This window comes from Promicromonospora sp. NPDC060204, from assembly GCF_042728455.1.
In the GTDB taxonomy this organism is placed as follows: domain Bacteria; phylum Actinomycetota; class Actinomycetes; order Actinomycetales; family Cellulomonadaceae; genus Promicromonospora.
Genome location: NZ_JBHWZO010000003.1, coordinates 1 through 54,696 on the forward strand (window position 1 = coordinate 1; position 54,696 = coordinate 54,696).

The 54,696-nt window shown below is 71.2% G+C and carries 54 protein-coding genes and 1 other RNA gene (1 of these 55 only partly in view); 28 read left to right on the forward strand and 27 right to left on the reverse strand.

Features of this window, described 5'->3' with window-relative positions; translation table 11 throughout:
• Window positions 1-49 precede the first annotated feature (49 nt).
• On the reverse strand, window positions 50-889 hold the full coding sequence (locus ACFWEJ_RS00620; RefSeq protein WP_377227263.1) for a YaaA family protein: 840 nt from the start codon (window positions 887-889) through the stop codon (window positions 50-52).
• A gap of 46 nt (window positions 890-935) precedes the next feature.
• Here ACFWEJ_RS00620 and ACFWEJ_RS00625 point away from each other — a divergent pair, with 46 nt between their 5' ends.
• Both ACFWEJ_RS00625 and rnpB read left to right on the forward strand, forming a co-directional pair.
• Window positions 936-1,319 (forward strand): tautomerase family protein, encoded by a 384-nt coding sequence (locus ACFWEJ_RS00625; protein ID WP_377227264.1) that lies wholly within the window; start codon window positions 936-938, stop codon window positions 1,317-1,319.
• Window positions 1,320-1,353: 34 nt separating this feature from the next.
• Window positions 1,354-1,753: RNase P RNA component class A (gene rnpB / locus ACFWEJ_RS00630), an RNA gene on the forward strand.
• Between the two features lie 155 nt (window positions 1,754-1,908).
• Here rnpB and ACFWEJ_RS00635 read toward each other — a convergent pair.
• Together ACFWEJ_RS00635 and ACFWEJ_RS00640 are read right to left on the reverse strand one after the other, a co-directional pair.
• Window positions 1,909-3,918: a cytochrome P450 gene (locus ACFWEJ_RS00635; RefSeq protein ID WP_377227265.1), complete on the reverse strand. Its 2,010-nt coding sequence runs from the start codon at window positions 3,916-3,918 to the stop codon at window positions 1,909-1,911.
• Between the two features lie 518 nt (window positions 3,919-4,436).
• A complete protein-coding gene (locus tag ACFWEJ_RS00640) occupies window positions 4,437-5,669 on the reverse strand; it encodes a cytochrome P450 (protein WP_377227266.1) in 1,233 nt (410 codons plus the stop codon).
• A gap of 270 nt (window positions 5,670-5,939) precedes the next feature.
• Here ACFWEJ_RS00640 and ACFWEJ_RS00645 point away from each other — a divergent pair, with 270 nt between their 5' ends.
• Both ACFWEJ_RS00645 and ACFWEJ_RS00650 read left to right on the forward strand, forming a co-directional pair.
• Window positions 5,940-6,341 (forward strand): squamosa promoter-binding protein 15, encoded by a 402-nt coding sequence (locus ACFWEJ_RS00645; protein WP_377227267.1) that lies wholly within the window; start codon window positions 5,940-5,942, stop codon window positions 6,339-6,341.
• 541 nt (window positions 6,342-6,882) lie between these two features.
• Entirely contained in the window at window positions 6,883-7,155 is a 273-nt protein-coding gene (locus tag ACFWEJ_RS00650) for a hypothetical protein (RefSeq protein ID WP_377227268.1), read from the forward strand.
• Between the two features lie 30 nt (window positions 7,156-7,185).
• Here ACFWEJ_RS00650 and ACFWEJ_RS00655 read toward each other — a convergent pair whose 3' ends face one another.
• Window positions 7,186-7,827, reverse strand: a complete 642-nt coding sequence (locus ACFWEJ_RS00655) for a hypothetical protein (RefSeq protein ID WP_377227269.1) — start codon at window positions 7,825-7,827, stop codon at window positions 7,186-7,188.
• Between the two features lie 503 nt (window positions 7,828-8,330).
• Entirely contained in the window at window positions 8,331-9,218 is an 888-nt protein-coding gene (locus ACFWEJ_RS00660) for an aminoglycoside phosphotransferase family protein (protein ID WP_377227270.1), read from the reverse strand.
• 121 nt (window positions 9,219-9,339) lie between these two features.
• On the opposite strand from ACFWEJ_RS00660, the gene ACFWEJ_RS00665 reads away from it, so the two are divergent.
• Window positions 9,340-9,786: a hypothetical protein gene (locus ACFWEJ_RS00665; RefSeq protein ID WP_377227271.1), complete on the forward strand. Its 447-nt coding sequence runs from the start codon at window positions 9,340-9,342 to the stop codon at window positions 9,784-9,786.
• 137 nt (window positions 9,787-9,923) lie between these two features.
• Here ACFWEJ_RS00665 and ACFWEJ_RS00670 read toward each other — a convergent pair whose 3' ends face one another.
• The 3 genes from ACFWEJ_RS00670 to ACFWEJ_RS00680 all read right to left on the reverse strand — a co-directional run bounded on the left by ACFWEJ_RS00670 (window position 9,924) and on the right by ACFWEJ_RS00680 (window position 12,399).
• Window positions 9,924-10,760, reverse strand: a complete 837-nt coding sequence (locus ACFWEJ_RS00670) for a class II glutamine amidotransferase (RefSeq protein WP_377227272.1) — start codon at window positions 10,758-10,760, stop codon at window positions 9,924-9,926.
• A gap of 75 nt (window positions 10,761-10,835) precedes the next feature.
• Window positions 10,836-11,399, reverse strand: a complete 564-nt coding sequence (locus ACFWEJ_RS00675; protein ID WP_377227273.1) for a dihydrofolate reductase family protein — start codon at window positions 11,397-11,399, stop codon at window positions 10,836-10,838.
• An 88-nt stretch (window positions 11,400-11,487) separates the two neighbouring features.
• Complete coding sequence (locus ACFWEJ_RS00680; protein ID WP_377227274.1) at window positions 11,488-12,399, reverse strand: LysR family transcriptional regulator; 912 nt, start codon at window positions 12,397-12,399, stop codon at window positions 11,488-11,490.
• A 179-nt stretch (window positions 12,400-12,578) separates the two neighbouring features.
• On the opposite strand from ACFWEJ_RS00680, the gene ACFWEJ_RS00685 reads away from it, so the two are divergent.
• The 5 genes from ACFWEJ_RS00685 to ACFWEJ_RS00705 all read left to right on the forward strand — a co-directional run bounded on the left by ACFWEJ_RS00685 (window position 12,579) and on the right by ACFWEJ_RS00705 (window position 16,120).
• Window positions 12,579-13,313 (forward strand): SDR family NAD(P)-dependent oxidoreductase, encoded by a 735-nt coding sequence (locus ACFWEJ_RS00685; protein ID WP_377227275.1) that lies wholly within the window; start codon window positions 12,579-12,581, stop codon window positions 13,311-13,313.
• A 48-nt stretch (window positions 13,314-13,361) separates the two neighbouring features.
• Window positions 13,362-13,985 (forward strand): NADPH-dependent F420 reductase, encoded by a 624-nt coding sequence (locus ACFWEJ_RS00690; RefSeq protein ID WP_377227276.1) that lies wholly within the window; start codon window positions 13,362-13,364, stop codon window positions 13,983-13,985.
• Window positions 13,986-14,057: 72 nt separating this feature from the next.
• The gene (locus tag ACFWEJ_RS00695; protein WP_377227277.1) at window positions 14,058-15,002 is read left to right on the forward strand and encodes an SDR family oxidoreductase; all 945 of its coding nucleotides are present in this window, start codon (window positions 14,058-14,060) and stop codon (window positions 15,000-15,002) included.
• A gap of 67 nt (window positions 15,003-15,069) precedes the next feature.
• Window positions 15,070-15,693 (forward strand): maleylpyruvate isomerase family mycothiol-dependent enzyme, encoded by a 624-nt coding sequence (locus ACFWEJ_RS00700; RefSeq protein ID WP_377227278.1) that lies wholly within the window; start codon window positions 15,070-15,072, stop codon window positions 15,691-15,693.
• A 124-nt stretch (window positions 15,694-15,817) separates the two neighbouring features.
• Window positions 15,818-16,120, forward strand: a complete 303-nt coding sequence (locus ACFWEJ_RS00705; RefSeq protein ID WP_377227279.1) for a hypothetical protein — start codon at window positions 15,818-15,820, stop codon at window positions 16,118-16,120.
• Here the strand turns inward: ACFWEJ_RS00705 and ACFWEJ_RS00710 are convergent.
• Entirely contained in the window at window positions 16,117-16,896 is a 780-nt protein-coding gene (locus ACFWEJ_RS00710; protein ID WP_377227280.1) for a hypothetical protein, read from the reverse strand. The genes ACFWEJ_RS00705 and ACFWEJ_RS00710 overlap by 4 nt on opposite strands.
• A 95-nt stretch (window positions 16,897-16,991) precedes the next feature.
• Between ACFWEJ_RS00710 and ACFWEJ_RS00715 the strand changes: the two genes are divergently transcribed.
• Window positions 16,992-17,717 (forward strand): AAA family ATPase, encoded by a 726-nt coding sequence (locus tag ACFWEJ_RS00715; protein ID WP_377227281.1) that lies wholly within the window; start codon window positions 16,992-16,994, stop codon window positions 17,715-17,717.
• A 12-nt stretch (window positions 17,718-17,729) separates the two neighbouring features.
• On the opposite strand, the gene ACFWEJ_RS00720 is transcribed toward ACFWEJ_RS00715, so the two are convergent.
• Window positions 17,730-18,242 carry a GNAT family N-acetyltransferase gene (locus ACFWEJ_RS00720; RefSeq protein WP_377227282.1) on the reverse strand — a complete coding sequence of 171 codons (513 nt, stop codon included), beginning with the start codon at window positions 18,240-18,242 and terminating at the stop codon, window positions 17,730-17,732.
• A gap of 128 nt (window positions 18,243-18,370) precedes the next feature.
• On the opposite strand from ACFWEJ_RS00720, the gene ACFWEJ_RS00725 reads away from it, so the two are divergent.
• Complete coding sequence (locus tag ACFWEJ_RS00725; protein WP_377227283.1) at window positions 18,371-18,937, forward strand: pyridoxamine 5'-phosphate oxidase family protein; 567 nt, start codon at window positions 18,371-18,373, stop codon at window positions 18,935-18,937.
• Here the strand turns inward: ACFWEJ_RS00725 and ACFWEJ_RS00730 are convergent.
• Window positions 18,931-20,304, reverse strand: a complete 1,374-nt coding sequence (locus tag ACFWEJ_RS00730) for a glutamate decarboxylase (RefSeq protein ID WP_377227284.1) — start codon at window positions 20,302-20,304, stop codon at window positions 18,931-18,933. The genes ACFWEJ_RS00725 and ACFWEJ_RS00730 overlap by 7 nt on opposite strands.
• A gap of 112 nt (window positions 20,305-20,416) precedes the next feature.
• The gene (locus ACFWEJ_RS00735) at window positions 20,417-21,304 is read right to left on the reverse strand and encodes a hypothetical protein (RefSeq protein ID WP_377227285.1); all 888 of its coding nucleotides are present in this window, start codon (window positions 21,302-21,304) and stop codon (window positions 20,417-20,419) included.
• A 74-nt stretch (window positions 21,305-21,378) separates the two neighbouring features.
• On the opposite strand from ACFWEJ_RS00735, the gene ACFWEJ_RS00740 reads away from it, so the two are divergent.
• Window positions 21,379-22,236 carry an inositol monophosphatase family protein gene (locus ACFWEJ_RS00740; protein WP_377227286.1) on the forward strand — a complete coding sequence of 286 codons (858 nt, stop codon included), beginning with the start codon at window positions 21,379-21,381 and terminating at the stop codon, window positions 22,234-22,236.
• Between the two features lie 85 nt (window positions 22,237-22,321).
• Window positions 22,322-22,984, forward strand: a complete 663-nt coding sequence (locus ACFWEJ_RS00745; RefSeq protein ID WP_377227287.1) for a histidine phosphatase family protein — start codon at window positions 22,322-22,324, stop codon at window positions 22,982-22,984.
• Between the two features lie 24 nt (window positions 22,985-23,008).
• Here ACFWEJ_RS00745 and ACFWEJ_RS00750 read toward each other — a convergent pair whose 3' ends face one another.
• Entirely contained in the window at window positions 23,009-23,941 is a 933-nt protein-coding gene (locus tag ACFWEJ_RS00750) for an RNA polymerase sigma-70 factor (RefSeq protein ID WP_377227288.1), read from the reverse strand.
• Window positions 23,938-25,191, reverse strand: coding sequence for an NAD(P)/FAD-dependent oxidoreductase (locus tag ACFWEJ_RS00755; protein ID WP_377227289.1), 1,254 nt, complete (start codon window positions 25,189-25,191; stop codon window positions 23,938-23,940). The genes ACFWEJ_RS00750 and ACFWEJ_RS00755 overlap by 4 nt, the downstream gene beginning before the upstream one ends.
• Window positions 25,192-25,365: 174 nt before the next feature.
• Here ACFWEJ_RS00755 and ACFWEJ_RS00760 point away from each other — a divergent pair, with 174 nt between their 5' ends.
• Together ACFWEJ_RS00760 and ACFWEJ_RS00765 are read left to right on the forward strand one after the other, a co-directional pair.
• A complete protein-coding gene (locus tag ACFWEJ_RS00760; protein WP_377227290.1) occupies window positions 25,366-25,710 on the forward strand; it encodes an ArsR/SmtB family transcription factor in 345 nt (114 codons plus the stop codon).
• Window positions 25,707-26,423: a cation transporter gene (locus ACFWEJ_RS00765; RefSeq protein ID WP_377227291.1), complete on the forward strand. Its 717-nt coding sequence runs from the start codon at window positions 25,707-25,709 to the stop codon at window positions 26,421-26,423. Before ACFWEJ_RS00760 ends, ACFWEJ_RS00765 begins: the two co-directional genes overlap by 4 nt.
• 10 nt (window positions 26,424-26,433) lie before the next feature.
• On the opposite strand, the gene ACFWEJ_RS00770 is transcribed toward ACFWEJ_RS00765, so the two are convergent.
• The 3 genes from ACFWEJ_RS00770 to ACFWEJ_RS00780 all read right to left on the reverse strand — a co-directional run bounded on the left by ACFWEJ_RS00770 (window position 26,434) and on the right by ACFWEJ_RS00780 (window position 29,873).
• Complete coding sequence (locus tag ACFWEJ_RS00770) at window positions 26,434-27,162, reverse strand: helix-turn-helix transcriptional regulator (RefSeq protein WP_377227292.1); 729 nt, start codon at window positions 27,160-27,162, stop codon at window positions 26,434-26,436.
• Between the two features lie 88 nt (window positions 27,163-27,250).
• Window positions 27,251-27,655, reverse strand: a complete 405-nt coding sequence (locus ACFWEJ_RS00775; protein ID WP_377227293.1) for a nuclear transport factor 2 family protein — start codon at window positions 27,653-27,655, stop codon at window positions 27,251-27,253.
• Between the two features lie 115 nt (window positions 27,656-27,770).
• Window positions 27,771-29,873: a HelD family protein gene (locus tag ACFWEJ_RS00780; protein ID WP_377227294.1), complete on the reverse strand. Its 2,103-nt coding sequence runs from the start codon at window positions 29,871-29,873 to the stop codon at window positions 27,771-27,773.
• A gap of 226 nt (window positions 29,874-30,099) precedes the next feature.
• Here ACFWEJ_RS00780 and ACFWEJ_RS00785 point away from each other — a divergent pair, with 226 nt between their 5' ends.
• Complete coding sequence (locus tag ACFWEJ_RS00785; protein WP_285104248.1) at window positions 30,100-30,456, forward strand: DUF3467 domain-containing protein; 357 nt, start codon at window positions 30,100-30,102, stop codon at window positions 30,454-30,456.
• A gap of 268 nt (window positions 30,457-30,724) precedes the next feature.
• Complete coding sequence (locus ACFWEJ_RS00790; protein ID WP_377227295.1) at window positions 30,725-31,093, forward strand: STAS domain-containing protein; 369 nt, start codon at window positions 30,725-30,727, stop codon at window positions 31,091-31,093.
• 33 nt (window positions 31,094-31,126) lie between these two features.
• Here the strand turns inward: ACFWEJ_RS00790 and ppgK are convergent, their stop codons facing one another.
• Window positions 31,127-31,873, reverse strand: coding sequence for a polyphosphate--glucose phosphotransferase (gene ppgK, locus ACFWEJ_RS00795; RefSeq protein ID WP_285104252.1), 747 nt, complete (start codon window positions 31,871-31,873; stop codon window positions 31,127-31,129).
• 14 nt (window positions 31,874-31,887) lie between these two features.
• Here ppgK and ACFWEJ_RS00800 point away from each other — a divergent pair, with 14 nt between their 5' ends.
• Window positions 31,888-32,073 carry an SPOR domain-containing protein gene (locus tag ACFWEJ_RS00800; RefSeq protein ID WP_377227296.1) on the forward strand — a complete coding sequence of 62 codons (186 nt, stop codon included), beginning with the start codon at window positions 31,888-31,890 and terminating at the stop codon, window positions 32,071-32,073.
• A gap of 55 nt (window positions 32,074-32,128) precedes the next feature.
• Here the strand turns inward: ACFWEJ_RS00800 and panB are convergent, their stop codons facing one another.
• Complete coding sequence (panB, locus tag ACFWEJ_RS00805) at window positions 32,129-32,959, reverse strand: 3-methyl-2-oxobutanoate hydroxymethyltransferase (protein WP_182617797.1); 831 nt, start codon at window positions 32,957-32,959, stop codon at window positions 32,129-32,131.
• A gap of 104 nt (window positions 32,960-33,063) precedes the next feature.
• On the opposite strand from panB, the gene ACFWEJ_RS00810 reads away from it, so the two are divergent.
• Window positions 33,064-34,398: a glutamine synthetase family protein gene (locus ACFWEJ_RS00810; RefSeq protein ID WP_285104256.1), complete on the forward strand. Its 1,335-nt coding sequence runs from the start codon at window positions 33,064-33,066 to the stop codon at window positions 34,396-34,398.
• Window positions 34,399-34,490: 92 nt separating this feature from the next.
• Window positions 34,491-37,868 carry a bifunctional [glutamine synthetase] adenylyltransferase/[glutamine synthetase]-adenylyl-L-tyrosine phosphorylase gene (locus ACFWEJ_RS00815; RefSeq protein WP_377227297.1) on the forward strand — a complete coding sequence of 1,126 codons (3,378 nt, stop codon included), beginning with the start codon at window positions 34,491-34,493 and terminating at the stop codon, window positions 37,866-37,868.
• Window positions 37,869-37,976: 108 nt separating this feature from the next.
• On the opposite strand, the gene ACFWEJ_RS00820 is transcribed toward ACFWEJ_RS00815, so the two are convergent.
• A complete protein-coding gene (locus ACFWEJ_RS00820) occupies window positions 37,977-38,234 on the reverse strand; it encodes a hypothetical protein (RefSeq protein ID WP_377227298.1) in 258 nt (85 codons plus the stop codon).
• A 42-nt stretch (window positions 38,235-38,276) separates the two neighbouring features.
• Window positions 38,277-38,534: a hypothetical protein gene (locus ACFWEJ_RS00825; RefSeq protein ID WP_377227299.1), complete on the reverse strand. Its 258-nt coding sequence runs from the start codon at window positions 38,532-38,534 to the stop codon at window positions 38,277-38,279.
• Between the two features lie 302 nt (window positions 38,535-38,836).
• On the opposite strand from ACFWEJ_RS00825, the gene ACFWEJ_RS00830 reads away from it, so the two are divergent.
• From ACFWEJ_RS00830 to ACFWEJ_RS00855, 6 genes are all read left to right on the forward strand, one after another.
• Window positions 38,837-39,781, forward strand: coding sequence for an alpha/beta hydrolase (locus ACFWEJ_RS00830; protein WP_377227300.1), 945 nt, complete (start codon window positions 38,837-38,839; stop codon window positions 39,779-39,781).
• Window positions 39,778-40,407, forward strand: a complete 630-nt coding sequence (locus ACFWEJ_RS00835) for an AAA family ATPase (protein ID WP_377227301.1) — start codon at window positions 39,778-39,780, stop codon at window positions 40,405-40,407. Before ACFWEJ_RS00830 ends, ACFWEJ_RS00835 begins: the two co-directional genes overlap by 4 nt.
• A gap of 143 nt (window positions 40,408-40,550) precedes the next feature.
• On the forward strand, window positions 40,551-42,503 hold the full coding sequence (locus ACFWEJ_RS00840; protein WP_377227302.1) for a GTP-binding protein: 1,953 nt from the start codon (window positions 40,551-40,553) through the stop codon (window positions 42,501-42,503).
• A gap of 224 nt (window positions 42,504-42,727) precedes the next feature.
• Window positions 42,728-44,155 (forward strand): hypothetical protein, encoded by a 1,428-nt coding sequence (locus tag ACFWEJ_RS00845; protein ID WP_377227303.1) that lies wholly within the window; start codon window positions 42,728-42,730, stop codon window positions 44,153-44,155.
• A 58-nt stretch (window positions 44,156-44,213) separates the two neighbouring features.
• Window positions 44,214-45,401, forward strand: coding sequence for an AAA family ATPase (locus tag ACFWEJ_RS00850; protein ID WP_377227304.1), 1,188 nt, complete (start codon window positions 44,214-44,216; stop codon window positions 45,399-45,401).
• Entirely contained in the window at window positions 45,398-46,618 is a 1,221-nt protein-coding gene (locus tag ACFWEJ_RS00855; protein WP_377227305.1) for a VWA-like domain-containing protein, read from the forward strand. The genes ACFWEJ_RS00850 and ACFWEJ_RS00855 overlap by 4 nt, the downstream gene beginning before the upstream one ends.
• Window positions 46,619-46,748: 130 nt before the next feature.
• On the opposite strand, the gene ACFWEJ_RS00860 is transcribed toward ACFWEJ_RS00855, so the two are convergent.
• On the reverse strand, window positions 46,749-49,520 hold the full coding sequence (locus tag ACFWEJ_RS00860) for a cation-translocating P-type ATPase (protein WP_377227306.1): 2,772 nt from the start codon (window positions 49,518-49,520) through the stop codon (window positions 46,749-46,751).
• Between the two features lie 294 nt (window positions 49,521-49,814).
• Between ACFWEJ_RS00860 and ACFWEJ_RS00865 the strand changes: the two genes are divergently transcribed.
• Window positions 49,815-51,050, forward strand: a complete 1,236-nt coding sequence (locus ACFWEJ_RS00865; RefSeq protein WP_377227307.1) for a hypothetical protein — start codon at window positions 49,815-49,817, stop codon at window positions 51,048-51,050.
• A gap of 164 nt (window positions 51,051-51,214) precedes the next feature.
• Here the strand turns inward: ACFWEJ_RS00865 and ACFWEJ_RS00870 are convergent, their stop codons facing one another.
• From ACFWEJ_RS00870 to ACFWEJ_RS00890, 5 genes are all read right to left on the reverse strand, one after another.
• Entirely contained in the window at window positions 51,215-51,400 is a 186-nt protein-coding gene (locus ACFWEJ_RS00870) for a hypothetical protein (protein WP_377227308.1), read from the reverse strand.
• A 236-nt stretch (window positions 51,401-51,636) separates the two neighbouring features.
• Window positions 51,637-52,833, reverse strand: coding sequence for a tyrosine-type recombinase/integrase (locus ACFWEJ_RS00875; RefSeq protein ID WP_377227309.1), 1,197 nt, complete (start codon window positions 52,831-52,833; stop codon window positions 51,637-51,639).
• On the reverse strand, window positions 52,833-53,054 hold the full coding sequence (locus ACFWEJ_RS00880) for a helix-turn-helix domain-containing protein (RefSeq protein ID WP_377227310.1): 222 nt from the start codon (window positions 53,052-53,054) through the stop codon (window positions 52,833-52,835). The genes ACFWEJ_RS00875 and ACFWEJ_RS00880 overlap by 1 nt, the downstream gene beginning before the upstream one ends.
• Before the next feature lie 16 nt (window positions 53,055-53,070).
• Window positions 53,071-54,687 (reverse strand): replication initiator, encoded by a 1,617-nt coding sequence (locus tag ACFWEJ_RS00885; RefSeq protein ID WP_377227311.1) that lies wholly within the window; start codon window positions 54,685-54,687, stop codon window positions 53,071-53,073.
• On the reverse strand, window positions 54,687-54,696 hold the final stretch of the coding sequence (locus ACFWEJ_RS00890; RefSeq protein WP_377227312.1) for a WhiB family transcriptional regulator. Its footprint extends 269 nt past the window's final position; the window shows 10 of its 279 coding nt (coding positions 270-279); the start codon falls outside the window, past its right edge; the stop codon is at window positions 54,687-54,689. Before ACFWEJ_RS00890 ends, ACFWEJ_RS00885 begins: the two co-directional genes overlap by 1 nt.

Sequence of the window (54,696 nt, forward strand, 5' to 3'; positions counted from 1 at the left end):
GAAACCCGGGCCTCAAAGGGGATGTTCAGCAGGGAGCCCTGCCGACGGTCTAGGCCAGGACCAGCTCCAGCGTCCGTGGTCCGCGCGGCTTGCCGTCCAGAAGGTTCGCCTCGATGAGCGTCTGGTCCTTGCCCGAGCCGATCTCGGTGAGCACCACGGATCCCACCAGCTCCTGGGCGGCCTTGAGCACGTCCTCGCTGGTCCGGGCCTCGTGCTCGCGGCGCAGCAGGTGCCCGGCCAGCACCCCGCGCGTGTGCTTGGCGTTGTGCGACACGACGGTCCGCTTCCCGTCGGTCTCGCGCAGCACGCGCACCTCGACCCACTCGGCGGACGGCGTGCCGTCGGCGGCGGGCGTCGTCCGCGGCTTCCAGGCCGCGACGTAGGTAGCGGACCGGCAGTCCACGACGACGTCGCCCGCGGCCCGCGCGTCGAGCACCTCGGCCAGGGCGGGCTTCCAGAACGTGGCGAGCCGGCCGGCGTCGGGCAGGCCGACGCCCATGCCGAGCCGGTAGGCGGGGATGCGGTCGCCGGGGGCGACCACGCCCCACAGCCCCGAGAAGGTGAGGACGCTCGCCTCGGCGCGCCGCGCGGCGGCGTCGGGCAGGGCGGCGAGGCCGGCCGCCGCGTACAGGACGCCCGTGTAGACCTCGGCCGCGGGGGCCGCCGGCGCCGCGTGGAGGGTGATGTTGCGCGCCACCTCCTCGGTGAGCCCGTCGCTCACCCCGAGCGCCGCCGTCGCGTCGGGCCGCGCGCTGACCCGCGCGAGCTCGGCGAGCACCTGCTCGCGCCGGGCGGTGAGCTCCGGGTGGGCCAGCGTGGTGAGGTCGAGGGGAGCGGTGCCGTCGGGCGCGGGCGTCTTGCCCTCGGAGGGCGGGAGGAGCAGGAGCACCCGCCTAGCCTAAGTGTCCTGGGCGGGGCCACTAGGGTGGGCGGCCATGGCGCAGGTCAAGGTGTACGGGAACCGGTCGGTCTGGGGCGGACGACGCTCGGAGGTCTCCGACGCGCTCCACGAGGTGCTCGTGCGCACCTGGCAGCTCCCGCCGGAGAAGCGGTTCCACCGCTTCCTCCTGCTGGACGACGGCGACCTGGTCGCTCCGCGCTCGGACGCCTACCTGGTCGTGGAGATCGTCTGCTTCACCGGCCGCAGCCGTGAGGCCAAACGCGCGCTGATCGCCGCCCTGTACGACGACGTCGCGCCGCGCCTCGGGCTGACGGCGGACGACCTGGAGGTCGTGATCCTGGAGAGCCCGCGCGAGAACTGGGGGATCCGCGGGGTGTCGGGGGACGAGCTGACGCTCGGGTACCGCGTGGACGTGTGAACCGGCGTCCGGCAGGTACTCTTCTACCTGCGGACGAGTCGGTCGGGCGGTCGCGTCGGGCACCTTCGGGTGCCCGCCGAGGAACGTCCGGGCTCCACAGGGCAAGGTGGTGGTTAACAGCCACCCGGGGTGACCCGCGGGACAGTGCCACAGAAAACAGACCGCCCTCGGTCTTCGGACCGGGGGTAAGGGTGAAACGGTGGTGTAAGAGACCACCAGCGCCGCCGGTGACGGCGGCGGCTAGGTAAACCCCACCTGGAGCAAGGTCAGACAGGCTGTGTTTGAGGGCTGCCCGCCCGATTCTCTTCTGGAGAAGCACAGTCGGGTAGACCGCTCGAGCCCTGCGGCAACGCAGGGCCTAGATGGATGACCGTCGCCCGCGCGGGGGCAACCGCGCGCGGGAACAGAACCCGGCGTACAGACCGGCTCGTCCGCTTTTAAGGCCCTGACCTGCATCGGAGCATCAGTCCTCAAGAACCACGTCGACCTGGTCCTCTGTGTTGCCCCGATGGACCTGGAGCGTCCGCCAGTGTTCGGCGTGCTCCTTGAACGTGAACTTGCCGGCGTCCGGGTCGACGGGTCGGAGTCGCTACCTCGCGTCGGCAAGGGTGATCCGGCGCCGCAGGGCCTGGGCTAGTGGTGCTTCCCACACGTCGGTGCCCTCCGTCGGATCGGGACCGTCGTGCGGAAGCCGGGCCATCGTCTGCTTGGTGACGCGGATAGCCTCCCGGTCGCGCCGGGCGATGCGCCGGGCCAGGCGCTTGGCCTCGGCCCACACGTTCTCGGTCGGGACGACGGATTGCACGAGCCCGCCCTCCAGCGCCTCCTGGGCGTTGATGGCATCGCCGAGCAGCAGCATCGCGCGGGTCCGGCCGGAACCGATCTCGGCGACCAGGCGGTCCAGCACCTCGCTCGGACCCACCGGGATGCTGACGACCGTCTCGGGCGCGCGGAACCGTGCGTCCTCGGCGGCCACGCGCAGGTCGCTCGCGACCGCCAGCCCGAGCCCTGTTCCGGCGACGTTGCCGTGCAGCGCCGCGACTGTCACCGCCGGGCAGGTGCGCCAGGCGCGCAGCACCTCGTCGCTGAGCTCGACGAGGTTCCGGTAGCCGTCGGGGTCGTTGGTGGCGAGCTGGCCGAGCTCGTCCAGGTCGCCGCCTATGCAGAAGTGGCGCCCTTCGGCGCGCAGCACGACGGCGGCGACGTCGTCGGGCAGCGTCGTGAGCACGTCGCCCAGGGCGGTCAGCGTCGCTCGGTCGAGCCGGTTGTCGCCGTGGGGTCGCGTGAGGGTCACCACCAGCACGGCGTCCTCGCGGTTGACCACGACGGGTCCGGCGGCGGACGCGCTCTCACCAGCGGCCACCGCCGCACCAGCACCCGCGGTCGCGGCTGGACGGGGTCGCCGCCGTACCGGCACCGAACGTGTTCCGCGGAAGGCGAGGGTCTCGTCGTAGCCCACTGGCCCGGCGAACTCGAGATCGAACCGCTGCAGCACCTCGGGGAACAGCGTCGTCGCTTCCAGACGGGCCAGCGGCGCGCCTAGGCAGTAGTGCATGCCCACGCCGAAGGCGAGGTTGCGGCGGGGTGGGCGCGAGAGGTTCAGGTCGTGCGGCGAGTCGTAGGCGTCGGGGTCGTGGTTGGCCGCGGCGACCACGGCGTGCACGATCTGCCCGGCTGTCACCGGGATGCCGCCCGGCAGCTCCGTGTCCTGCGCCGCGTACCGGGTCATGAGCTGTACGGGCGATACGAAGCGGACCAGCTCCTCGACGGCGCCGTGCACGGCTTCCGGGTGCTCGAGCATCCACGTGGCCTGGTCGGGCCGGCGCAGGAGCTGCACCACGCCGTCGGACAGCAGGGACGTCGTCGTCTCGAGGCCCGCCTCGATCATGACGTTGAGCTGGGAGCCGGCCACCGCGCGCACCGCGGGGTCGGTCTCTGTGTCGAGCCACTCTCCCAGCGGGGAGTCCTCCGGGAGCCGGGGTCTGGGCTGGGCTACGAGCTGTTCCCAGTACGCGTTCCACAGCTTGCCCGCGCGGTCGGCCTGCGCCATCCGCGCCTTGCTCGGCGCGAGGTCGTGCACGTTCGAGAGCTTGCGGCTCATCTCGCACAGCAGCGGGATGTCCTCGCGCGGCAGCCCGAGAACGATGCAGAGCACCGCCATGGGCAGCCGGTCGCCGACCAGGGCTCCGAAGTCCGCCTCGCCGTCGGCGCGCAGCACCGCATCGAACCGGTCGAGGTACTCGTGGACGGTCTGGACGATCTGCGGTGTGAGGTCAGCGACCGACTGCGGCGAGACGAACGAGCCAAGGCTGCGGCGCAGCCCGGCGTGCCCGGGCGGGTTGGTGCCGAGCGCGGAGTCGTGCAGGAACTTCAGGCCCGGGTGCCGCACCCACGTCGGCTGGCGCGCGGTGCGCCAGGCGGCGTCCACGGTGCGCCAGCCGGATCCGCTGAGCACCTCGTGGCTCGCGCCGTGCGAGGTGACCATCCAGGCTCCCCACGGCATGCGTACCGCCGGGCCCATGGCCCGCAGCTCGTCGTAGACGGCGTGGGGGTCGGCGCGCCCTTCGGGCGTGCTCAGGTGCCGGATCAGCTTGGTCACGCGGCGGCGGGCATCGCGGTCCGAACTGGCTGCGACGGCGTCTGTCGTCTTCCGGGATCTACCGCTGTGGTCAGGCACTGGGGGCTCCTTCTTCAGCCAAGACACCATCTCGTCTGCCGACGGACAACGTTAAACATAACGTGCATACCGGGCAGAACATACGGCCCTTGCGGGTCGCCGTGTGACTATTGCGTAAAGAAGTGACTATGAGGCAGCCATGTGACGGTGTGCGTAGTCTTGTGCGCCGTTGGCGCAACCTGGCAGCCTCGGCAACCGCCTGCCACGCCGACCCCGGTGTCGAAGGCCCCCCTCTCGGTTCGCCACGAACGACACCGTCATTGCCGGGTCGGTCGGCGGAGAGGTGCGACGCCTCGGGGAGGCTGCGGTGGACGAGGTCGAGTCCTGGGTGCGCACCCGGAGACCCTCGCCGTCACGGCCTGAGTCCCCCAGCCTGGCGCACGAAGACTTGCGTGAACGGCAAGGCGCACCTCGATGCCGTCTGACGCTCCAGGGGCAGGTCAGACGCGGGCAGGCGTGCGGGCGGCCTGGCGCTCGGGAGTGAACGTCACCGGCAGCGTGGACGGGTAGCGGGACCACGGCGATGGCGCCCACTTCACCACCGGGTCGGTGAGTCTCAGGTCGAGCCGCTCCATGAGGCTCTCCACCGCGATCTTGACCACGAGCCGCCCGGGGCGCTTGGCGGGGCACGCGTGCGGCCCGACGCCGAAGGACAGGTGCGACCGGTTGCCCGCCTCGAAGAGGTCGTCGCTGGTGCGTACCCGCGGGTCGTTGTTCGCGGCGGCCACGCCCATCACTATCGCGTCACCGGCGCGGATCTGGGCGGTGCCGAGGGTGCAGTCGGTCACGGCGTACCGGGCGGGCAGGTTCGCCACGGGCGGCTCGCTCCACAGCGTCTCGTCCATCGCGTCGTCCAGGCCGCGGCGCACGCCGGTGACGCGACCGGTGTACCGGGGGTCGGTGAGCATGCGGCGAAGTGTGGCCGCGATCCAGGTCACGAGCATCTCGTTGGCCGCGCAGATCGCGATCACCATGGAGTGCACGATCTCGGTGTCGTCCTCGAAATTCGGGTGCTTGATGAAGCTGGTGGTCAGGTTCGGGCCTGGCTCCGCCCGGGTCGCGATGACGTGGTCCATCACGATCTGGTCCATCCGGACCAGGGCTGACACGGGATCGCCGCCGTGCCCGAAGATCTCGCTCGCGCAGCGCAACAGGTCGACCCCCTGCCGCTCGTCGAAGCCGAACATGCCCGACACCGCCAGGAACGACACCGCCGCCGCATACTCGCCCATCAGGTCCGCACTGCCCTTGGCGGCGAACGAGTCGATGAGCCGGGCGCAGACGACGCGCACGAGCGCTGCCGTCCGGACCTCGTCCATGTCGGCGAACGCCTCGTCCACCGGGAGCCGCAGCCGCCGGTGCTCCGCGCCGTCCGCGAAGTACAGGTTCCGCCGTCCGGTCGGGGACAGGATGGCGTGCAGGGTCGACTGCGGTGGTAGCTGCTCTCTCCAGTGCCGTGGATTCCGGGCGAAGACGCTCTCGGTGCGCATCACCTCCATGACCTCGGCGTGCCCCAGCACGAGCCAGCCCGGTACTCCTGGCTCCAGGTCCACGGGGGCCACCGGCCCCCACTGGTCCTGCAGCTTGCGTAGTGCCGCAGTCATGTCCTCTGCACCGGTCAGGTCCACCAGCGCGACCCGGCCCCCGCTCGGCTGCGGTTCCAGGTCAGGCATGCCTCTCCACCCGTCGACATCCATCTAAATTATCCATCGAAATATGGGGCGACCTGCGTAGACGCCCGATGAGGCGTTTCTATCACGGGCAGCAGAGAACACGAAACACGCGGCGTTCTTCCCCACGGCGGCCAGGTCCGGGCTCATCGCCGTCGCGAACGCCAGCACCTGGAACGCCTCTCGCGAGACCCCGCTCTGTTCATGACCGCTCAGGGCCAGCTCGACCCCATCCTGTGGTGACCTGCGGTCCGCTCCGGTAGAACGATCGCTATGAGCTGGGTGGCGAACGTCATGATCTCGGTCGATGTGGACGACACCGAGAACGCGGAGGCGCTGAGCGAGTGGCTTCGGACGGAGGCTCCCCTCCGGTCGAGTCCTGAGCGTGGCGGAGTGGGGTACCTGAGGTTGCTCACAAGCACGGAGGACAACCAATGGGGCGGGTGGAAGGCGCCCGAGTGCGAGATGTGGGCAGGAGCCTTGAACCATGCTGACCTTGATGCTGTCCGGCAGCGCTTCTTCGAGATGCCGTGGCGCGAGGCGAACGCGGCGCAACTGTTCGTGATGGACCAGGAAGAGGGCTTCTTCCGGCTGTGGATGATCCGCGGCGACGAGCTTCGGCAGTTCGCGCCGCTCGTACCGAGCGAGGACGACGAGGTCTTCTATCGGGAGTGAAAGCCCATGCGACGTCACCTCCACCAACGCGCCCCGGACCCGGCGGAACCGCGAATTTCCAACGATCTCGCGGTGCCCAACCCACTTGTCGGACACCGCGAGACATACCAGCACACCATCCGGGAGAACCCGGCGTACAGACCGGCTCGTTCGCTTTTAGAGCCTTGGCCTGGGCATTCAGGCTGCCACAGTGTGCGCAGTCCGCAGAGAGTCCGCAGAAACTGCGCCGAGAACACTGTCCACAGCGTCGCGGGTCCGGTCGTCGTCGTCCGGCCACAGGTGCGAGTAGGTGTCCACTCGGCCGCGAGCTGTGGGATGGACACCCATCGATGTTTCTCGTCGCGGCGGGCCTGGATTGCGGTGTGCCGGTGGTTCTGGTTGCGGCGTCGCGCAGCGGGGCGTGACGTCGGTGGCGCATAGTCTTCGAAAGGGCGGACTGGGAATCCGTCTAGGGTTTACCGTGAGCTGAGATTCTGGCACGTCCAGGTTCTTGGGTGGTGTCCGATTCGCTTGGAGTTGGTTCGCTTGGAGAGGAAGCGCTATGGCTATTGAGGCGCGGCTGGTGGACGAGCGTGACACGCAATGGGAGGCAGATGTCCAGGACTATCGCGTCTTCATCGTCCACGATACCCAGGGCTGGGATGTGTATGACATCGACAACCAGACCCATTCGGATGTTCTGGCCTGGGCGCAAGAGCAGGTCGCGCAACGACCGGGCGCACGCTATGCGCTTGCGATCCGAATCACGAACGATCTAGGCCTCGGACTTCTCTGGCTGACACCTGACCCCGACGATTTGCCGGCAGCGGCCTAGGTGGGCGAGCCCCCACCTAGGCGCTCCGGTTTATCCGACGTTATACCACCGCACATTGGAGGTCGAACTACCGACCTTCTGGCCGGTCGGGGAAATGATGGTGATCGTGCTCGTCTCCTGGAAATGACCCTTGCCCGTCGCGCCCACTCGACCGTTGCGTGGTGTGTAGAACGGGGCCCTGAGCGTGACGCCGTTCACCGGCACGGTTCGCGTCTCGGAGCTGGACTTGGCCTGGACCCAGTGGATGTTGCTCGTGTCCCCGGCCTTGGAGGCGTAGTCGTAGAACAGCCCGCCTTTGACACGAACTGTCACCGTGGGAGGAAACGAGCCAGTGCCCGAGCACTTCACTGTGGACTTGAAGATCACGTACCTTTTCCCGGCGCCACTTGAAGGGTGCGGGTCATGAGCCTTGATGATGCACGTGACAGTGAACCGCGCGGCCTGCAATGTAGTGCTGGTCTGACTCACGAGGTCTGTGCCAGGCGTGGATGCCGTGGCCTCGGGCTGTCCCATCAGCTCCGGTGAGTTGAACAGTTCAAGTTCGGTGAACTCGGACCTGACCGAAGCCGGGGATGAGTCCGAGGGCTCCGCGCTTGCTCCAGTCGGGATGGTGACGAGGGTCCCTCCTGCAATACAGGCGGCCAGCAATGACATCCGGAACTTGCGGCTCATGCCGTTTCCTTTCCACAATCCTCCCACCCGTGTGAATGCATATTCTTTCGAGATTCCTCACAGGGTGACCCTCTTTTCGAGTGGCAAGATCATGTTCCGCACGAATTCCTTGTCCAGCAACCGGAGACCTTTGGCGGTGGGCTTGGTCTTCTGCCCAGCTCTTGCCATCCCAGAACTGGCCTTTGCAGCTCTGACAACGGTCGGCGCGGCTAGTGGCAGCGGGTGGACGAGCTATACCAAGGCGTGCTCCAAGAGCAACTGCCAGTGAGTTGCTGCATGACCCGGACGGGCAGGTCGCTGTGGTGCTGCTCAGCAACTACGCGGTTCCACGTGGGGTGCTTGAGGAAGCCAGGTCGGTGCGACGCGAGAGGGCACAGTGGGTGGCCGACCACCCGAACCCATAGCAGGACAACCGTCAGGAGAACCCGGCGTACGCACCGGCTCGTCCGCCCATGATTCTCCGGCCCGGGCATCCAAACCGCGGTCGCTCCGCGATCCGGTAGCTATGCGTTGAGCCGATCCGCTTCGGCCAGCAGCAGCTCTCCGAACGGCTGAAAGCCGATGCTGCAGGCGTAGACGCCGCTGAAGACACGGTGGGTGGTTCCCCATTCCCAGATGGCGGTGGCATCCACGCCTGTGCGCGATGCCAGTCGCTCGGTCCGCGCCCGAAGGTCGTCGCCGAGGTCCGGGTTGCAGCGCACGATGGTGCCGAGATCGCACGCCGGTTCGGCCCGCAGCCCGGCTGGATCGATGAGCTTGTAGCTGCCGTCACTCGCCTGCAGGGCGTTCAGCTCGTGGATGTCGCCGTGGACCAGAACCGCGGACTGATCGTCGTGAGCTAGGCGACGACGGTTCATGCATTCCAGCGCGTCCGCCACGGTGGCCGGCGAACACGGCCGGTCCGCCTGCTCCCAGAGTCCTGGTAGCCGGTGGGCGTACTGCTCAGCCAGATTCGCGCCGGTTGGAAGATCGATCTCGGGGCCGATCGGACGCCACAGGCGAACCGCCACATCGCACAGCAAGCTGTGGCGGCTGACAGGGTCGGCCACGATGTCGTACATCGGAGCCCCGAGGCGCTCCAGCAGAAGGGCTTGCCGATCCACGTCTTCGCTCAACAGCTTGGCGCATCCCTCGCCGTCCGCCAGGCTCAGCAGCGTGGCCTCCGGCCCGATGTCCCGACCCGGCACGCCGATCTTGAGGACCGCCGGAGTTCCGTCGACCAGCGTGGCCTCGACGACTAGGGCGACGTGACCGCCCGCGAGGCTGGACCCGATCGTCAGCGACCACTCCTGGGCCAGTGAGTTGACCATGCCCGGCAGTTCGTCCAGCCAGGACTCGTTCCCGCCGGTTATGACCGTCTTGCGGACCTGTTCGGGAACGTCGAGGATCACACCGCCAGGCTAGACCGCACTGTCACCGTGGATCGGTCTCAAGGCCCAGGACGACGCCGTACCACGCGAGGGTCAGGCGGTATTCCTGGTCATCACGATGCGTACCGGACACCATGTGCCTATGCAGACCGTGCGGCGGTTCCTCGTCCTGACTCCGGTGGCGCTCGGCGTTACCACGGTGGCGTACCTGGTCTATTTCGTGGTCGGCGGCGGCGGTAGTCGCATCTTGTCGGGAGTCGGGTCAGCCCTTCTGGTGGCGCTCGTAGGGGCGGCCGTTCCGCTCGCGGCGGTCCTCATCGCCGTTGGCCTCCTCCGTCCGCTGGGTGTCCGTAATGTCTGGGCCGCACTTGGCCTGGCCCTCGCGCTGGTCGTCGTCGTCCTGGGGATCAACTACGCCGGCATCGGGGACGACGAGTGGGCAATGCTCGTCCTCAAGGTGGCTGCCGTCGTGCAGGTCCCCACCTGGCTGATATTTGCCACCGGGCTCCTGGTCGGTGATCTGCGGAACCGGGGAGCGCGAAGCTCCACCGCTCAGGTTTCAGAGAGGCGTGCTTCGCCACGCGACTAGCAAAGTGCGCTCAGCTCGTCGAGGGCACGATGGCCGCGCTCGACCACCCCCGGAACGGCATCGTGGCGCCCGAGGCGGACGGGGATCTCGAGCATGTCGCGACTGCTCGGGCGTCTCGTTGGGATCCGCTCCGGCCGTCACCCCAGGGCCGGCGAGGGCGCGAACTCGCGCAGCTCCTCCCGGCCGCCCCGCACGACGAGGCACGAGGACTCCGGCACCTCCCGCCACGCCCCGTGCAGGTCCCCCAGCGGTTCGGACACCACGAGCCGTGCGTCGTCGGAGAGCTCGTGGAGCACGGGGTTGTCCGGGTACTGGTGACGGAGCGTGGAGACGTCGGTGCTGTGGAACAGCGACCGGGACTTGCCCACGCTGGAGTAGCGGAACGCCCAGGTGGTATCCCCGTCGGTGGTGGCCACCGTCATCTGGATCGGGTGCTCGACGCCGTGGCGTCGTCCCGTCTCCTCGATGAGGCCGACCGCTCGGGCCACAGCTCCGGATGGGTCTTCCTCGAGCCCGAAGGTCAGGGCCAGGTAGAAGAAGACCTCGGAGTCCGTCGATCCCTCGATCCCCGGGTAGAGGGCAGGGTCGACGGCCATCGCCAGGTCGCGCTTCACCGCCGCGAAGTCCGCGATGGACCCGTTGTGCATCCAGAGCCAGCGGTGATGACGGAACGGATGGCAGTTGGACTGCTGCACGTCCGTGCCGGTCGAGGCGCGGATGTGGGCGAAGACCCGCCCAGCGGCAGCGTGGGCCGAGATCTCCTGCAGGTTGCGGTCGTTCCAGGCCGGCTCGGTGCTGTGGTAGACACCGGGTTCCTCCAGGGCGCCGTACCAGCCGACGCCGAAACCGTCACCGTTGATGGTCTCCGCGCCCAGCCGTGAGTGCCTGCTCTGCACCACCAGTGAGTTCTCGGGCTTGTAGAGCAGGTCCTCCAGGAGCACTGGCGAACCTGAATACGCGAGCCAACGACACATCTTTGACCTCACTCTCGACGCCAGGATGCGTCGGGAACGGGCCCCGCGCGTCGTCCGAATCGGGTGAGGTCGGGCTCAGCGCCTCGTCTCGTACCGGTTCATGACCACACCGCCGGGGAACGTCCGTGTCTCCACCGGGTTCAGCTTCACCCAGCCGTCCAGGGCGGCGAAGAACGGTCTGCCGCCACCCAGGAGGATCGGATGGGTGACGACCGCGTACTCGTCGATCAGCCCGGCCCGCATGGCGGCCCCGGCGATCGCCGCGCCACCGACCCGCATCGGCCCGCCGTCCTCGGCCTTGAGCCGCGTGATCTCCGCGATGGCGTCGCCGTCGAACAGGCGGGCGTTCCAGTCGACCGTGTCGATCGTCGACGAGAACACCACCTTGGGCGTGTCCCGCCAGTTCCGCGCGAACTGGATCTGCGCCGGGGTGGCGTCCGGCTGCTGGTCGCCCGTCGGCCAGTAGGAGCTCATGATCTCCCACAGCTTGCGCCCGTACAGGAACAGCTCGATCGCCACCTCCTCGTCGAGCCACCACTGGAACAGCTCGTCGTTAGGTTCGCTCCAGCCGATGTTGTCGCCGGGCGCGGCGATATAGCCGTCCAGGCTCACGTTCATCCCGTAGCGCAGTTTCCGCATGGTTCTCGCCTTTCCGTCGGTCGGTCTCCAGACAGAGACCGGGACGACGCGGGAAACTCATCGGTGCCGCTGGTGCCGGCCGAGCCGATCAGGCGCGCTTGGAAACGGCGTCGTTCGCGCGCTGCCACATCTCGTAGTTCCCGCACTCCGCGGTGATATCGGCCGTCGCCTGAGCCGCGGCGAAGAAATCGTCGGCCAGAGGCGAGGTGCGCGACGCCGCCATGGCGAGGTAGATCTGCTCGGGCGCGAGATCCGGGACGGGCACGTAGCTGATGTCCGGACGTGAGTAGAACACCGTCTCCGAACGCCCCGCGAACGAGATACCCCGGCCGGCCGCGACGTGCTCGAGCTTCTCCTCCACCCCGCGCACCCGGAGCCCGGAGTCGGGGTGGGGGCGCCTGGTGGGCTGCGTGCTCGGGTCGGCGTGCCAGACCAGCGGCTCGCCGGCCAGGTCGGCCTCGGTGACCTCTTCCTTGCCGGCCAACCGGTGTCCGGCGGGCAGCACCACCATGAGCGGCTCGGTGTAGAGCGGCGTCAGGCGCAGGCCGGTCTCGTCGATGGGCAGCCGCACGTAGCCGACGTCGACGCGGCCGTCGAGCAGCATCGGGGCCTGGTCGTCCCACTCCAGGCGCTGCACGTCCACGACCACATCCGGGTGCCGCGTCTCGAACTCCCGCGCCGCCGGGATGACCGGGATGCCGGCCCGGAAGCCGACCACCAAACGCTTGCTGCCGTGGGCGGCGGCGGAAACCCGGTGCCGGACGGCGTGCGCGGAGGCGAGCAGCGGACCGGCGTCGTCCAGCAGCTGTCGACCCGCGTCGGTCAGCGCTGCGCCGTGGCTGTTCCTCGTGAACAACGTGGCGCCGAGCTCGTGTTCGAGCGCGCGGATCTGCCGGCTGAGCACCGGCTGCGCGATGTGCAGATCCTCGGCGGCGCGGCCGAAGTGCAGCCTGTCGGCGACGGCGACGAAGTAGCGCAGCTTGCGCAGGTCCAGATCCATGGAACCTCCCGGTCCGGCAATGCCCCCAAGGTATCACCACGGCGGAAAAGGGTCTTGGACACACAGTTCACGCCAATGGCATCGTTCATTTGGGCCCGAGCTGAGCGGTTTAAAGAATTCGGTACAGAAATTCCGCGTCGGGTTTTTATCGCAATACCCATCAATGCAACGGAGTGATCGTGGGAAAGCTCGATGGCAAGGTAGCGGTGATCACCGGCGGTTCTACCGGAATGGCCCTGGCGGGCGCCAGGCTGTTCGTGGAGGAGGGGGCGTACGTCTTCATCCAGGCCCGGCGGCAGGAGGCACTGGACGACGCCGTGAAGCTGATCGGCCGCAACGTCACCGCCGTCCAGGGTGACGCGGCCGAGCTGGACGACCTGGACCGCCTGTACGACACCGTTAAGCGGGAGAAGGGCTCGATCGACGTGCTGTGGGCCAGCGCCGGGATGGGCGAACCCGCCGCCCTCGGCGAGATCACGGAGGAACAGTTCCACCGCGCCTTCTCGCTCAACGCGCGCGGCACCCTGTTCACGGTGCAGAAGGCGCTGCCGCTGCTCAACGACAACGGCTCGATCCTCATGACCGGGTCCAACGCCTCCCTCGGCGCCTTCCCCGGCTGGAGCCTCTACGCGGGGAGCAAGGCCGTCCAGCAGGCCTGGGCCCGCGTCTGGCTCAACGAGCTGCGCGACCGCAAGATCCGGGTCAACGTCCTGACCCCCGGCCAGGTCGCCACGGCCAAGCAGGAAGAGCTGTTCGACGAGGAGACCAAGGCCGCCTTCGAGGCCCTCATCCCGCGCGGAGCGATGGGCCGCCCCGACGAGATCGCCGCCGTCGCCCTGTTCCTCGCCTCCGACGACTCCAGCTACGTCAACGGCCTGGAGCTGGTCGCCGACGGTGGCACCACCGCCATCTGAACCCTGAACCACGACCAGAACCAGCATCAGGAAGAGAGAGCACACCTCATGAGCAGCATCACCCTCATCGGCACGGGGAACATGGCCCGCGCCATCGGCACGCTCGCGGTGGCGGGCGGCAACACCGTCGAGGTCATGGGACGTGACCAGTCCAAGGCCGATGCCCTGGCCAGGGCACTGGGCGGCGGCACGACGGCGGGCACGTGGGGTGCCGTCCCGGCCGGGGACATCGTCATCACGGCCCTGTTGTACGACGGCGTCGTCCCGGTCGTCACCGAGTACGGGGACGCCCTGGCGGGCAAGGTCATCGTCGACATCAGCAACCCCTTCAACGCCACGTTCGACGGACTCGCCCACGGCGAGGAGACCTCGGTCGCGCAGGAGGTCGCCAAGGTGGCCCCGGCCGGCGCCAGTGTCGTGAAGGCCTTCAACACGATCTTCCGCAATGTCCTGGAGCAGGGCCGGCCCGGCGTCTTCATCGCCGGCGACGACGCACAGGCAAAGACGGCCGTGGGGGCATTCATCGAGAGCCTCGGGCTTCGCCCGCTGGACGCCGGCGGTCTGAAGATGGCGCACTGGCTGGAAGGAATGGGCCTGGTCACGGTGAGCCTCGCCGGAAACGGCGTCGGCCACTGGGACTTCGCCCTCGGCGTCGACGAATTCACCGGCTGAGCGCGCCCGCCCGCACAGCTCACCCGATAGCCCACCCGCACACCCACCCGCACATTCACAAGGAGCAGCAGCTTGCGCGTCTTCGTCGCCGGCGGGACCGGCCACTCCGGTTCGTACATCATTCCCGAGCTCGTCTCTGCCGGGCACGAGGTCACCGGCCTGGCCCGGTCGGACACCGCCGCCGCGGCCCTGTCCGCCCTCGGCGCCAAGGTGCGTCGCGGCGACCTTCAAGACCTCGACGGGCTCAAGGAGGCGGCCGCGGACTCCGACGGCGTCATCCACGTCGCGCACCGGCAGGACCTGCTGCCGTCCGGCGGGATCGACGCCGTGACCGCCGCGGAGCTCCCCGTCGTGCACGCGTACGGCGAGGCACTCGCCGGAACCGGAAAGCCGCTGGTCGCGGCGGGGAGCATCGGTTCGCCCGGGAACGGGCGAAGCCTGAGCCGGCCGGCCACCGAGGCCGACCCGGCCCTTCCTGTCGGCGACGAGCACCGGGGCACCCTGCGGGCTCGCAACGTCGTGGAGGCGGCCGTGGTCGGACTCGCCGAGCGGGGAGTGCGGTCCTCGGTCGTGCGAATCGCCAACATCGCGCACAGCACGACGGACCGAGCCGGCTTCCTCCCGATGCTGATCGCGCTCGCGCAGGAGAAGGGCTTCGCCGGCTACCCCGGTGACGGCGCGAACCTGTGGAACGCCGTGCACGCCCGCGATGCCGCCTCCTTGTTCCGCCTGGCGCTGGAGAAGGGCCCGGCCGGCAGGTACTGGCACGCGGTCGGGGACGGGGGCATCCCGGTCCGCGAGCTCGCCGAGGCCATCGGCAGCCGACTGGGCCTGCCAGCAGTGAGCGTGCCCCTGGACGAGCTCATGCTGCCGGCGCACTTCGGGTTCCTCGCGAACGTGGTCACGCAGAGCTACCCGGCGTCCAACGTCATCAGCCGCGAGACCCTCGGCTGGGAACCCGCTCAGCCCGGCCTGCTCGCCGACCTGGACAACGGCCACTACTTCCCCGCCGGTTGACGGCCGGGACCCCGGATCCCGGCAGGGACCGGATCACCAGGCGTCTCCCGTTCCTAGACTGTCCGCCATGACACCACCGTCGCAGATCCAGGAGCGGGAGCACGCGGCGCTCGTCGCCGACCTCCGCACGCTGAGGCCGGAGCAGTGGCGCTCGCCGACGCTGTGCGGCGACTGGGACGTCGAGGACGTCGTCGCGCACCTGGGTGCCGCATCAAGGCTGACGTTCTGGGGCTGGCTGCGCAGCATCGCCGGCGCCCGTTTCGACGCGGACGTGCACAACCAGCGGCAGCTGGAGGAGTTCCGCGGGGACTCGTCCGCGCAGACGCTGGAGCGCTACGCCGCCGTCGGGCCCATCGCGCTGCCCCGCAGGGAGAGCGTGGCCGGGCTGGGCGAGCTGATCGTGCACGCCGAGGACATCCGCCGGCCCCTGGGGCTGAAGCACGAGCCGGACGCCGAGGGCCTGCTCCTGGTCGCGCGGTTCTTCGCGGCCAAGGACTTCGCCGTGAACAGCAGGTCGCTGGTCAAGGGGCTCCGGCTGACGGCCACGGACGCGGAGTTCCGGACCGGCGACGGGCCTGCTGCCACGGGGCCAGTGCTCTCCCTGGTCATGGCGATGGCGGGACGGCGCGAGGCGCTGGCGGACCTGGAGGGCGACGGCGTGCCGGTGCTGAGCCGACGGCTGGGGGCGTGACGACCGGACGGTCGTATGTGGCGCGTCCCGGACCATGCGAGCAGGCCAGTACACGGCTGGCTCGTCCGCTGCTAGAGCCGTACTTCCGTCGATTTCCCGGCGGCTCGGTGGCACGCTTCACCCCATGAGCGACGAGACGATCGACGAGACGGGCGGCGCCGCGAAGGCCGCCCCCACGGAGCAGGTTGTGCACAGCTCGGCCAGCTCGCTCACGATCGGGCTCTGTCTGATCCTCGGGGGCGGGGTCATCTTCTTCCTGGCCCGCCTGTTCGTCGTTGGGCCCACCGGGGGTGGATCCATGATTCTGATGTTCCTCGGGGGTACGGCGATCGTCTTCGGCGTCGTCCAGCTCGTCATCGGCGTCTACCAGCTCGCCGACAATGTCGACCGGACGGCGAAGGCCGTGCTCAACGGGCAACGGCGCTAGCTCGACTCCCAGACCACGAGGTCGAACGCGACGGTCTCGGCGTCGGCGTTGACCGCCGCGATGTGCGCGTACGCGGTGCGCCGCTCGTTGGTCTGCACGCAGAGGTGCATCCCCTCGGCCACCGCGTCCGTGGCGATGGTCTGCTGCCAAGTCGTCTGCGCCTCGCAGTCCGCCCGGCTGGGCGCGCCGCTCATGATCGTGAGGCGCGCGCCCTCGACGCCGGCGTCGCCGTAGCAGAGGTCCTGGGGGACCGACGCGGCGCCCCAGTTGGCCGACGTGGTGTCCAGGTCGAGGCAGGTGTGGAGCATCACCTGGACAGGGGCGTTCGTCTCGCGCCTGATCCCTGAGACGACGGCGGAAGCACCGCCACCGGTCTCGTCCGGCGCAGCGCCGGCATCAGTCCCGGTGTCGGTCCCGTCATCAGCTCCGGCACCGTCGTCCGCGCTCGCCTGATCACGCAGCCGCTGGTTCTCCTCGCGCAGCTCCTGGTTCTGCGCCTCGAGGTCGTCGAGCTCGGCCTGCCGGCTGTCGTTCTGCTCGCGCAGGGCGGTGGCCTCGTCGTCGAGCAGGCCGTTGGCCGCCTCCAGGTCCTTGATCCTGGCCTCCAGCACCCGGACCTGCTCCCCGGGGTCCGACGCGCCCGGGGTGAACAAGTTCTCGCCCCAGGCCGTCGCGACGCCGCCGAGCACCGCGGCGACGACCGCCGCGACGACGGCGACCGAGTGCTGGCCGAACCAGCCCGCCCGGCGGCTCGGCGGACTCTCCCGGGTGTCCACCATCGTGAGGATACGGGCATATGCCGCGAAAGCGAGAGCTGGTCGAGAGGGCACAGGGCACCGGCGCTCCGCCCCCTCGCGGCTAACCTGGCGGGGTGCTGATCGAGCGAGTGAGCGTCCGGCCCGCCCTGGTCGACGACGGCGTCTGGCCGTGGACCGTACCCGCCGTCGCCGAGCTCGCCGCGCGTGGCGTGCGGCTGACCAGCAGCATCGTGGTCCTGATGGGAGCGAACGGGTCCGGCAAGTCCACCGTGCTCGAAGCGATCGCGGAGCAGTACGGGATCGACGTGCGGGGTGGCCACGGCGGTCGCAAGTACGCGAGCGAGCTCGACACGAGCCCGCTGGGCGAGGCACTCGTCCTGGACCGGACGATCGCCGGGTCGCGGATGCTCCGGCAGAAGGCGAAGGGGTTCTACCTGCGTGCCGAGACGGCCGCGGGAATGCTGGAGTTCATGACGGGGGCCGGCGTGAGCGGTTACGGCGACCGGCTGTCGACGGAGGTCAGCCACGGCGAGTCCTACCTCCAGGCCATCTCGGGCCGGTTCAGCGGCCCCGGCCTCTACCTCCTGGACGAGGCCGAGGGGCCGCTGTCGTTCGAGTCCACCTTGCAGCTCCTGTACCGGCTGCAGGACCTGGTGGCCGACCACGCCGCCCAGGTGATCTACGCGACGCACTCACCGCTCGTGGCGGCGCTCCCCGGGGCGCAGATCCTGGAGATGACCGAGCACGGCATCGCCGAGCGCACCTGGTCCGAGCTGGAGTCGGTCGCCCTCTGGAAGAGATTCCTGGGCCGCCCGGACACGTTCTTCGACGCCGTCTGACCGGCCTCCCGGTCAGAGCTCCGTCGTCAGGAACAGCGAGTCACCGTGCACGGCGTCCTTCTCCACGCGGCCGGACTCCACGAACCCGACCTTCGCCAGCACCCGCAGCGACGCGACATTCCAGTCCCGCACCGTGGCCCACAGCCGCCGGTAGCCCGACTCCCGTGCCCAGTCGAGCACCGCCCCCGCGGCCTCGGTCGCGTAGCCCTGGCCCCAGGCGCGGCGCAGCAGCTCGTACGCCAGCTCCGGCTCGTCCTCCTGCCCGTGCTTGTTTGCGATCAGCCCGCAGTAGCCGACGACGTCCCCGGTCGCCTTGACCTCCAGCGCCGGCAGCCCGAGGGAGCCGGGCGGGGCGCCGTCGCGGATCCAGTCCTCGACGTCCTCGACGGTGGGGTGGCCGTCGGCGCGGATCCGCCGGTGCGGCGGCACCCGCGGGTCGCGCTCGGTCCACATCTCGTGCTGGACGGCGGCCTCGGACACGCGCCACGGCCGCAGCAGCAGGCGGTCGGTCTCCAGCACGAACATGCGCTCGACCCTATCCGGCAGACCGGGTATGGGCCGGTTCGCACGACACCGCGGGCATGCGTCCTGAGCGCGCGTCGTCTCCCGGACACACCAGCACGAGCGACGCCCCGCGTGGCAGCATGCGGACCATGAAGCTGCACGAACGCATCGAGGGCCGGCTGCGCGAGTTCGTCGACCGGCAGCCCATGTTCTTCGTGGCGACGGCGCCCCTGGCCGCCGACGGCCACGTCAACCTCTCGCCCCGCGGCGTCCCCGGCACCTTCGGCGTGCTCGACGACCACACGTTCGCCTGGCTCGACGCCACCGGCAGCGGCAGCGAGACCATCGCGCACCTGCGCGAGAACGGCCGGATCACCATCATGTTCTGCGCGTTCGACGGCCCGCCGAACATCGTCCGCCTGCACGGCACCGGCCGCGTCGTGACCCGGTACGACGACGGGTACGCGGCGCTCGCGGCCCGTTTCACCGACGTGCCGGGCGCCCGCGCGGTCGTCGTCGTCGACGTCGACCGCGTCTCCGACAGCTGCGGCTGGGGCGTGCCGCTCATGGCGTACGAGGGCGAGCGCGACCTGATGGGCCCCTACTTCGAGCGCAAGGGCGAGGCCGGACAGCAGGAGTACCGGCGCACCAAGAACCTGACGAGCATCGACGGCCTGCGCGCCTTCGACGACGACCCCGCCCCAGCGCGTCAGTAGCCCGTACCGGTCTTCGCCTGCATCCGTTCGATCGGGTGCGCGCCGCCCTTGAGGTCGAGGGTCGTGCAGGCGTCCTCGATGTCTTGGGTCAGCCGGTCCACCTGGGCTCGGCTCATCGTCTCCTTGACCAAGGCGCGGAGGATCTTCACGTCCTGCGCGTCGGGCGGGAGCGTGTACGCCGGCACCATCCAGCCGCGCTCCGCCGAGAGCTGCCAAGCGATGTCCGACTCGTCGTACCCCACGTGGTCGCCCGCCAGCCGGAAGGCGACCAGCGGCAGCTGCTCGGCGTCCTCGCCGATCACCTCGAACCGCCCCGTCTTGCGCAGGTTGGCGGCCAGCACGCGGGCGTTCTCCTGCATCTGCCTCATCACGTACGTGTAGCCCTCACGACCGAGCCGCACGAAGTTGTAGTACTGGGCCAGGACCATCGCCGCGCCGGTCGAGAAGTTGAGCGTGAAGGTCGCGTCCGTCTTGCCGAGGTAGTTCTCGTAGAACACGAGGTCCTTCGCGAGGTCCGACGTCTCGCGGAAGACCAGCCAGCCGATCCCGGGGTAGACCAGGCCGTACTTGTGGCCGGACACGTTGATGGACCGGACCTGCTCCAGCCGGAAGTCCCACTCCGAGTCGGGGTAGAGGAAGGGCCAGACGAAGCCGCCGCTGGCGCCGTCGACGTGCAGCGGGATGTCGAGCCCGCGCTCCGCCCGGACGTCCAGGAGCAGCCGGTTGATACCGACGATGTCGTCCATGTGCCCCGTGAAGGTGGTGCCGAGCACCGCGGCCACGCCGATCGTGTTCTCGTCGAGGTACGGGGACACGTCGTCGGGCCCGATCGTGTACTTGTCCTTCGCCAGCGGGATGATCCGCGGCTCGACGTCGAAGTACCGGCAGAACTTCTCCCAGACCACGTGCACGTCGCCGCCGAAGACCAGGTTGGGGCGGTCGACCGGCTGCCCGGCCGCCTCCCGGCGCTCCTTCCACTTCCACTTCAGCGAGAGTGCGCCGAGCATGATCGCCTCCGACGACCCCTGGGTGCGGCACCCGGTGGTCTCCCCGGGGGCGTGGAAGAGGTCGGCGAGCATCCGCACGCACCGCTGCTCGATCTCCGCGGAGATCGGGTACTCCGCGTGGTCGATGAAGTTGCGGTGCAGGTTCTCGGCGATGATCCGCTGCGCCTCGGGCTCCATCCACGTCGTCACGAACGTCGCCAGGTTGCGCATCGGGTCACCCTCGAGCGCGAGGTCCTCGCCGAGCATCCGCATGGTGTCGGTGGGACTCATCCCCGTGGCCGGGAACACCGTGGAAGGCACCTCTTCGGTGAGGAACCTGTTGCCGTAGAGCGCCGTCGTACGCTCGTCGCGCGTGGCCATGTTTTCGAGTGAAGCACGGCGCCCTGGCACCGGCGACCCGGGGCCGGGCGAACTTCGCCCGGCGCTCGCGGGGTCGGTTCGCACGGTCCGTTCGCGCTGTCAGTCGGCGGCGTCAGCGGTCCGGGCGTTCCGCGAGCTGCAGCGCCCCGCCGACGACGAAGCAGACCGCCCCCACGAACGTCCCCCAGTTGACCAGGCCGAGGTCGACCACGGTCGACGTCGCCGGGCGCGTGAACGCCGCGAGCCCGGCGAGGAAGAAGAACACCGAGCCGAGCTGGTTGACCGCCACCACCCACCAGCCGAGCTCGCGGGGCCGCAGCCCGATGTGGCCGTGGCAGACCTCGACCAGGGCGAGGTGCCCCGAGACGAGGAAGCAGATGCAGCCGACGATGTCCGGGAACCAGATCCAGCCGTTGGACTGCCGCGCCGTGAGGTCGGACGCGAACGCGGCCACCAGGCTGACCCCGAAGAACAGGGTCCCGGCGAACAGCACCGCCGCGCTGAGCCAGCCGATCTGTCGTGGCCACCACGCCCACCACCGCCACGTGGTGGTGCGCAGCGTGCCCTGCTCGTCGATGTCGGTCGGCGCGTTCGACGCCTGCACCACCGAGGCGTAGCCGCCGGCGCTGAAGAAGACCCCGCCGACGAGGTAGACCATGTCGACGCCGCGCACGCTCCCGACGCCGAGCTGGGCCAGGAGGGGGCCGAGGGCGAACAGGGACCCGCCGATCATGAAGGCGATGCCCGCCGCGAGGTTCACCCGGGCCAGCCGGGTCGCGGTCGCGGGCTCGGCGCCGACGACGCGGGTCACGCTCCCGTCGGCGTCCCGGATCTCGACCCGGCCGCGGCGGCGGGCGGCCCGTGACGCCCAGCGGACCGACGAGCCGTCGCCGAGGTGCCAGGTCATCCGGGTGACGAACCCGCCCGAACGCTCGACCCGGCCCAGCGCCCACCGCGCCGGACGGGCGATGCGCAGGCCGTGCGGCGCGTCGTCAGCCACCTTCCGAAATTAGCACCGGCCAGGAGAAGGCACGCGGGGCAGCGGGCGCAGGCCCGGCCGCTACGCTCCGCGACATGGCCACCCCGTACGCGAGCCCCGAGTCCACGAGCCTGGACGACGCCGGCGTCGCGACCGCCGCGGCCCGGGCCGGCGCGCACGTGGTGCGCTCCCTGTACGGCCGGCGCCTCGCCCGGGTCGACAAGGGCGGCGGCGACTTCGCCACGGCCGCCGACGTCGAGGCCGAGCGGGCGATCCTCGACGTCCTGCGGGTCGTCCGGCCCGACGACGCGGTGCTCGGCGAGGAGAGCGGACAGCACGGCGCTGCTGGGTCCGCGCGCAGGTGGCTGGTCGATCCGCTGTGCGGCACGCTGAACTACGCCGCCGGCGGCATGCTGGTGGCGGTGAACGTGGCGCTGCATGACGGGTCGCTGCATGACGGGGCGCTGGGCGACGGGGCGCTGGGCGACGGAGCCGCGGCCGTCGCCGACCCCTTCAGCGGCGAGGTGTTCGTCACCGACGGCGAGACCGCCTGGGCGCTACGGGACGACGTCGTTGAACCGCTGGTGCCGACGTCGGCCACCCGGCTGGTGGACGTCAACCTTGATCCGCCCTTCCCGAGCGCGCCCGGCTTCCGCGCCGTCGACCTGCTGGCCCATCCCGGCTTCGTGGAACGGTTCCGGCCGCGCGTCGTGTCCACGACCCTCGCGCTGACCTGGGTCGCCGCGGGCAAGCGCGCCGCGTACGTCACCGACGGCGCCGACCTCGCCGGGTCCGTGCACTTCGCGGCCGGCATCGCGCTGTGCCGGGTCGCCGGCTGCGTGGTCACCGGCATCGACGGCGAGCCCGTCGGCCCCGCGAGCCGCGGGCTGGTCGCGGCCGCCGACGCCGGGACGCACCGGCTGCTGATGTCGATGATCCGCGGCGAGGCCTGAGCCGGCTCTGCCGGATGCCTGGGTGCCGGGACGCCGCCGGACGCCGGATGGCGGCTCGACCCGCCCGGTCGGGGAGAATGCGCCCATGCGACTTCTGCTGCTGCGCCACGGACAGACCCCCTCGAACGTGGAAGGCCTGCTCGACACGGCACACCCCGGACCGGGCCTGACCCGGCTCGGCGAGCGGCAGGCGGCCGCGGTCCCCGAGGCGCTGCGCGACCGCCAGATCGACGCGATCGCCGTCTCCTCGCTGGTGCGGACGTCGCTCACGGCGGCGCCGATCGCCCAGGACCGCGGCATCGAGCCGCAGGTGCTGGACGGCCTGCGCGAGATCGACGCCGGCGAGCTGGAGATGGCCGGCGCGCACGAGGCGCACCTGCGCTACCTCGACACGGTCTTCGGCTGGGCGCGCGGCGACATCGGCCGCGCGATGCCCGGCGGCCCGGACGGCGTCGCCTTCCTCAGCCGGTACGACGACGCCGTCTCGCAGCTCGCCGCCCAGGGGCTCGAGAGCGTCCTCGTGGTCTCGCACGGCGCCGCGATCCGCGCGTGGGCGGCGGCGCGCGCGACGGACGTCGACGTCGACCACGCCGAGCGGACGCCCCTGGCCAACACCGGCATGGTGGAGCTCGAGGGCGATCCGGTCGGCGGCTGGCGGGTGACGTCCTGGAACGCAGAGCCCGTGGGCGGGGCCGAGCTGGCGCCGCTGGTGGGGGACGACCCGACGGGGGAGCCCGTCGAGCCCTGACCCGCGCCGCCGGCCCCCACCGGCTCACGTCGTCCCGACGTCGTACCGGGCGCCGGTGGAGACGGCCCGGAGCTTGTCCGGGTTGGCCACGTTGTGGATGGCTGTGATGCGGCCCTCGGCGTCGAAGTCGAACGTGACCGTGGAGATGACCCGGCCCGCGCCGCTGAACAGCATGCCCGGCCCGCCGTTGATCTCGACGAGCTCGGCCCGCATGTCGGCGGGGTCGATGCCCTGGTAGGTGACCGTCCCCATCGCGGCGAACCAGCCGGCCACCGTGTCCGCGCCCACCACGGGCCGCAGCGCCTGGCGGACCTTGCCGCCGCCGTCGGTCCACAGGGTGACGTCGGGGGACAGGAGCTCCAGCAGCGCGTTGAGGTCGCCGCCGGTCGTGGCCGCGAAGAACCGCTCGGTCACCTCCCGCTGCCGGGTCCGGTCCGTGCTGTACCGCGGACGCCGGGCCTGCACGTGCTCGCGGGCGCGGTGCGCCGCCTGCCGCACCGCAGGCTCGGTGCGCTCCGTGGCCTCGGCGATCTCGGCGTGGCTGAAGCCGAAGACCTCCTTGAGCACGAACACAGCGCGTTCGAGCGGGCTCAGCGACTCAAGCACGACGAGCATCGCCATCGAGACGGACTCGGCGCTCACGGCGGCGTCCGCGGCGTCCCCGCCGGTCAGGATCGGCTCCGGCAGCCACGGGCCCACGTAGGTCTCGCGCTTGTGCCGGGTGGAGCGCAGCCGCTCCAGCGCCAGGTTGGAGACGATCCGCGTCAGGTAGGCCTTGGGGTCGGCCACCTGGGACCGGTCCGCGGAGGACCACCTGATCCACGCGTCCTGGACCGCGTCCTCGGCGTCGGCGGCGCTGCCCAGCAGGCGGTAGGCCACGGAGAACAGCAGCCGGCGGTGGTCGTGGAAGACCTGCTGCGCGGGTCCGGCGTCCTGCCCGGGTGCGACGTCGTTCACCGCGCCACCTCCCGGGTGAAGCGCCCGCCGGTGGGCCAGAACGCGCCGGAGGCTGGAACCTTCTTCATGCGGCCGTAGGTCGGCCAGGGTGATGCGGTCACCGTCTCCTTGTACCGCATCGCCGTCCGTCCGGTCAGGCTGATCCGGCGCGGGCTGTCGTCCGGGTGCGTGAACTGGACCACGGCGTCGGCCCGGCCCAGGCTCACCGGCGTGTGGTAGTAGCCGAAGCGGAACGGCTTGGGCTCCTTGCCGCGCAGCACCCGGTCGATCGAGAGCGCGGCGTGCACGCCGGTCGGCATGCCGCCCTGGCAGGTGCCGTGCATGACGCCGTAGCCCTGGCGGATCGCGGCCGCGTCCCCGATCGCCCAGACGTCCGGGTGCGACACCGAGCGCAGCGCCGCGTCGGTGACGATCCGCCCGCGGTCGTCGACCTCCAGGCCCGCGACGGCGGCCAGCGGGGACACCCGCGCGCCGCCCGTCCAGAGCACGACGTCGGCGGCGACGCGCTCACCATCGGCCAGCTCCACGGCGTCCGGCCGCACCCGCACCACGTCGGCTCCGGCGCGGACCGTGACGCCCAGCCGGTCGAGGGCGCCCCGCAGGTACGTCCGTGCCCTCGTGTTCATCGTGGCACCGGGTTCGGTGCGGCCCACCAGGACGACGTCGAGGTCCGGCCGCTGCTCGGCGAGCTCCGCGGCCGACTCGACCCCCGTGAGCCCGGTGCCCACGACCACGACGGTGCCACCGCGGAGCTGTCCCAGCCGGTCGGCCAGCAGCTCGGCGTCCTGCGCGCCGCTCAGGGTGAAGGCGTGGTCGTCGGCGCCCGGCACACGCGCCGTGTCGGCCGCGCTGCCCAGCCCGTACACGAGGGTGTCGTAGGACAGCACCCGGTCGTCGTCGATCCGCACCGTCCGCGCGTCGGCGTCGACCGCCGTCACCCAGCCGCGGACGAACCGCGCGCCCGTGCCGTCGAGCATCTCCGGGATGCTCAGCTCCGCGACCTGCTGCCCGGTCGCCGTCATGTGCAGCCGGAGCCGCTCGGTGAACCGCTCCTGGGCGTTGACGACGGTCACCTGCACCGCACCGCCACGCCGGGTCCGGGCCGCGAGCTGCACGGCCGCCGCCATGCCCGCGTACCCGGCTCCCAGGATCACCACACGGTGGGCGGTGGTGGCAGTGGTTGCGGCGGTGTTGGCGGTGGCTGCGGGGGTGGGGGTGGTGCCGGCGGCGTCGGTTCGCTGTGCGCTCATGGTTCCTGCTCCTTCGGTCGTTCTCGTTCGATGGTGTTGCCCGGTAGATGGAGGCAGGACGCCCGTCCGTGACATCCGGCCGGTGTGACGCGCGACACAGCTCGACAGGGCGCGACCCAGGCCGACATGAGTTCAGCGTTCCGTGAATACACGATTCCGTGTACCGTCGCGTCCATGACCGAGACGATCGCCGCGTCGGTGACCCTGACCCATACCGCCGCCCTGGCGCGGCTGGGGCACGCGCTGTCCGACGAGACCCGCACCCGGATCCTGCTCGCGCTGCGGGAGGCGCCGGCCTACCCGTCCGACCTCGCCGACGCGCTGGGGGTGTCCCGGCAGGTGATGTCCAACCAGCTCGCCTGCCTGCGCGGCTGCGGTCTGGTCGAGTCCGTCAAGGACGGACGGCGCTCCTGGTACCGCCTCGCAGACACCCGCCTCGCGCCCGCGCTGGGCGACCTGCTCGGCCTGGTGCTGGCGGTCGACCCCGGCTGCTGCGGCCCCGACTGCACGTGCGCATGACGGCGCTCCCCGTGCCCCGGCCGCTGAGCGCGGCCCGGCGCGACGTGCTGGCCCGCCGCATCCGCTGGGTCGTGGCCGCCACGATCAGCTACAACGTGGTCGAGGCGGCGGTCGCCCTGACCGCCGGGCACCTCGCCTCCTCCAGCGCGCTGATCGGGTTCGGCCTGGACTCCGTGGTCGAGGTGCTGTCGGCGGCAGCGGTCGCCTGGCAGTTCGCGGGCCGCGACCCGGAGGCCCGCGAGAAGGTCGCGATGCGCCTGATCGCCGTCTCGTTCTTCGGCCTGGCCGCGTTCGTCACCGTCGACGCCGCCCGCGCCCTGCTCGGCGCCACCTCGCCCGAGCACTCCACGGTCGGCATCGTCCTGGCCGCCGTCAGCCTGCTGGTCATGCCGGGGCTGTCGTGGTTCGAGCGCCGCACGGGCCGCGAGCTCGGCTCCGCCTCCGCCGTGGCCGACTCCCGGCAGACCCTGATCTGCTCCTACCTCTCGGCGGCCCTGCTCGCCGGGCTCCTGCTCAACAGCCTGCTCGGCTGGTGGTGGGCCGACCCGGTCGCGGCCGTGGTCATCGCGGGCTTCGCCGTCCGCGAGGGCTGGGAGGCGTGGCACGGCGACGCCTGCTGCACCCCCGTGGCCCAGCTCGTGGGCGAGAGCGAGCGCGGGGCCGAGCAGGGGTGCGACGACGGCTGCCGCTGCGGGGACCAGACGCCCTCCTGAGCCGCACCGGCTACTCCGGTCCGAGCAGCAGCCGCCGCGCCGACCACCGTGCGAGATCCGCCTCGAGGAGCGCGGGGTCCCGCCGCGGCGGGACCTCGTCGAGGATCTCGAGTCGCGTGATCCGCTCGATGCGGAACCCGCGGATCGCATCGCGAAGCCGGCACCAGCCGCTGAGCAGCCACGTGTCAGCGGCACGAAGGAGACCCATGGTCTCGACCTCGCGGACGGTCGTGGCGGAACGGTCCGGTGTGCCGTCGGTACCCTCGCCCACGTAGGTGAGCCGCACCACGCGGCGTGCGGCGATCGCGTCGGAGAGGATCCCGAGCGGCACGGCCCTCTCGGTCGGGGGTGCGGCGTCGATGACGTGCATCGTTCCGAGCAGCTCCTGCACGGGCTCGCGGTGCGCCTCGTCCATGACCGCGGCGATCTTGGCGCCGGCCCGGCGGGCAGCTCCTTGGTAGGGCGAGGACTCGAGGAGCGCGAGGCCGGCGAGCACCGCCAACGACTCGGCGGCGGAGAGGTTCAGGGGCGGCAGCGAGTACTCACGGAGGATTGCGTACCCGCCCGCGGCCCCGTGCTCCGCGTAGACAGGGACGCCGGCCACCTGGAGCGAGCCGATGTCTCGTTCGATCGTCCGTGCGGACACACCGAACTCGCGGGCGAGCCGAGCGGCGGACCAGGGGCGCCGCGCACCGCGAAGCAGGTCGACCAGGGCGTACTGCCGCTCGGCTCGCTTCATGCCTCACATTCTTTCAGGGCTTCTTCCGGGGCATCTTGCAGGCCTTCTTGCGGGCCATCTTGAAGGGCGAGAGGAGTCGGGTGGGTGGTCAGCTCCGCATGCTGCGCTGCCCGCCCACGGACCAGACCCGGCGGACCCGACCGTCTCCATCGAAGTCGAAGACGTCCACGCCACCTGCCTGCTGACCGTTCGCGTCGACGTCCCAGAGCAACCGGCCGTGGTCACCGTCGATGGCATCGGCAATCCTCGTGAAGACGACGCCCGGGTTCTGCCCGTGCCACCAGGCGAGATACCGCGCGAAGTCCTCGGAGGTGCGGATGTCGTCCGCGGGTGTCGACCCGTCGGGCTCGGTGACGGCGAAGTGGATCCGGAAGTCGTCCGCACAGATCTGTCGTGCGATGTCGCCGTCGGTGTTCCACATCGTCAGCCACACGTCGAGCGCGTGCCGGGCGGCGGAGCTGGGTGTCGTCGTCGGGTTCGTGGTGTCGGTCATGGGTCCACTGTCGGCCGACGACGCGACAGCCGTGTGTCGGTGTTCCTCAAAGCCGAGGCGTTGTTCCCCGAGCCGGCGCAGCGCCGGCACCGCGGGTCCGACGTACTTCGAGGCCCTAGCCCGCGACGCCGAGCTCCGGCGGCAGGTCGCCGTCGTGCCGTACCACCAGCGACGTGACCGCGCGGGTGAGGCAGACGTAGAGGCGGCGCAGGCCCGTGGCGTGGTTGGGCTCGGCCGCGACGATCGCGGCCGGGTCGTGCAGCACCACGTGGTCGAACTCCAGGCCCTTGGCCAGGGAGGCGGGCACCAGGTCCAGGTGGACGTCGAACTCCGAGGTGTCGTCCGGCTCCGCGCCGTCGTCCCCGTCGTTCGCGCCGCCGGCGTCGCCGCCCGCGGCCGGGGCGGCGTCCTCCTGCTCGCCCACGACGGCGAAGGTGAGCCCGACGGCGGTCAGCGTCTCGCGGACGTCCGGCACGGCGGCGTCGGGCACGATGAGGCCGACCGAACCCTCCAGGTCGGAGATGCCGACGCCGACCAGCACGTCGTCGAGCGGCTCCGTGGTGAACCTGAGCCGGCCCTTGGCACGCCGGACCGCGGTCGGCGGCTCCAGGCCGGGGGCGATGCTGGGCAGGAGCCGGGCCGCGAGCTCGATCACGTCGGCCGGCACGCGGAAGCCCGCCGTGAGCTGTTCCACGTACCCGTCCGGCTTGGCCAGGTGGCGCAGCACGTCCGCCCAGTCGCGCGCCGCCCACGGCGTCGTGGCCTGGGCCAGGTCGCCGAGCACGGTGAGCGAGCCGGTGGCGGCGCGCCGGCCGAGGGAGCGCAGCATCATCGCGGACAGGTCCTGCGCCTCGTCGACCACGATGTGTGCCACCGACGTGGTCCGGTCCAGCAGGTCGGCGATCTCGTCGAGCAGCACGAGGTCCGCCGTCGTCCAGCGGGCGGAGCCGGCGGTTCGGGGCGGCCGGGCCCAGGTCAGGAGCGCCTGCTCGGCGTCCGTCAGCACGTCCTCGGCGCACTCCGCCAGGAACTCCGGGTCGGAGTACAGGCGGAACAGCAGCTTGCGCGGGTCCACCGCGGGCCAGACGGCCGCCGCGTAGTCCCGCACGGGCTTGGTCCGGGCGAGCACGTCCCAGGCCTTGTCGTCGAGCGCGTCGCCGGTCTCCTCGATCTGGACCAGCACCCGGTGCGCCAGCGCGTGCCGGAGCTGGGCCCCGCCCAGCGCGTACGGCACGCCCCGGCCCATGACCTGCTCCACGGCCTCGCGCGCCTCGTAGGCCGGGACCCGCCAGCGGAACGACCCGCGCGGCAGCACGAGGGTCTCCTCCGGGGTGCGCACGTGCGACCAGACGGCGCGGCGCAGCACCTCGGCCAGCCGGCCGTCGCCCTTGAGGGTCGCGACGTCCGCGGTGTCCGTGGCGCGGACCGGTGCGTGGCCGCTGACGATCTCCTCGATGGTCGCCTGCGTCGCGTGGATCTCGCCCAGAGCGGGCAGCACGTCGCGGATGTACCGCAGGAAGCTCTTGTTCGGCCCGACGACGAGCACGCCGCGGCGGGTGAGCTGGTCGCGGTGCGCGTACAGGAGGTACGCCGCGCGGTGCAGGCCCACCGCCGTCTTTCCCGTGCCGGGCGCGCCCTGGACCACGAGCGTGCGTTCGAGCGGCATGCGGACGATGACGTCCTGCTCGGGCTGGATCGTCGCGACGATGTCGCGCATGGGGCCCGAACGCGGGCGCTCGATCTCGGCCTCGAGGATCTCGGAGTGCGCGGCGCCGTCGCCGTCCTGCGCACCCAGGTCGGCGCGGGTCAGGGACTCGTCCTCGAACGCCGTCAGGTGACCGCGCGCGAACCCGTAGCGGCGCCGCGCGGTGATGCCCATCGGCTCCTTGGCCGTGGCCCGGTAGAACGGGGTGCTCACGGGGGCGCGCCAGTCCACGACCATCGGCTCGCCGTCCGGGTCCGACACGTGGCGGCGTCCGATGTGGAAGGTCTCGCCGGCCGTGAGGTCGATGCGGCCGAAGAACAGCGGGATCTCCGGGTCGTCGGTGAGCTGCTCCATCCGGCGCGCGAGCGTGGCCTCCAGGACCTCGGCGCTCACCCAGTCGCCCGCGTAGCTGCCGTCGAGCGCGGCGACCCGGTCGCGCATCCGGCCGAGCTGGGAGCGGGCCTCGGCCAGGAACTCCCGCTCCGTGGCGAGCTCTGACGCGTCGGCGGCCATGGGAGGTCCTCCAGGGTTCGTGTGCGGGGTGTTCGTCGCCCGAGGCACTCGTGCGAACGGCCGCGTGAGTCTAGTGCCGGGAGCCTGAACGTGTCGGCATATTTTCTTGACCGGGGCGGTAGCTCGGGAGGTCAGGAACCATATGTCCTTCGAGTCCGTTTCCACTGTCGCGCCAACCTGCCCCACGGTACGGTCGGTGCACCGCCCGGCCTAACGAGGAGCCTCAGTGTCGTCCGACGAGCTGCCCCAGGAGTTCCAGATCGACGTGCCCGACGAGATGGAGACCGGCGTACCCGCCGACTTCGCCTCGGTCTGGCACACGCCGACGTCGTTCATCCTGGACTTCATCGCCGTGAAGCAGCCGCCGAGCCCGGTCTCGGACCCCGAGTCGGGCGAGGTCACGTCGATCACCGTGCCGGGCCGGGTGGTTTCGCGCGTGCGCATTCCTCCGCAGCAGGTGTTCGAGCTCGCCAAGGCGCTCACTATGCAACTCGATGCATGGGAGAAGGAAAGCGCACCGAATGTTCGCAATCCCGGTGCCTCCGAAGGCCCGGACGGCCCCAATCGGTCGTCGGAGAATTGATTCCGGTGAATTTTTTTCTTGGACGTATGTCCAACTCGGTATCTTTTTGTCCGTTGTGACCGGGGGTTGTGTGCTAGTTTGCCCCTAGAAATACTGGGTTATACCAGTAGGGTCTTCGAAATGTAACCCTTGCAGGCTGTTCCACTTGCGATCTTCACGGATGTAGGCTGCCCGTGATCGCGACGAAGGCGTTGCAATCTCCCAGAGTTGCCCGGGGGGTCGGGCGACCCGTTCCGGCGGCCGTGTCGGGGAGCAATGAACAGGGGCGATGCAAGTGAGCAACACCGAATTCGACAACAGGGGGCGCACGGGCGGGATCCTGTTCGAGGAACAGGCTCGCACGAGCGTCGTGAGCATGTGGGGAGAGATCGATGTCTCTTTGCGCGGTGAGTCGAGTGCTGCCATAGCCAACGCCCTCGAGCGGGCCAAGGCGGTGGTCATCGACACGTCCAAGGTGACGTTCATGGACTCGACCGGCGTCGCGTTCCTCATGCAGATGTACACCTACGGGACGCAGGAGGGCCTGACCGTCAGCCTTCCGGAGCCGCCGCCGGTGGTCCGGAACGTCATCGAGATGCTCGGGGTCGACGCGCTCTTCACGCAGCCTGCGCACCGCGGCACCGCGCGCGAGGCCTGACCGTACCCGGCCCGAAGGCCGGGCGCGCACGCCTCAGCGCCCGGCGGCCAGGGCCGCGGCCCCGACGATGCCGGCCGCGTTGCGCAGCTGTGCCGGGACGATCGGCGCCCGCAGGTGCAGGTGCGGCAGGTACTTCTCGTGGTGCTTGCTCACCCCGCCCCCCACGACGATGAGGTCGGGGGAGATCAGGTCCTCGACCACCCCGAAGTAGCGCTGCAGGCGCTCGGCCCAGTCCTCCCAGGACAGGTCCTCACGCTCCCGCGCGGAGTCGGCCGCGCGCGACTCGGCGTCGTGCCCGTCGATCTCCAGGTGCCCCAGCTCCGTGTTGGGCACCAGGACGCCGTCGACCACGAGCGCCGACCCGATCCCCGTGCCGAGCGTCGCCACCAGCACCACGCCGTCCGCGTCACGCGCGGCGCCGTAGCGGACCTCGCCCACGCCCGCCGCGTCGGCGTCGTTGACCGCCACCACGTGGCGTCCCGTCACGCGCTGCACGAGCGCCGGCAGGTCCACGCCCGTCCAGGACTGGTCCAGGTTCGCCATGGACCGCACCACGCCGTGCTGCATGGGCGCGGGGAAGGCGACGCCGATCGGGACGTCGTCGGGCAGGTGGTAGGTGTCGACGAGCTCGGCGAGCACGTCAGCCACGGCCTGCGGGGTGGACGGTTGGGGCGTGGGGATGCGGGTCCGCTTCTCCGCGTACTCGCCCGCCGTGAGATCGACGGGCGCACCCTTGATCCCCGAACCTCCGATGTCTATGCCGAACGCCAGGTCGCTCATGTCAGGATCGTCTCATGAGCACCGAGGAGCAGTACTGGTACAACACCGAGACCCGGGCGGTCGAAGTGGGACGCCGTTCGTCCTGGTCGCACCTGATGGGTCCCTACAGCACCCGCGCCGAGGCCGAGCGGGCGCTGGAGAGCGCGAGGTCGCGCAACGAGTCCTGGGACAAGGAGGACGAGGACTGGCGCAAGAAGTAACCACTCGTGTCAGACGTACAGGTCACCCGGGTGATCTGTACGTCTGACACGTGCGCTACTTCTCGAACGAGTGCTCCGCGTCCGGGAACGAGGCGTCCTTGACCTCGGAGACGTAGTCCTCCGCGGCCTGCTGCAGCGCCGCGCCGAGCTCGGCGTAGCGCCGGGCGAACCGCGGCGACCAGTCGGTCATCCCGGCCATGTCCGTCCACACGAGCACCTGGCCGTCGCAGTGCGGCCCGGCGCCGATGCCGATGGTCGGGATCCGCACGATCTCGGTGATCCGCGCGGCGACGTCGGTCGGCACCATCTCCAGGACGACGGCGACGGCGCCGGCCTCCTCGACGGCCTTCGCGTCGTCGGCCAGCCGCTCGACGGCGTCGTCGCCCCGGCCCTGCACGCGCGGCCCGCCCAGCAGGTTCTCCGACTGCGGCGTGTAGCCGAGGTGCGCGACGACGGGGATCCCGGCGTCGGTGAGCGCCCGGATCTGCGGCGCGGAGCGGACGCCGCCCTCCAGCTTGACGGCGTCGGCGCCGGTCTCCTTGAAGATCCGCACCGACGTCTCCAGCGCCTGCTGCGGCCCGGCCTCGTAGGAGCCGAACGGCAGGTCGATCACGACGAACGCGCGCTTCGTGGCCCGCGCGACGGCGCGGGCGGCCGGGATCATGTCGTCCACGGTCACGGGGATCGTGCTGGTGTGCCCGTGCATGACGTTCCCGATGGAGTCGCCCACCAGCAGGATGTCCATCCCGGCCGCGTCGAAGATCGCGGCGGTCACCGCGTCGTACGCGGTGAGCATCGCGAGCTTCTCACCCTTGGCCTTGGCCTCGGCCAGATGGTGCACGCGGACCCTCTTGGGACCCTGAGTGGGTGAGGTGTGGGCGGACATGGTCCTCCTGTGGTTCGAACGGCCTCGGTGCCGCTGGAAAGCCTACGACCGGTCGTCCATGCTCGGTACACGCACCTGTAACAGGTTTAGTGCAAGATGGGCCCATGGACAGGCAGCAGGAGTTCGTGCTCCGCACGGTCGAGGAGCGCGACATCCGCTTCATCCGGCTTTGGTTCACCGACGTTCTCGGCGTGCTGAAGTCGGTAGCTGTGGCACCCGCCGAGCTCGAGTCGGCGTTCAGCGAGGGCATCGGCTTCGACGGCAGCGCCATCGAGGGACTCACCCGGGTCTTCGAGGCGGACATGGTCGCCAAGCCGGACCCGACCACCTTCCAGGTGCTCCCGTGGCGCGGTGAGCGGCACGGTACGGGCCGCATGTTCTGCGACATCCTGACGCCGGACGGGCAGCCGTCGCTGGCGGACTCGCGCAACGTGCTCAAGCGCACCCTCGCCAAGGCGAGCGACCGCGGGTTCACCTTCTACACGCACCCCGAGGTCGAGTTCTACCTGTTCAACCAGCTCACCAAGTCGGACCCGAAGCTGGAGCCGGTGGACCAGGGCGGGTACTTCGACCACCTGGCCCGGGGATCGACACACGACTTCCGCCGTGCCGCGATCACGATGCTGGAGTCCATGGGCATCTCGGTCGAGTTCTCGCACCACGAGGCCGGTCCCGGCCAGAACGAGATCGACCTGCGTTATGCCGACGCGCTGACGACGGCGGACAACCTCATGACGTTCCGCACCGTGGTCAAGGAGGTGGCGCTCGAGCAGGGCGTGTTCGCGTCCTTCATGCCCAAGCCGCTGGCCGACCAGCCCGGCTCCGGCATGCACACGCACGTGTCGCTGTTCGAGGACGACCGCAACGCGTTCTACGAGCCCGGCGCCCAGTTCGAGCTGTCCAAGACGGCGCGCCAGTTCATCGCGGGCCTCATGGTGCACGCGGGGGAGATCACCGCCGTCACCAACCAGTACGTCAACAGCTACAAGCGGCTCTGGGGCGGGCAGGAGGCCCCGAGCTACGTGAGCTGGGGCCACAACAACCGCTCCGCGCTGGTCCGCGTGCCGATGTACAAGCCGGGCAAGGGCAACTCCGCGCGCATCGAGTACCGCGCGCTGGACTCGGCCGCCAACCCGTACCTCGCGTTCGCCGTGATCCTGGCAGCCGGCCTCAAGGGCATCGAGGAGGGCTACGACCTCCTGGACCACACCGAGGACGACGTCTGGGAGCTCACGCCGGCCGAGCGCCGCGCGCTGGGCATCGCCCCGCTGCCGCGCGACCTCGACGAGGCCATCCAGTTCATGGAGAAGTCCGAACTCGTGGCCGAGACCCTCGGCGAGCACGTCTTCGACTACTTCCTGCGCAACAAGCGCGAGGAGTGGGAGGCGTACAGCGCCCAGGTGACGCCGTTCGAGCTCAAGCGGTTCCTGCAGCTCTGACGTTCGTGCAGCTCTGACGTACCCGCAGGTCTGAAGTTCCTGCGGCCCTGACAGAGGTGCTGCACCCCCCGCCCGCGTCGTAGGGTCGGGGGGTGCAGAGCCGCCGACCCGAGACCCTGACGACCCATCTGATCCGGGCCGGGTTCGCCGACCTCACCCGGTCCGCCGCGCTGTGGCGCGACCCCGACCTGGTCGCCGTCCTGGACAACGGTTCCAGGGGGAACGGGGAGGGCCGCGTGGCCGGCCCCGACCGCGGTGCGGTGGTCCTGGAGCCCGCCGACGTGGCGCTCCTGCGCTCGCTCGCCGGCGTCGCCGACCCCGACCTGGCGCTGCTCCAGCTCGTCCGGCTCGCGGCGGCCGCCCCGGACCGGCTGCGCCCGGTCCTCGCGGCCTTCGGCCCGGCCGCCGACGCTCCGGCCCACAACGGCTCGGGGAACGGCGGCGGCGCCGCCAACGGCAGCTCGGGCAACGGCACGGACAACGGCCCGGCCGACGACGACGCACCGCGCCCGACCGCCGTCGACCGGCTCCTGCGTGTGCTGGGCTCGTCCTCGGCGCTCGGCGACGAGCTCGTGCGCCATCCCGCGCTGCTCGACCTGGTCCGCGACCTCACCCCGGGCACCGGCGTCCCCGCCGAGGCCGTGCGCGCCGAGCTGCTGCGCGCCGTCGACGCCGACCCGGAGTCCGCCGAGCCCGTCGCGGGCACCCACCCCCGGCACGGAGAGACGGCACCGGACGAGGCCTCCTCGTCGTCGTACACGGACCGGCTGCGCCGCGCCTACCGCGCCCGCCTGCTGCGGATCGCGGCCACCGACGTCACCGCGTCCGAGCCGACGACGGTGCTGCCCGCCGTCGCGGCGGCGCTGGCCGACCTGGCGGCTGCCGCACTGGAGGGCGCGCTGGCAGTGGCGCGCTCCGAGGAGGACGACCACGGAGCCGGCGTCCGCCTGGCCGTGCTCGGCATGGGCAAGACCGGCGGCCGGGAGCTGAACTACATCTCCGACGTGGACGTCATCTACGTGGCCGAGCCGGGCCTGCTGCCCGACGGCGCGCCCGCGTGCGACGAGGACCACGCCCTGCGGGTCGCCGCGCGGCTCGCGGGCCGCCTGGCGCAGGTGTGCTCGGGCGCGTCGGCGGAGCCCGCGCTGTGGCAGGTCGACGCGGCGCTGCGGCCGGAGGGCAAGCAGGGGCCGCTCGTGCGCACCCTGGCCAGCCACGTCGCGTACTACGAGCGGTGGGCCGTGACGTGGGAGTTCCAGGCGCTGCTCAAGGCGCGTCCCGTGGCGGGCGACCTGGCGCTCGGGGAGGCGTACACCGCCGCCGTCGGGCCGCTGGTGTGGCAGGCCGTGGAGCGGCCCAACTTCGTCGAGGACGCCCGCGCGATGCGCAAGCGCGTCGAGGGCAACGTGCCGGTGGCCGAGGCCGACCGGCAGATCAAGCTCGGCAAGGGCGGCCTGCGCGACGTCGAGTTCACCGTGCAGCTCCTGCAGCTCGTGCACGGGCGGGCGGACGAGGACATCCGGTCGAAGACCACGCTCGACGCCCTCGCGGCGCTGTCCCGGGGCGGCTACGTGGGGCGCGAGCACGCCCGCCGGATGGGGGAGTGCTACCGGTTCCTGCGGGCGCTGGAGCACCGGATCCAGCTCTTCCGCCTGCGCCGCACCCACCTCATGCCGACCGCCGAGGCGGAGCTGCGGCGGCTCGCCCGCGGGCTGGGGCAGGGCGGAGCGGACGACCTGGTCAAGACCTGGCGGTCCGTGCGGCGCGAGGTGCGCGACCTGCACGAGGCCGTCTACTACCGGCCGCTCCTGCCGGCCACGGCGCTGCTGTCCACGAGCGAGGCGTCGCTCGCGCCGCGCGCGGCCATGGCCCGGTTCGCGGCGATCGGCTACCGCGACCCGGCCGGCGCGATGCGCCACGTCCAGGCCCTGACCGACGGCGTCTCGCGGCGCGCGGCGATCCAGCGCCAGCTCCTGCCGGTGCTGCTCGGCTGGTTCGCCGAGGGCGCGGACCCGGACGAGGGGCTGCTCGCGTTCCGCAAGCTGTCGGACACCCTGGGCTCCACCCACTGGTACCTGCGCCTGCTGCGCGACTCCGCGGAGGCGGCCTCCCACCTGGCCCAGGTGCTGTCCTCGTCGCGCTACCTCGCGGACGCGATCGGCAGGTCCCCGGAGTCGGTGCGCTGGCTGGCGCAGTCCGACTCGCTGGCGCCGCGGGGCGCGCGGCGGCTGGCCGCGGAGGCGGACGCGCTGCTCGGCCGGGCGCAGGAGGTGGACGCCGCCACGGTCGCGCTGCGCGCGCTGCGCCGCCGCGAGCTGGCCCGCACCGGCGTCGCCGAGGTGCTCGGCGAGCTCGGCCCGGTCGACGCCGCGCGGGCCATCTCGGACGCCGCCGACGTCGTCCTGGCGGGCGGGCTGCGCATCGCGGAGCACGAGGCGCGCGGCGAGCGGAACATCGCCCGCGGGGACGAGCCCGCCCGGCTGCTCATCGTCGCGATGGGCCGGCTGGGCGGCCAGGAGATGGGGTACGGCTCGGACGCCGACATCATGTTCGTCTACGAGGCGGTGGGCGGCGCCGGGGACAAGGCGGCCAACGACTACGCCCTGACGGTGGCGAAGGGCATGCGGCGGATCCTCACCGCCGTCGGGCCGGAGCCGGGCCTGCCCGTGGACGCCGACCTGCGGCCCGAGGGCCGCAGCGGGCCCCTGGTGCGCTCCTTCGACTCCTACGTGGAGTACTACGGCCGCTGGTCCTCACCCTGGGAGGCGCAGGCGCTGCTGCGGGCGCGCGCCCTGTCGGGCACGCTCAGCGTGGTCGCGGCGGGTGGTCCGGACGAGGGTGCGGTGGCGGCCTCGCTGTCCGACGGCGGGGGCACCCTGCCGGACGGCGGGACCGATCTCGACCTGGGACCCGGCGCCGAGGGCGGACGGTCGCTGGGCGCACGGTTCACCGAGCTCATCGACCCCCTGCGTTACCCCGAGGGCGGGCTGGACGCCGCGGTGCTGCGCGAGGTGCGGCGCATCAAGGCGCGCGTCGAGTCGGAGCGCCTACCGCGTGGCGCCGACCCGGCGCGGCACCTGAAGCTGGGCCGGGGCGGGGTCTCCGACGTCGAGTGGACCGTGCAGCTCCTGCAGCTCCAGCACGCGTACGAGGTGCCGGGCCTGCGGACCACGGGCACGATCTCCGCGCTGAAGGCCGCGAACGAGGCCGGCCTGCTGACCGACGACGACGCCGAGGTGCTGCTGGAGGCGTGGGTGCTCGCGTCGCGGCTGCGGTCGGCGATCGTGCTGTGGTCCGGGCGGACGACGGGCGCCGGCGTCGACATGCTGCCGCACGACAGCCACGCCCTGACCGGCATCGCCCGGCTGCTCGGCGACGTGGGCACGGGCCCGGAGCTGGAGGAGCTGTACCTGCGGCTGGCCCGCCGTGCCCGAGCGGTGATGGAACGAATCTTCTACGGCGCGGAGTGAGGCGCGCCCCAGGCTCGACAACTGACCATCCAGCTGCTGCCAGCCAGGTGAGGTGCTTGGCAGCAGGTGCATGGTCGGTCACCCGATCGGGCTGATCGGGTCAGGCGGTCAGGCGGTCAGGCCCGCGCGGGTCGCTACCTCCTTGGCAACCTCGGCCGGTCGGAGGGTCGTCGTGTCGATCACGTCGGTACGTGCGGTGAGCCAGGGGAGCGCCGCGCGGTAGTCGGCGGCGCGGTGACGGCGCCAGCCCACGCCGTCGTCGTCGATCGTGATCTCCTCGATCGTGGAGTTCGTGACCGTGTCGCCGGCGATCCGCCGCTCGTGCTCGTCGGGGGTGCAGTCCAGCGTGAACGCCCTGAGCTCCACCCCCGCCGCCGCGAGGCCCGACGTGATCTCGTCCCAGTACTGCTACACGACCACCGTCTGCGGAGCCACGATCGTGCGGCCGGTGTGCCGGTCCAGCGAGGTCAGGGCCGTCACGACCAGCTCGCGCCACGGCCGCCAGTCCTGGAAGTCGTGCACCGGCTCGATGCCCGACAGCGTGGGCACCAGCGGCGGGCCCATCGACTCCGGGTCGAACACCACCGCCTCCGGCAGGAGCGCGTCGAGCTCCGCCGCAGTCGTGGTCTTGCCGCCGCCGAAGGGTCCGTTCAGCCACACGATCATGCGGGCAGGTTAGCGCGGCCCTGCCCGACCCGGCTGCGCACCGGCTCGGTGTTGACCACAGCAGCTGCTGCCACTGCCGGGCCGTTCCTGGCAGCACCCGCTGTGGTCAACAGCTGTGGCCGGGTCCAGACCATCGGCCCCAGATGAGCGCCGGTGTAGTTGCGCTCCGGCCGGTGATACCGCCACCAGACCCGCGCTCATCCGCCCTGCCCGAGGCAGCGGTTCGCGCGCCCTTGATGGGTGCCGCCGTCACGGTCGGAAAAGGGCGCGACCCGAGCGCCGGCGGTCGTTAGCGTGGCGGCGTGGCCGCTCCTGTTCCGTTCCGTCCGATTCCGCTCGACCTCGACGACGTCCGGTACGAGCTCGGGCCCGACTCACGACGGCGCCCTGATGTCCCGCAGGGCGAGACCGTCGAGCTCCGGCTGGACGACAGCGTCGTCTATCCCGGCACCGCGCGCCGCGTGTGGATCCACGTGCCCGCCGGCCTCGATGCCGACGCAGACCCCGCCGTCGACCCGGCCGCCCACGAGCCCGCCGAACCCGCCGGGCTTCTCGTGTTCCAGGACGGCTGGTGGTACCTCGACCCCCACGGCGACGTCCGGGGCGGCATCGTGCTGGACAACCTGGTGCACGACGGCGCGATCCCGCCGACGATCGGCGTCTTCGTCGACCCCGGCGTCTTCGAGGACCGCGCGGATCCCGCCGAGCGCAAGAACCGCAACGCCGAGTACGACGCCGCCGACGACCGCTACGTCACCTTCCTGCTGACCGAGGTGATCCCCGAGGTCCGCCGCCGGTACGCCGTCAGCGACGACCCGGACCGCTGGGGCGTCGTGGGCGGCAGCAGCGGCGGGAACTGCGCGTTCACCGCCGCGTGGCACCGCCCCGACCGGTTCCGCCGCGTCGTCGGCTTCCTGTCGAGCTTCGCCCAGATGCCCGGCGGAAATCCGTACCCCGCGGCGCTGTCCGCCGAGCCGCGCAAGCCGCTGCGGATCTTCCTCCAGGCGGGGCACCGCGACCTCGGCTGGGACCGGCCCGAGCGCAACTGGCTCGCCGAGAACCTGCGGGTCGGCGCGGCGCTCGCGGAGGCCGGCTACGACTTCCGGCTCGTGCTCGGCGACGGTGGCCACAATCCGAACCACGCCGGCGTCCTGCTGCCCGACGCCCTGCGCTGGGCGTGGCGCACGGATCCGGCGTCGGACCCGAGGCTCGCGCCGAGCGACCCGGCGGGGGGAGAGCCGCGATGAGCGGGCGTGAGCACCTGGCCGGCTGCCTGCTGATCACCGGGACGCCGGGCGCGGGGAAGACCACCGTGTCGCGGCTCGTGGCCGAACGGCTGCCCCGAGCGGCCCAGGTGGACGGCGACGTCTTCAACCTGATGCTCGTCAGCGGCCGGGCGCGGATGCTCGACGACGAGGGCCGGTGGAACCCGGGGCCCGACGGGCTGCGGGAGCTGCGGCTGCGCGCCATGAACGCCTGCTCCACCGCGAGCAACTTCGCGGAGGCCGGCGTTATCCCCGTGCTCGACACCGTCGTCGAGACGCGGGCGGAGCTGCGCTACGTGCTCGGCGCGCTGCGGGCGCGACCCCTGATGCTGGTGGTCCTGTCCCCGTCGCTGGAGGTGGCGCGACACCGGAACGCGACGCGAGCGCCCGAGACCAGGGTGGACTACGACGTCGCGCCCCTGGCGCGGAACCAGCGGCGCGAGCTGGGCGACCTCGGCTGGTGGCTGGACTCCGGCGGGCAGACACCCGAGCAGACCGCCGACCTGGTCGTGGCCGAGGCCGCGCGCCGGGCCGTGATGACGGCCGACGACGTGGAGCGGCCACGGCCCGGGGCCGACTGGCCGGGCTTCACGGCCGGGCTCGCATGACACCCGACCGACGCGGACCCGAATAAAGCATTGCCCCGACCTCGGTCGGGCGGGCAAGGTCGGGGCAACCCGAGAGATTGGAACACCGATGACAGCTGTCACGCCCCGTGCCCTGACCCACCTCACCACGGACGTGACTGCTTTTGTCGTACCTCAACCTCGGGATCGTCGCTCATGTCGACGCCGGTAAGACCAGCCTGACCGAACGCCTGCTGCACCACTCGGGCGTGATCGACCGCCTCGGTTCCGTCGACGGCGGCGACACCCTGACCGACTCGCTCGCGCTGGAGCGCGAGCGGGGCATCACCATCCGCGCGTCCGTGGCGTCGTTCCCCGCGAGGGACGTCACCGTCAACGTGCTGGACACCCCGGGCCACCCCGACTTCATCGCCGAGGTGGACCGCAGCCTCGCCGTGCTCGACGGCGCGGTGCTCGTGCTGTCCGCCGTCGAGGGCGTGCAGGCGCAGACCCTCGTGCTGATGCGCGCCCTGCAGCGGCTGCGGCTGCCCGTGATCGTGTTCGTCAACAAGATCGACCGGCGCGGTGCGCGCCCGGAGGCGGTGGCCGACGCCGTCGCGCGCCGCCTCAGCCCCGACGTCCTGCCGGTGCAGCGGGTGCTCGACGCCGGCACGCCCGCTGCGCGGGTGGAGCGTCTGCCGGACGACGGCCTGCGGGCCTGGCTCGCGGGCGAGTCCCGGCGGGGTGCCGCGCACCCGGTGCTGTTCGGGTCGGCGGTGACCGGCGTCGGCGTGTCCGAGCTGACTGCCGCGCTGGCGACGTACCTGCCGGTCGTGGCCGACGGCGGGGGCGCGCCGGAGGTCGAGGACACGCGAGCCGACGGTGCTCCCGAGGCCGGTCCGGACGCGCCGCGGGCCGGCGGCACCAACGCGCCGGCTGCTGGGACCAACGCGTCGTCTGTTGGGACGAACGCGTCGGCGGCCGCTACCAGCGCGCCGTCCGGCGTCGTCTTCGCGATCGACCGGGAGGACGGCCGCAAGCGGGCGTTCGTCCGGATGCGGTCCGGCGCGCTGCGGGTCCGCGACCGGATCGACCTGGGGCACGGGAAGTCCGAGCGGGTGACGGGGCTGCGCGTCGCGGACCGCGGCTCGCTCGACCCGCGGTCGACGGCGCGGACCGGCCAGATCGCCGTCGTGCAGGGGTTGGCGACGGCGCGCGTCGGCGACGTCGTCGGGCCGCAGCGGCCGGGGGACGCGCGGGCGAGCCAGTTCCCGCCGCCGTCGTACGAGACGGTGGTGGACGCCGAACCGGCCGCGCGCGTGCGGCTGTACGCCGCGCTGTCCGAGCTCGCGGAGCAGGACCCGCTCATCCGGGTGCGCCGCCGCGACGAGGAGATCACCGTCTCCCTGTACGGCGAGGTCCAGCGGGAGGTGCTGGCCGCGATCCTGCAGCGGGAGTACCGGGTCGAGGCGCGGTTCGGCGAGGTGCGGACGGCGCGCACCGAGCGGCTGGTCGGCACCGGGCACGCGCTGGAGATCAAGAAGCAGAACGGCAACGAGTTCCACGCCACGATCGGGCTACGGGTCGAGCCCGCGACCCCGGGGAGCGGTGTGACGTTCGAGCTGGAGTGCGAGCGCGGCTCGATGCCGCCCGCGTTCTTCGACGCGACCGAGGACACCGTGCGCCGCGAGCTGGCCCGCGGACCGCTGCACTGGCCGGTCCCGGACGCCCGCGTGGTGATGACCCACTCGGGCTACTCACCCCGGCAGAGCCACATGCACCAGAAGTTCAACAAGGCGATGTCCAGCACGGGGGCCGACTTCCGTGGTTTGACGCCGCGCGTGCTCGCCGCCGCGGTGCGTCGGGCGGGGACGGTGGTGTGCGAGCCGATGCACCGGTTCGTGATCGAGCTGCCGGAGGACACCGTCGGGCCCGTGGCGTCGCTGGTGGGCCGGCTGGGCGGGATGCCGTTCGAGTCGCGCTTGGGGAGCGGCGGCATCGTCATCATGCACGGCGAGATCCCGGCCGGGAGCGTGGCGGCGCTGCAGCGGGACCTGCCGGGCCTGACCCACGGGGAGGGCATGTGCCGCACGGAGCACGACAGATTCGAGCCGCTCCGGGAGCCGGTCCGGGCGTGAGGTGGTGGGGCGGTGCGCGGCGGCGCTGCCGGCTCCACGGCCGGCTGCACTGCCGGCTCCACAAATCGGACATGCAGTTGCTGCCAGGACGGGGGCGGTCCTGGCAGCAACTGCATGGTCATCGGGAGGCCCGGCCAGCAAACCACCCAGTCTCATATAAACAACAGAACCAGCCGATTGGGGGTCCGGTACACCGCAGGTGAGTGCTGATGCACTCATCGAGGTTGACCGAGAACCTCCGGCTCCTTTCCTGGCAGCGGGTACGTGAGTACGCCGTACCGCCGCCGATGATCGAGACCTCCACGGTCCGCCGTCAGGTGGGCGACTGGGCGGGCGCCTGCGCGGCCGCGCACGTGGACGTCGACGTGGACCTTCGAGAGCTCCGACGTCGTCATGGCGTCGAGCTCGCTGCTGCCGTTCGGGCGGACCTCCGCCGGCTCGCCCCGGACCTGCTGCGCTGGCACATGCCACGGGTGCTGCCCGACGGCCTGCTCCGGCCCGGTACCACCTGCACGCTCGCCCGGTACCCGCTGCCCGACGGTGGCACGGGGCACCTGGTGGTCCGCACCCCGCCCGCGTGGGCGGCAGGGCCACAACGGATGAGCCTGGCGTGGTGGGACGCCGCCGACACGGCAGCACAGCACCCGGATCGGCGGTTTCGGCTCGACCTGCACCGGCACCTCTGGGATGCGCGGCGCGGCGGCGAGCTGGCCGGACGAGCCGGGCACGCCCCGGACGCAGCCGCACCAGTCGGTCCCGGAGCGGCCACGGTTGTGCCGTCGGACTGGGCGGTGACCAGATGGGCGGCGGAAGCCGCACTTCTCGTCGAGTCGGACGGCGTGCCTGACGGCGGCGTCGCAGTACATCTGGGCGCCAGGCGCCTGGTCCTGCGCCCGGACGACACCGGAACCCCGCAGCCGCCCGCGCCCGAAGACCTGGCGAACTTGCTCGACGACGGCCGGCTCTCCGGAACGCCGCAGGCCAGACGCCGCCAGGTACCCGGCATCGCGGTGCTCCCGCACGCCGCGACCTGGGTGCCACCCGACGTCCTGCTCCTGCGGGCAGGGCTGATCGCGCCCGGCGACCTGCATCCGCTCGTCGCCCAGGCGCTGGCTCCGGGCAGCACACGCGGCCGACGTCCGGCACCGGTACCGGGCACACGACACGTGGACTGCCGCGGCGATGCGCACCGGCTGGCGGTGGTCGACGGCGTCCTCACCGCCCTCGACCACGCCCCGGACGAGATCCGGCGCGAGGAGCTGCTGGCACGGCTCGGCGGCAGGCCGCTGCCCTGCCTCCACGTCATCGACCAGCTGCACCGTGCGCCGACGGCGCTCGCGGACGTGCGCGCACGGCTCGACCACGGCGACGTCGACTCCGCCCTGGCCACGGTCGAGGACCTCCTGGGCGCCGAGGCAGTGCTCCGGGCCGGCGACCTTCAGGACGAGCTGGCAGCGGTGGCAGCCGGACGAGCCGCGTACGGCGCGTACCGGGCGGACCTGCTGCCGCTGCTGCTCGATGTCGACCCTGAGGTCCCGCCCGATCCGTGGGCCCGCTCCGACCGGGGCTTCCGCGCGTCCGTGGTCGCTTCCTCCACCCACCGCCGTCAGCGCGACCGGCGCACCCGCCGTCTCCTCGCGGCGTCGCACTGACCTGCCCAGCACTGACCTGCCCAGCACCGGCCGGATCCCTACCACTCACAGGTGACCCATGACTTCTCAGCTCTCCGTAGCCTCCGACCTCCTGTCCCTGCTCACCGGCTCGACGACCGAACCACGTCCCGAACCGCAGCTCACCGCGCTCGCGCTGGCGGTGGCCGCCGACGTCCCCGTGCTCCTGTGGGGCGAACCGGGCATCGGCAAGACCTCGGCGATCACCCAGCTCGCCGACTCGCTGGGCCTGCCCCTGACCACCGTCATCGCGAGCGTGCACGAACCGTCCGACTTCAACGGCCTCCCGGTCATCGGTGACGACCCGGCGCGTCTCGGTGTGCCGATGGCCCCGCCGGACTGGGCCGTCCGCCTGGCCGACGCCGGCCGCGGGCTGCTCTTCCTCGACGAGCTGTCCACGGCACCGCCGGCCGTGCAGGCGGCCCTCCTGCGGGTCGTCCTGGAACGCCAGGTCGGCGCGCTCCGGCTGCCCGACGGCGTCCGCATCGTGGCCGCGGCGAACCCACGCGGCTCGGCCGCCGACGGCTGGGAGCTGAGCGCTCCGCTGGCCAACCGGTTCGTCCACCTGCCTTGGCGGCACGACCCCGACGTCGTCGTCCGTGGGCTGAGCGGGACCTGGCCGAGCGCCGTCCTACCCAGGCTGGACACGGAGAGGCTGCCGGACGCCGTGGCGTTCGCCCGGCGAGCCGTGTGCACCTTCCTGGAGGCGCGGCCCGCGCTCATGCACCAGCTGCCGACCAGCGAGACCCGCCGCGGCGGCGCCTGGCCGTCACCGCGCAGCTGGGAGACCGCGTTGCGTCTCGTCGCGTTCGCCACGGCAGCCGACGTGGACCGCGACGTCCTCTCGCTGCTGGTCAAGGGCGCCGTGGGCGACGGACCGGGCTTCGAGCTGCTCGCGGCGATCGACCGGCTCGACCTGCCTGATCCGGAGACGCTCCTCGCTGACCCCGCCTCGGCTGTGCTGCCCGAGCGAGGGGACCTGCGTCTGGCGGTCCTGGACGCCGTCGTGCTGGCGGTGAAGAAGCGGCCGGACGAGGGCCGGTGGACCGCCGCGTGGGAGGTGCTCGTCCGGGCCCTGGAGACCGGCGCACCCGACCTGCTCGTCACGCCGGTCATGACGCTGTCGACACTGCGCCGACCTGACTGGGCGGTGCCCGCCGCCATCGAACGGCTCGCGGTCGCAGTGCCGCTCGGCAAGCACGCCGGCCTGCTGCCCGTGAGCGCGTGACGACGGACATGGACACCGAGAAGCTGTATGCGGCCCGGCTCAGGGCCTGTCACCTCCGCCCCTACCTGGCGACCGCTCTGTTCGCCCTGGAGGTGGTGCCGACCTCGACGGTGCCGACCATGGCCGTCGACCGGTACTGGCGGTGCTACGTCTCGCCGGCTTTCGTCGAGCGGACACCGCTGGACGAGCTCGCCGGGGTGTGGGTGCACGAGGTCTCCCACCTGCTGCGGGACCATCACGGTCGCGGCAACCGGCTCACCGGGGCTCGCACCGGGGCTGAGGCGCGCGTCCGGCGGTTTCAGATCAACCTGGCCGCCGACTGCGAGATCAACGACGACATCGTCGACGACGATCTGCCGCTGCCGTCGGGTGCCGTCACTCCCGCCCGGCTGCACCTCGAGCCGGGCCTGCTCCTCGAGGAGTACGTCAATGACATCAGTCCTGGTCCCCTGACGGACCCGTACGCCTGGCACGATTGCGGCAGCGGTGCGGACGGACAGGACCGGGCCTGGGACCTGGGGGAGGGGAGCTCCCAGGGCCTGTCCGAGTCGGAGCGTCAGGCCGTCAGGTTCCGGGTCGCTCGCGGGATCGTCGGGGCACCCGGTGACGCGCCCGCGGGGTGGCAGCGCTGGGCCAACGACGTCGTGCACCCGCCGCAGGCCTGGCGCGACCTGCTGGGCGCCGCACTTCGCTCGGCGGTCACCAGCAACGGCGTAGGCGACAACTACACCTACGGGCGCCCCGGCCGGAGGAGCGCGTCGCTGCCCGGGGTGATCCTGCCGAGCCTGCGCCGCAGGCCGCCGCGGGTCAGCGTGGTCATCGACACGTCTGGATCGGTGAGCGACGACGAGCTCGGCACCGCACTCCTGGAGGTCTCCGCGATCCTGAAGGCGGTAGGCGGACGGCGCGACCTGGTGACGGTGCTGTCGTGCGACGCGGCCGTGCATACGGCGGGACGCGTCTGTCAGGCGGAAGGGATCCCGCTCGTCGGGGGCGGTGGCACGGACCTGACGACGGGAATGGCAGCAGCCCTCGGCCGTCACCCGAAGCCTGACGCGCTCGTGGTCCTGACCGACGGGCAGACGGGGTGGCCCTCCGTCAGGCCGTCGTGCCGAACGGTGGTGGGGCTGTTCCCTCGACCGAGCGAGTGGAACGAGGACCATGACTACCAGCCCCCGTCGCCGCCCTCGTGGGCTCGCGTGGTGCGGCTCGGGTGACTCCCGGGCGACGCTGGCCATGTCGACCATGCAGTTGCTGCCAGGATCGAGGCGGTCCTGGCAGCAACTGCATGGTTGTGCCGCCCTGATCGGTGCACCGCACTGAGGCCGACGAGCCGTGCCCGACCCCTCACACCGCCCGCGTCACCCCGGCCGTCGGCGGCACCCGCGCCGCCCCGCCCCCGCCCCCGGCTGCGCGCGCCCGCAGGAACAGCTTGATGATCTCCTCGATCACCAGCAGGCTCAGCGCCAGCGCGATGCAGACACCCCACTGCCGCCCGTCGAGCTCGGTCGTGCCGAAGACCCTCTCGAGCAGCCCGATGGTGGTCACGGCCACGATCGCCAGGAGCGCCAGCCCGTACCGCCGTAGCTGGGCGACGCCCGGGATGGCGTCGCGGTCGAAGATCGTGCCGAGCTGGTCACGCGACAGCAGGCCCGCGACGACGTGGAAGAGCGACAGCGTGGTGAGCAGCATGGTCGCCGCGACCACCGTCCCGGCGTCGGCCCCGATCTGGTACGCCCACAGGGAGCCGGCCGTCATGACGGCGCCCTGCACGCAGAGCCGCACCCAGGCCGCGCGGGACAGGACCGGCGCCCCGACCGGCCGCGGGGGCCGGTCCATCAGGCCCTTGGTGGGCTGGTCGAAGCCGAGCGCGATCGCGATCGGGATGTCCACGACCATGTTGAGCCACAGGATCTGCAGGGGGTTCAGCGGCGTGCCTGCCGCGATGTTCAGGATGCCGGCGAGCAGGAAGATCGCGATGTAGGCGACCAGCGTGGACATCTGGAAGCGGAGGTACTTCACGAGGTTGTCGTAGAGGCTGCGGCCGTAGGAGACGGCGCTCACGATGGTCGCGAAGTTGTCGTCCGTCAGGATCATCACCGCGGCCTCCTTGGAGACCTCGGTTCCGGTGATGCCCATGGCGACGCCGATGTCGGCGGCCTTGAGCGCGGGGGCGTCGTTCACGCCGTCGCCCGTCATCGAGACGACGTTGCCCGAACGCTTGAGCAGCTGCACCAGCCGGATCTTGTCCTCGGGCGCCACGCGGGCGATCACCCCGATGTCGTGGAGCTGGGCCAGCAGCTCGTCGTCGGTCAGGTCCGCGAACTCGTTGCCCGTCAGGGCGCGCCCCTCGATGCCGAGCTCCGAGGCGATCGCGGCGGCGGTGGTCGCGTGGTCGCCGGTGATCATCCGCACCCGGATCCCGGCGGAACGGCACTCCGCGATCGCCGCCTTCGCCTCCGGCCGCGGCGGGTCCACGATGCCCACCATCGCGAGCAGCGTCAGGTCGGTGACCAGGGCGATCAGGTTCCGGCCGCTCACGCGGGCCGCCTCGAACGTCTCGGGGTCGACGTCCCGCTGGGCCACGACCATCACGCGCTCGCCGGAGTTCGCCATCCGGTCGTTCGCCTCCAGCGCCAGGCCGCGGTTCTGGTCGGTGATCGGCACGACGGCGCCGTCGGGGGACCGGTAGGCGGCGCCGCGGCCGATCAGCACGTCCGGGGCACCCTTGACGTAGCAGCGCACCACGGGACGTCCGGCGTCGTCGGCCATCTCGTGGAAGGTGGCCATGAACTTGTACTCGGAGTCGAACGGCACCTCGGCGACGCGCGGGAAGTCGCGCCGGGTGGCGTCGATGTCCAGGCCGCCCTTGGCGCCGAGCACGATCAGCGCGCCCTCGGTCGGATCGCCGATCAGGCTCTCGCCGTCGAGCACGGCGTCCGCGCACAGGACCATGGGCAGGAGGTACGGGTCGAGGTCGATGCGGGAGCCGCCCACGTGCCTGATCTCTCCCGTGGTGCCGTAGCCCTCGCCCGTGACGGTGAAGGCGTTCTGCCCGGGGATCGCCAGCTCGCGGGCGGTCATCTTGTTCAGCGTGAGCGTGCCCGTCTTGTCCGAGCAGATGGCCGACGTCGAGCCGAGCGTCTCCACCGCCGGCAGCCGCTTGACGATCGCGTGCCGGCGCGCGATCTCGCGGGTGCCCATGGAGAGCAGGGCGGTCACGACGGCCGGCAGGCCGGTCGGGATCGCGGCCACGGCCAGCGCCACGCCGGTGATGAACAGCGTGTCGAACGACTCGCCCCGCACCAGCCCCAGCACCACCACGAACACCAGGGCGACCGCCGCGATGGTCGCGATGATCTTGGACAGGCCGTCGAGCTGCTTCTGCAGCGGCGTCTTGTCCGTCTCGGTGCCGGCCAGCAGGTTCGCGATGTGCCCGATCTCGGTGTTCATGCCCGTCGCGGTGACCACCATCTCGCCGCGGCCGCGGGTGACCGCGGTGTTCATGTAGGCCATGCAGGTGCGGTCGCCCAGCGGGACGTCGTCGCCCGCCACCGGGTCGGTCGACTTGCCGACCGGGAGACTCTCCCCGGTGAGCGCGGCCTCCTCGATCTCCAGCGTGGCGGCGAGCGTGATCCGGCCGTCGGCGGGCACGCGGTTGCCCGCCTCCACCAGGACGACGTCGCCCGGTACCAGGTCCCCGGCGTCGACCTCGACGGCCTGCCCGTCGCGCCGGACGCGCGCGACCGTCTTCATCATCTTGGCCAGGGCGGCGACGCTCTCCTCGGCCTTCGCCTCCTGCCGCAGGCCGATGACGGCGTTGAACAGCGTCAGCCCGGCCAGCACCAGCGAGGTGCCGACGTCGCCGGTGACCAGGAGGTTCACCACCGCCGCGACCAGGAGGACGATCTGCATGAAGTCGCGGTACTGGCGCCCGAACGCCTGGATCGGCGACTCCTTCTTGGCCGCGGTCAGCCGGTTCGGCCCGTACATCTGGAGCCGACGGCCCGCCTCGGCAGGGGAGAGGCCCTGCACGACGTCGACATGGAGCCGGTTGGCTACCTCGATCGCGTGCGTGGACGCCGGGTCCACCGCGATCCGGCCCACGGTCCGCGACATGGTCGCCTCCAGCGCGCTCCTGCGGGCGCACCCCGGGGCAGGGCGGCGCCTCGTCCGCAAGCCCACGATGGCGGACGGCGGCCCGCGGGACCTCCCCCGAAACGGGCGACCGTGGTCGGGGCCCGGTGTTCCGGGGCTTCATGGCGGCCTGACCTGGGGTGACGCACGGGTGAAAGGGCAGTTGGGTGAGGTCAGCCCGTGCCACCATCGGTACAGACCGCGCCTACCCCGGCCCCTGGCAACGACGCCACGGGCCCCGGAGCGGCAGCGGTGACGCTGACCCCAGGAGGCATCATGCGTCGGACTGCAGCCGCGGCCTCAGCGGCCGGTGTCCTTGCCACGGCGTTGCTCGCCACGGCACTGCTTGCCGGAGCGCCGGCGTCGGCCGCCCCGGGCGACCGGACGTACGAGTGGAGCGGCCCTGAGGGAGAGGTCCACCGGGACGTGGCGGTGTCCGGGTCGGGCCGCGTGTTCAGCGTGAGCCTGCCCGAGCCGGGCGCTCAAGAACAGTCGTGGCTCGAGAACGGCCGCCGGCTCGAGTGGTCGCGTTTCGATGTACCCGCCAGCTCCCAGGGCGGCATGATCGCGGGACCGGGGAACTACGCGATGGCGGTCACGGGAAGCGTGTCCTGGCTGTTCAACGGGACGGGCTGGGACGGCCCCGTGACGATCACCGCGCAGGAGGTCGCGCGGTCGAAGCTCGTGGGCAACACGGACGGCGACGCCGCCCTGCTGTGGAGTGCCCCGGGCGGCCGGGCGTACCTGAGCCGGCTGGAGCGGGGCGGCTCCTGGGTCACCCGTCGCGTCCCGTCAGTGCTGGTGGACGCGCCCAGGGATGTGGCCATCAACAACGCGGGCAAGGTCACCGTGGTCTGGGCGGCACCGAAGGGGACGACGGCGGAGATCCGCCGGACCGTGATCCAGCCAGGGGCGACCACCTGGTCCCCGTCCGTGGCACTGGGCATCGTGGACCATCCCCGGCCGCGGCTCCGGCTCGTGACCGAGGGCGGCGGGCGGGAGACGCTGCTCGCGCGCGACAAGCTGTGGCGCCAGGCGAGCAGCACCACGATGCCGACCTACCAGTTCCGCACGAGCAACCGCGCGGAGCTCGCCGCCGGCGACTCCCTCACGCGGCTGGTCTGGGCCGGGATGGTCGGTGACGAGCACCGGTTCTACACGCGGTCGGCCGGGACGAGCTGGGGTCCCCGAACCCTGGTGTGGGCGAACGCCGGCCCCGGGGACTGCCCCGAGAGTCCCTGGTTCGGCGTCGGCATGGTGCCCAGCGGACGGTCCTACGTCGCGGCCGCGGTCCGCACCGACGTCGGCGAGACGACCGAGGTCTGCGGAGGCCCGTTCGCCACGTTGGTGACTCTCGACCGGTCCGGCGGCTACCTGAACAGGGCGGGCCTCGACACCGCACTGCAGACGACGCCGTACCAGATCGTGGGCGGGACGAGCGGCCCGGTCGTGGTGGAGTACGAGCCGGGCAACTGGACGACGGACTGGATGATGCAGTTCTTCGACCGCTGACGGGGCTGTCGGGGCTACCGGCGAGCGCGCGCACGATTGCGCCGGTGTTGAGGACAGCAGGTACTGCCACGCGCGGCCCCCGTCCGGCAGCAACCGCTGTGGTCAACCGCCGTCAGCCGAGCCGATCAGGGCCGCAGTCGGATGTCTCGTGGACCGTCTATGGATCACGGGGGCGGTTCGGTGGTCATCTGACCCAGTCCCTTGGCCAGCGCGCCGATGCTTCGGGCCAGATCAGCGAGCGCTTGCGACGTCGCCTCGTCGGGCCCCGTCAGTCCGGAGAGGCGGCTGTAGGCCTGGCCGGCCCACTCCTCCGCTGATCGGAAACTGCTCATTGCCTCGTCGGTGCTCATAGTTCGACGATGCCACGCTGCCATGATTCGGCACTCCGAGGCCGGGGTGAACTACGGCGGCCTCAGGTCGGCAGGCCTGGGCCTGGGCAACGGCACGAGAGTTACACCGGAGCACGAGAAACGGCGGCCGACGCCGCACCTCGTCGCGAGACGAAAGTGCAGGTCAGCCGCCGTTTCTGCGACATCTCCAGGCCCTACCGGGCCCAGGGATCAGATGTCGTAGGTCAGACAGTGAATTAGCCGCTGACCTGGGCAGACACCTCGGTTTCGGGCGGGAGTTCCACACTGGTTACACGAAGCAGCGAGTCGACGGCCTTCCGTGTGCGCTTGTCGCTGCCCGGCATGAGGTGCGTGTACGTCCGCAGCGTGAAGCCGGGGTCCGAGTGCCCCAGGTACTCAGAGACGGCCTTGATGCTCTCGCCGTCGTGCAGGAGCGTGCTCGCGTACACGTGGCGCAGCATGTGGCAGCCGTTGTCCCGCTCGACAGGGACACCAGCCTTCTCCAGTGCCTTCTTCCAGATGAACGGGTTGAAGTAGTTCCGGTTGAGCGCCTTGCTCTCACGCGACGTGATCACGAGATTCGCGGTCTCCGGCGGGCCGTCCGTCGTCTTCCAGGGAAGCGTCACTGCGATAGCCGGGAACTTCTGCAGATGGTTCTTCAACGCATCGTGGACGGACGCGGGTAGCGGGACCTCGCGGACCTTCTCGAATTTAGGCAGGGCAAACGCCTGGCGGTTTCCGTTGAAGAGCTTCACCTGCCGGTTGACGATCACCCGGCCTCGCTGGAAGTCCACGTCCTCAACCGCCAGTCCGAACACCTCGCCTTGTCGGAGCCCGAGACCAACGGCGAGCGTCGCCACGAGCTGGTAGCGCTCGGGCAGCTCAGCACGGACGGCAAGAACCCGCTTCGGTTCCCACGGCACGACACGGCGACGGGTTGCCTTGGGAGGACTCACTGAGGGTGCCTTGCAGGGGTTCTTCCTGATCATCTCGTCGGCCACCGCAGCCGACAGAACGGCCGAGACGTTCGTGAAGATGACTTGCTGATAGGACGGGGCGAGCTTGCTGAGACTTTTGAGCCATGTCTGCATCGTCGAGGGCTTGAGGGACGCGAGCGACTTGGACCCAAGGACCGGGTAGGCGTGGAGGCGCAGGCGCAGTTCCACGGCATTGTGCGTCGAAGCATCGAACGTTTGTGAACTGAGCCAATCGTCGGCGTACTCCTTGAAGGTGACCTTGCCAGCATCGGCAGCGATGTACTCGCCACGGAGCTTGTCGCCCTCCATCGCGATGACGTAGTCCTCGGCGAGGCCCTTCTTCGGAAACGACTTGGACGGCTGCCGGTCCGTGCCTGGCTCGCGCCAACGGGCGAGGTAGAAGGTCTTGACCTTGCCGTTCTTAAGAGTCCGGGTGCGCTTCTCGACGGAGCCCATCAGGCAGCGCCTTCCAGGAGCCAGGACCGCACAGCGTCGGGGTTGTAGCGCAGGTGACGACCCACGCGGAAGGCCGTGGGGCCGGTGCCCATGGTGCGCCACCGGTAGAGCGTTGCCACGGGGATGCGCAGGAACTCCGCGACTTCCTCGATGGTCCATAGCGACTCGATACGCGGGAGCTGGCTGGGCTCTTTGGCCCGCCGGTTCTTCGTGTTCCTCATGACCCCTGCCCCTTGTCTAAGCCGCCACGGTGGCGGTTGCCGAACGGTTATCCACAGACCCAGGTGGACCGGGTAGGCCCTGGCCGATGGCTTGTTTCGCCGCGTCGTACTGCGCGCGACGACGGATGTGTTCCTGCAAGCTCGCGGCGATCACAGCCGCGTAGGTGTAGGTCCCCGCCTCCGGTTCCCGCCAGACGTACCGAGCACGCCCATCAGCGGTCTCCTGTGTGGTCGAGAGACGGTCAGCTTCCTCGGTCTCGACACCGGCAGCTTCGAGGGCCTGACGGACGACAGCAGCACGGTCGGCGCGGTGTTCGGTCAGCGTCTTGCCCGACCAGCCCCGGGAGACCAGGACCCGGCGCCCACCGAGACCGAGGTTGTCCCGCTCGTGTGCCGGGGACAGGCACCGGCCGGGCTGGAGACCAGGACCGGCGTTCTTCGGCTGGACCCCGTACCGCAGCCAGTTCGCGCACGCGGGACCGCAGGGCAGGACCTTCACGTGGGCATGGAGACGATCGATGTGCTTGTCGTAGGCGACCTGCTGAGCGGTCGGGGCGTCGTCGTCGGCGTCGAGCTCGGGGCCGGAGTAGGTGCCCGCAACAGACTTGGTCAGGTACTTGCACAGGTACCGCACCGCCCGGTCAGAGTCCGGAGTGCCACCCAGGAGGCCCTTGACGTCGACCTGCTTGCCCAGGCGCACGACGTGGGCAGGGTGGACGAGCTTGTCCGTCGCGGCCTTCCAGGTCGGCAGAGCCGTGCCGGTGTGGGGGTCGCGGTAGCTCGAGGTGCCTTCGTCCCAGACCGGGGCCTCGTCGTGCTCGGAGTAGACGACATCGGCGTCCGTGCACGAGGGCCACCAGGCGGCGAAGTAGGACGCGGCGGCAACCTGCTTGACGATCGCACGGGGGATGGTGCCCCGGATCGCGGCGTGCAGGTGCGGCGCGAGGCGCTTTTGCGGCTCGACGGCGGCGAAGTACTGGACGTTGTACCCGGCGCAACGTCGGAGGTTCTGGATGAAGCGGTCCACGACGCGGGAGAACATCAGGGCATCGAGAGCCGCGGTGCGGTAGTCATACCGGGACGGGTAAGCCGGGACACCGGTACCGGGCTTGATCCGGCCATAGGAGCCGAGCGTCAGCGTGAGGAACATCGAGGGCCGGAACGTCTGCCCGGTCTTGGGGTCGGTGAAGGTGCGGCCCACTGTGGAGCCGTCCATCTTGCGGGTGGGCAGGTCGGGCACGTCGGGGAGCCGGGACGTGGAACGCGTGGTGCGGTCAGGTCCCTCGACTGTGGCACGAGCGGGCTTGTCGTTGTTCTCGTCGGGCTCGTTGTCGGGGAGCTCGGCGCGCTCGGGCTCGTCGTCGCGGTGCCAGCCTTCACGGCACTGGTGCATCCGCAGACGACGAGCCTTGTCGGCGCAGCCCTTGCACTTGCTCTCACGGGTAGAGCCGCACGGGATCGGCACGAGCTGGGTGGTGCCGGTCTCGCGGTCGTGCACCGCACGCACGATCGGGGAGGTGCAGACCCCGTTCGCCTCAGCACTGGCCCGGGCCATGTCGCGCGCAGCACGTGCAGCGTCATCGACGGACAGGCCACCAGTACGGGTATCGAGGTCGGTGCGGAACGAGACCATCAGGCAGCC

What these genes read in the sequence shown, in the direction of transcription:
- ACFWEJ_RS00705 (WP_377227279.1), top strand. Translation starts at nt 15,818, where the DNA reads ATGAGCGACGAGACGATCGACGAGACGGGCGGCGCCGCGAAGGCCGCC.
- ACFWEJ_RS00775 (WP_377227293.1), bottom strand. Translation starts at nt 27,655, where the DNA reads ATGACCGACACCACGAACCCGACGACGACACCCAGCTCCGCCGCCCGG.
- ACFWEJ_RS00880 (WP_377227310.1), bottom strand. Translation starts at nt 53,054, where the DNA reads ATGAGGAACACGAAGAACCGGCGGGCCAAAGAGCCCAGCCAGCTCCCG.
- ppgK (WP_285104252.1), bottom strand. Translation starts at nt 31,873, where the DNA reads ATGAGCGACCTGGCGTTCGGCATAGACATCGGAGGTTCGGGGATCAAG.
- ACFWEJ_RS00870 (WP_377227308.1), bottom strand. Translation starts at nt 51,400, where the DNA reads ATGAGCACCGACGAGGCAATGAGCAGTTTCCGATCAGCGGAGGAGTGG.
- ACFWEJ_RS00850 (WP_377227304.1), top strand. Translation starts at nt 44,214, where the DNA reads ATGACTTCTCAGCTCTCCGTAGCCTCCGACCTCCTGTCCCTGCTCACC.
- ACFWEJ_RS00835 (WP_377227301.1), top strand. Translation starts at nt 39,778, where the DNA reads ATGAGCGGGCGTGAGCACCTGGCCGGCTGCCTGCTGATCACCGGGACG.
- ACFWEJ_RS00770 (WP_377227292.1), bottom strand. Translation starts at nt 27,162, where the DNA reads ATGAAGCGAGCCGAGCGGCAGTACGCCCTGGTCGACCTGCTTCGCGGT.
- ACFWEJ_RS00700 (WP_377227278.1), top strand. Translation starts at nt 15,070, where the DNA reads ATGACACCACCGTCGCAGATCCAGGAGCGGGAGCACGCGGCGCTCGTC.
- ACFWEJ_RS00800 (WP_377227296.1), top strand. Translation starts at nt 31,888, where the DNA reads ATGAGCACCGAGGAGCAGTACTGGTACAACACCGAGACCCGGGCGGTC.
- ACFWEJ_RS00790 (WP_377227295.1), top strand. Translation starts at nt 30,725, where the DNA reads ATGCAAGTGAGCAACACCGAATTCGACAACAGGGGGCGCACGGGCGGG.
- ACFWEJ_RS00655 (WP_377227269.1), bottom strand. Translation starts at nt 7,827, where the DNA reads ATGAGCCGCAAGTTCCGGATGTCATTGCTGGCCGCCTGTATTGCAGGA.
- ACFWEJ_RS00865 (WP_377227307.1), top strand. Translation starts at nt 49,815, where the DNA reads ATGCGTCGGACTGCAGCCGCGGCCTCAGCGGCCGGTGTCCTTGCCACG.
- ACFWEJ_RS00765 (WP_377227291.1), top strand. Translation starts at nt 25,707, where the DNA reads ATGACGGCGCTCCCCGTGCCCCGGCCGCTGAGCGCGGCCCGGCGCGAC.
- ACFWEJ_RS00730 (WP_377227284.1), bottom strand. Translation starts at nt 20,304, where the DNA reads ATGGCCACGCGCGACGAGCGTACGACGGCGCTCTACGGCAACAGGTTC.
- ACFWEJ_RS00740 (WP_377227286.1), top strand. Translation starts at nt 21,379, where the DNA reads ATGGCCACCCCGTACGCGAGCCCCGAGTCCACGAGCCTGGACGACGCC.
- ACFWEJ_RS00665 (WP_377227271.1), top strand. Translation starts at nt 9,340, where the DNA reads ATGCAGACCGTGCGGCGGTTCCTCGTCCTGACTCCGGTGGCGCTCGGC.
- ACFWEJ_RS00725 (WP_377227283.1), top strand. Translation starts at nt 18,371, where the DNA reads ATGAAGCTGCACGAACGCATCGAGGGCCGGCTGCGCGAGTTCGTCGAC.
- ACFWEJ_RS00645 (WP_377227267.1), top strand. Translation starts at nt 5,940, where the DNA reads ATGAGCTGGGTGGCGAACGTCATGATCTCGGTCGATGTGGACGACACC.
- ACFWEJ_RS00670 (WP_377227272.1), bottom strand. Translation starts at nt 10,760, where the DNA reads ATGTGTCGTTGGCTCGCGTATTCAGGTTCGCCAGTGCTCCTGGAGGAC.
- panB (WP_182617797.1), bottom strand. Translation starts at nt 32,959, where the DNA reads ATGTCCGCCCACACCTCACCCACTCAGGGTCCCAAGAGGGTCCGCGTG.
- ACFWEJ_RS00885 (WP_377227311.1), bottom strand. Translation starts at nt 54,687, where the DNA reads ATGGTCTCGTTCCGCACCGACCTCGATACCCGTACTGGTGGCCTGTCC.
- ACFWEJ_RS00860 (WP_377227306.1), bottom strand. Translation starts at nt 49,520, where the DNA reads ATGTCGCGGACCGTGGGCCGGATCGCGGTGGACCCGGCGTCCACGCAC.
- ACFWEJ_RS00810 (WP_285104256.1), top strand. Translation starts at nt 33,064, where the DNA reads ATGGACAGGCAGCAGGAGTTCGTGCTCCGCACGGTCGAGGAGCGCGAC.
- ACFWEJ_RS00640 (WP_377227266.1), bottom strand. Translation starts at nt 5,669, where the DNA reads ATGCCTGACCTGGAACCGCAGCCGAGCGGGGGCCGGGTCGCGCTGGTG.
- ACFWEJ_RS00720 (WP_377227282.1), bottom strand. Translation starts at nt 18,242, where the DNA reads ATGTTCGTGCTGGAGACCGACCGCCTGCTGCTGCGGCCGTGGCGCGTG.
- ACFWEJ_RS00755 (WP_377227289.1), bottom strand. Translation starts at nt 25,191, where the DNA reads ATGAGCGCACAGCGAACCGACGCCGCCGGCACCACCCCCACCCCCGCA.
- ACFWEJ_RS00625 (WP_377227264.1), top strand. Translation starts at nt 936, where the DNA reads ATGGCGCAGGTCAAGGTGTACGGGAACCGGTCGGTCTGGGGCGGACGA.
- ACFWEJ_RS00745 (WP_377227287.1), top strand. Translation starts at nt 22,322, where the DNA reads ATGCGACTTCTGCTGCTGCGCCACGGACAGACCCCCTCGAACGTGGAA.
- ACFWEJ_RS00680 (WP_377227274.1), bottom strand. Translation starts at nt 12,399, where the DNA reads ATGGATCTGGACCTGCGCAAGCTGCGCTACTTCGTCGCCGTCGCCGAC.
- ACFWEJ_RS00650 (WP_377227268.1), top strand. Translation starts at nt 6,883, where the DNA reads ATGGCTATTGAGGCGCGGCTGGTGGACGAGCGTGACACGCAATGGGAG.
- ACFWEJ_RS00760 (WP_377227290.1), top strand. Translation starts at nt 25,366, where the DNA reads ATGACCGAGACGATCGCCGCGTCGGTGACCCTGACCCATACCGCCGCC.
- ACFWEJ_RS00690 (WP_377227276.1), top strand. Translation starts at nt 13,362, where the DNA reads ATGAGCAGCATCACCCTCATCGGCACGGGGAACATGGCCCGCGCCATC.
- ACFWEJ_RS00675 (WP_377227273.1), bottom strand. Translation starts at nt 11,399, where the DNA reads ATGCGGAAACTGCGCTACGGGATGAACGTGAGCCTGGACGGCTATATC.
- ACFWEJ_RS00875 (WP_377227309.1), bottom strand. Translation starts at nt 52,833, where the DNA reads ATGGGCTCCGTCGAGAAGCGCACCCGGACTCTTAAGAACGGCAAGGTC.
- ACFWEJ_RS00825 (WP_377227299.1), bottom strand. Translation starts at nt 38,534, where the DNA reads ATGATCGTGTGGCTGAACGGACCCTTCGGCGGCGGCAAGACCACGACT.
- ACFWEJ_RS00780 (WP_377227294.1), bottom strand. Translation starts at nt 29,873, where the DNA reads ATGGCCGCCGACGCGTCAGAGCTCGCCACGGAGCGGGAGTTCCTGGCC.